The sequence below is a fragment of the Petrotoga sp. 9T1HF07.CasAA.8.2 genome (assembly GCF_002895585.1).
In the GTDB taxonomy this organism is placed as follows: Bacteria; Thermotogota; Thermotogae; order Petrotogales; family Petrotogaceae; genus Petrotoga; species Petrotoga mobilis.
Window position 1 is genome coordinate 115,343 of the sequence record NZ_AZRI01000004.1, and the last position, 41,555, is coordinate 156,897.

Genomic DNA, 41,555 nt, shown 5'->3' on the forward strand with positions numbered 1-41,555 from the left:
AAACAATCTTGCAACCTCCCCAATAGGAGCCATAAATTTTGAGCTTACCTTTTCCATAAGTTTGATGTGCTTTTCATTTAAAAAACTCTTATTATCCAATGGAAATGCGATTTCTTTTATTTTGTCGAATTCTGTAGTTTCAGACTCTTTGTAAACTAAACCAGGAAGGAACTTACCTCTTAAATCAATGATAACTCTTTGACCTATCTCTAATTTTTTATCGCTTTTATAGGTAAACCCATTAAAAACCATTTGTCCTATGGGGATTACTTCATAATAATACATCTAAATCCTCCAATTTCACTCGCTAACAAGTACAAGAAAACTTTTACCTGGCATTTTTTCTATGGTATTAAAGCTTTCTCCAGTTAAGATATCTCTGTAACTTCCGTTCAAATCGTACTCAATTTCAATTTGTGAATCTTTAGAATTTAGTGCAATTATGACATTCTCTGATTGATAGCGTCTTTCATAAATTAGAACACTTTCATCTGCATACAGTACTGTATAATCACCTTTTCTCAAGGCATCACTTTCTTTTCTTAATTCCGCCAACTGAGAGTACAAGTCTAAAATTTCCATATTCCACTTACTATCATCCCAGTAAAATGGAACTCTGCAAAATGGATCTGTGGTCCCCGTCATGCCTATCTCATCACCATAATATATTAGAGGTGACCCTATAAACGTCATTTGAAGTACGACAGCTAATTTCATTCGTTGTGTATCTTCACCGAGAGCAGTTAGAATTCTTTCAGTATCGTGTGAACCCAAAAGGTTCCATAACCCATGCAACACTTGTGGTGGATATTTGTCTATATATGCGTTAGTGGTATTAACAAAGTTAATAGCCCTTCCACCTTTGGCATATGCAATAGCTGCATCTCTGAAGATGTAATTCATAACCGAGTCGAAGCTTGGATCTTCAAAATAAGAAGTGGCATCTCTCCAAAATTCTCCCACAACTAAAACTTCTTGATCTATGTTTTTAATGTTTTCGTAAAGAGCTGACCAATAAGTTTCAGGGAGTTGATCAACCGCATCCATTCTCCATCCATCTATACCAAAACTCATCCATTTACCAATTACCTGATTTATGTATGCCTTCACCTCAGGATTTTCATTGTTTAATTGCGGGAGATCAGCGTACCCATGCCAACCTTCGTAACTTTCTGTAGATTTTTTGATGGGGAATGATTTAATATAGTACCAGTCCAAATAATCAGATTCTTCTTGTTTGAGAAAGTTTTCTTTCATCGCGAAGAATTCTGTTCCTGTATGATTAAATACGCCATCTAAGATTACTTTGATATCTGACTCATGTAACGCCTCTAGCATATTAGAAAAGACTTCTTCGTCTCCAAAAGAATCATCAATTTTTAAATAATCTGTTGTATCGTATTTATGGGGAGTCTGAGCTTCAAAAATGGGGTTGAAGTAGATGGCTTCCACACCAATGTATTCTAAATGATCAATTGAGTCAATGACCCCTTGCAGATCTCCACCATAAAAACCAAAAGAAAGAGAATTTCTATTATGTGGACCGTTCCAACTGTAGGTTCCTTGTGGATCATTGGAAGTATCACCATTTCTGAATCTATCAGGAAATATTTGATAATAGATCCTTCCTTTCGACCATTCTGGTATATCAAAATATGAAATTATAGGATGATTAAAGTCGAATTCAAAAAACTCTTCTGTTCCGTTGAAACCGTATATTATTTCTTCGCTGTCGTAGATCAAAAATCTATACTTTAAAACTTCAGCTTCGGTAAATACGTGGAACCTATAAATGACGGTGTTGTTCGATTCTATTACAGATTTTTGTATGGAGGATGCGTTGGCTTGTAGTTCAACGTCTTCAACATCATTTTTTTCGAATTCTATTGAAAGATATATTTCGCCCTTTTGAACCGGATTTATATATCTTCTTTCGTTATCGAAATAAACCTTTTTAATTGAGCCGTCTCCAACTTTTGGCAAGACAAACGATTCCTGAACGGTGCGTACATTGAAGATTTCACCGTTATAGGTTTCTATATCCTCGTTTGAAAAATCTATCGTTCTTTTTCCATCTACGATGAATTTATACAGGTATTTGCCAGGTTCTAAATCAACGTTATAACGCCACAGTCCCGTGAAGCTTTTGTCCATAGGAATAGGTTGAAAGTTGTTAAAACTGGCAACTAAATAAACAGAAGTTGCTTCTTTTGAGTATAAAAACGTAGTGCTAACAGAAAAAGAAACAACAGCAAAAGTAAGTATCATGACAACGAATAATGCTTTCTTCATGAAAGTAACCCCCCTATCAATGAAAAAAGTTAACAGATTCGAGATAGCGATCTTCTACCTTATTAACTAATTGTTTCTACTTTTTCTATTACCCTTTTTGCCAAGTTAACGTAGACATTTGTTACTTCTGGAGTTCCGAAATAAGCAACGGGTTTACCTGCATCCATGTTTTCTCTGACGGTTGAATCCAAAGGAATTTGTGCAAGTAATTCTAAATTGTATTTTTCTGCTAAAGATTTTCCGCCGTTTTCACCAAAAATGTAGTGTTTAGTTTTACAATTTGGGCAGATAAAATAAGACATATTTTCAACTATACCGATAATTTGCTTATCCATTTTTTTCACAAAATTAATAGCCCTTTCTACGTCGTCTTGCGAAACAACAGAAGGTGAAGTAACGATCAAAGAACCCTTTATCTTTTCCACGTTTTGGAAAACTGTTAAAGGTTCATCTCCCGTACCTGGAGGTGCATCGATAATTAGATAGTCTAATTTACCCCAAGCAACATCACCAATAAATTGCATTATAGCACCTGTTTTTAAAGGACCTCTCCAGATAATAGCCTCATTGTCGCTATCTAAAAATTGGGAAATAGAAATAACTTTTATTCCGTGTACTTCAGGGGGTAGTATTTCTCCTCCAACAGCAGAAACTTTGGCTTCTCTCCCCCCCAACATTCTTACTACATCAGGACCATGTAAATCAATATCCAAAAGCCCTACTTTTCGACCCTCTAGAGCCATAGCAACCGCTAAATTCACCGCAACAGTGGTTTTTCCAACTCCTCCTTTACCGCTCATAACCATAATAACGTTATCAATATTTTCGAGTTTTTTAGAAGCCTTATCTTTCCTTTCCTTTAGGTCAGCCATTTTACTCCTCCTATCGATTATTGTTCTTATATTTACTCAATAATCTTTACTTCATAGGTCATCTCTGTGGAACCTCTAAATGTGGCGGTTGCTCCACAATATTTCTCTTGTGAAAGTTGAGCAGCTCTTTGTAATCTATCCATGGGTAGATCTTTTCCCTTGAATTCGTAAATTATATGAATCTTCGTGTATTTTTTGGGATGCTCCTCACTTCTTTCTGCTAATATTCTCAAGTTCAAGGCATCGTACTTTACTTTCATTTTGTCCAAAATCGTTACTACATCTATTCCCGTACATCCGCCTAAACCAGCGATTAAGTACTCCATGGGCCTTGCAGCCGAGTCATAACCAAGGTTCTCTGGATCTGCGTCTACATGAATATCATGACCAGAAGGTGTTTTCATGTAAAAGTGACTACCGTGTGTGTTTTGCAATAAAAATTCTGTCATCGTAAAAACCTCCATTATAGTTTTATAGCTCCCCTTCGTCCCGCTGCCCACCTAAATACTAAATTTAAATCTTTCTTGTATCAAATTATATCATGAAAAAGTGATTAATAAGTTGAAATTAAGTTTCTATAGGTTTTAATTTTGAGATGTAATGTCTTAAAATTTTTAGATTTTTTCAGCTACCTATTTATTTTAGCTAATTTGATAGTAAAGCATATTGACTTGACGAAAGAATATAAATATAGTATAATTTATCTTGACAATGCAGGTGTAGCTTCAGTCGGTAGAGCGCCGCCTTGGTAAGGCGGAGGTCATGGGTTCGAGCCCCATCACCTGCTCCAGAAAATCAGTGCGGATATAGCTCAGCGGTAGAGCACTTGCTTGCCAAGCAAGGGGTCGTGGGTTCGAATCCCATTATCCGCTCCAAAACCCGGGTTAAACCCGGGTTTCATTTTCTGAAAGGAGAAAGTTAAAATGAGTTTTCAACTGACAGATGTTGAATCTGGACAAGTATACTACGCGGATGAAAACACCAAATTCATTGATATAGCTAAAAAATTCGAGAAATCTTCTGGAAAAATGGTTTTATACGTAAAATTCAACAACGACATTAAGGAATTGTTCAGCAAAGTTCCTAAAAGTGGAAGTATACAATTTTGCGACATTACAACACCAGATGGAGTGCGTATTTATAGGCGAGGGCTTTTCTTTGTTTTGTATATTGCCCTAAAAGAAATCAATCCAGAAGATAAGTTCTATGTAAATAACACTCTCAACGATGCCATGTATTGCGAATTTAAATCTGGAGAACCTTCGGAAGATTATTTATTGCTACTAGAAAACAAGATGAGAGAAATCATTGAAAAAGACATAGTATTTGAAAAGAAAACCATCGATAAATTCGATGCTATAAAAATGTTTACGGATATAGGAGAAGAAGATAAAGCCTTACTTTTCAAATACCGAAAGAAAAGTACCGTTAATATATATTATGCTGATAAATATTTTAACTATTTTTACGGATATCTTCCTTATTCAACTGGATATGTCAATAAATTCAAATTGAAAAAGGTAGAAAAGGGTTTTGTCATAATTCATCCCACAAATCTTTTCCCAGAGGACGTTCCTGATTATACTTATTCACCAAAATTATTTGCAACTTTCGAAGAATACAAAAATTGGTTAGATATTATGGAAATAACGACTGTAGGAGAATTAAACTCCATAATCTCTCAAGGTGCCGAAAAAGTAAGAGATATAATTAGAGTAGCAGAAGTTTTACACGAAAAAAAATATGCACAGATAGCTGATGAAATAGTAAATAGAAAAAGTGTAAGACTGATAACGATAGCTGGACCTTCTTCTTCAGGGAAAACTACAAGTGCCAAAAGAATTGCTTTACATCTTAAAGTGCATGGATTAAGGCCTATTTCAATATCGTTGGATGACTTTTTCTTGGAAAGAGAGAAGACCCCGCGGGATGAAAATGGTAATTACGACTTTGAAAGCATAAATGCGTTAGATTTAGAATTGTTTAATGACACAATGGTTGATCTGATAAACGGGAAAGAAGTTACCCTCCCAAAATTCGACTTCAAAACTGGTAAAAGATTTTGGCGAGATGAACCCTTGAAAATAAAAGAAAATCAACCTATTATTATAGAAGGAATACATGGTTTGAACGAGCTTTTAACCGCTTCTATTTCAAAAGACCAAAAATTCAAAATCTATGTGAGTTCTTTAACTCAAATGAACTTAGACAGTATGGATAGAATTCCTACAACGGATACTAGACTTATAAGAAGGTTAGTGAGAGATTATTACTTTAGAGGTTATTCCGCTGAAGACACCTTAAAAATTTGGCCGTCGGTTGTAAAAGGCGAACATAAAAACATATTTCCTTTTCAGGACGAAGCAGACATTATGTTCAATTCTCACCTAGTTTACGAGCTGTCTGTTTTGAAATTATTTGCAGAACCTTTATTGCTAAGTATTGATAACTTTCATCCTGAATATACAGAAGCTAAAAGGTTACTGAGATTTTTGGATTACTTTCTTCCAATCACAGAACTCGAAGAAATACCCAAAACTTCAATAATAAGAGAATTCATAGGCAAAAGTGCTTTTAGATATTGATTTAAAAAAGGTGGGCGGGCAGCCCCAGTAATTTGTTAAAAAAAAGGAGACATGTGATTTGCATGTCTCCTTTTTCTTTTCTTATAAATATTAACCCTTTACAGAACCTTGCGTTAATCCTCCTATTATCCATTTTTGGAGAGACAAAAATAAAATAATCATCGGAACTGCACCCAATAGCGAGGCTGCGGTGAACAATCCCCACTCTGTTTCATAAGGTCCTGTGGAGAAGGTTTGTAATCCAACGGCATAGGTATAATTTGCTTCGCTTTGTAATATTATTCTTGCCATGACAAACTCGTTGAATATGTTCATGAAGGTAAGTATCATAACAACCGCTATTATTGGTAAAGATAGAGGCAAAACAATCCTCCAAAAGGTTTGGAACCTTGTAGCACCATCGATCATTGCAGATTCTTCCAAAGAGTCTGGAATAGTGTCGTAGTAACCTTTGAACAACCACATGTTGTATGCAATTCCTCCCATGTATGCAAAGATCAATCCATCCAAGGAATCCAAACCAAATACTCCAAAGTTATCACCCATAAATTTCAATATGCCATAAATCGCAATCATAAACATTACTCCTGGGAACATCTGAATTATCATCAAGAAGAATAATCCCTGCTTTCTTCCTACAAATCTCATCCTTGAGAATGGATAAGCCGCAACCGATGTTATTAAAACTGTTAATACTGAGGTTATACCGGCTACTATTATGGAATTTAGAAGCCAGCGCATGAATGGTTTCCTTACTTTTGCTGACCAATCTTCTTGCAACAAGTAAAGATTTTTATCAATATTCCTAAGCTTTGACTTTAACTCGGAGTATTCTGTATAATTTGACAGATCACTAACTATTCTTGAAGCACGAGCTATATCAGCCGAAGCCTTACCATATTGTGTGTTGTAAAGTGTTTGCATCTCTGAAAGCGGTACTATAGTTGTGACGTTACCACCTTGATTCAACGTAAGGTATTCGGTGAGATTGGTCTTGAATATATTAAGATTCTCTTCCATTTGATTTTGAATATCTGTTAACGTTTCTCTTCCAGTGTCAAATCTTTGCTTTGATTCCAACAGATTGTTGTACCAATTCATTAATATGTATCTGTTACGATCCGGCTTGAAATATGGATAATAATTCGAGCTCATGAAAGATGCGTAATTCACCGATTCAAAGTTGTTACTTATTTCTTGATTGGTACTTTCCATATAAACTAACAAGAAAGGAAGGTTTTGTATCTTTTCTAAGTTAGTTAAAATCTCTTCATTTTGTAGTTGAATCTGGCTAAGCAAAGTTTGAATATCGTTTTTTTGCTCTCTTAAAGTATTTAATTGAGCACTGTATTGTGCTAACTGTTGAGTGTTTGCATTGTATTGTGATGTTAATGGGAGCAATTCGTCTATGTTTTCAGAAAGTTTTAAAGTCGAACTTTTTGCCGCTTGATAGCTTGGTAAAATTGATTTTGAATCTTTTATGGCGTATATTTTTGTGAAGTTATTATTTAAAAATTGGTAGACTTCAGTGAAAAGTTCGAGCGTTTCTACAAATCCATTTTCTATGAACATATCTATAGAATTTAAATCCTCTAAAGCAGGAGGAATGATCTGAGAAAATTTTAGAACGTTATCGTAAAAAGATTTGTCTTCCCCAAATAATGGTGTCTTTCCTTCCACATTCGTTAAGTCTTGTCCACTTAATATGTTATAAGCAGCGTTTAACCGCTCTTTTTCGACTATGAATATATCTAAAAGTGCGGATAGGCTGTTGTATATTTCACTGTTTTGTCTTTCTAAAAGGGTTTGTTGTGAAGTGATTTGGGATATTTGTGAATTTATATCGTTTAATTCTCCTTCTAATTGAGATACTTGACTTATTGACTCACCGTATAATTCGTTGGCCTGTATTTGAATATCATTTTGGATATTTTCAGTTTCTATTTCAATTGTTCTCCACATTTCTTCTAGAGATAAAATGCTCTCTTCGAAGTTTTGTGCTTCTGGCTCTTCTTGCACCCATCTCCTATATGTTCTTACCCTCCAAGCAGAAGTTTTAAGAGGTATTTGTAGTATCGTATTTACTGTTTCTATATAGTATTCGCTGTCTTTATTCAAAGAACTGTTTTCCAAGTTAGTTATTATTTCTTTTCTTTGAGTAAAATACTCAGTTAACAACGTTTGTAATTGCGTAGTGTCAACGTTTATTCCCATGCTTTGGGATAGATTCAATACTGTGTTTAACTCTTCTTGGAAGGTTTGATAATCTTCTTTTCTTATGTTGTTTATCTCGTTATAAAACTGGTCTTTATACTGAGTTTCGTAAATTGTAAATATTTCATCATACGAGCTTTCTAAATCATCAAAGTTCTTTTGGGTTTCGGCAAAGTATTCTTCCAAGCTGGTTATGTACTTCGTTGCTTTGTTTTGTGCTTCTGCTGTAGATAGTCCACTATACTCTCCAATGTACGAACTTAGAGCATTGAGTTCATTTATTAATTCTGGAACATTTGGAGTTTGAAGGATTAAATCCTTATAATTATTTACAGTCAATCTGTTTGAAAACAGTTTTGGTGAAAAGGCTGCATTATCTCTTCTTATAGATGTAGAAATCAACCATACAAGGGGAAAGAGTATGATTACAATACAGATTATTAGTATGATATGTCTTAAAGTGTAATTTTTCTTTTCGATCATAGCCATTATCTACTCACCTCTTCAAAGGAACCCGAGAATCTAAAGTTAAAGTAGCTAAACACGGCTATTATTGCGAATATGATCATAGAAATAGCAGAGGCAAAACCAAAGTCTTGACCCTGTGAACCTTCAAAGGCTAATTTATAAACGTATGAGATCAAAATGTCAGTTGAACCCGCTGGGGTGTTAGTTCCTGCCATTGCTGGTCCACCACCTGTAAGTAGATATATTAATGTAAAATTGTTAAAATTGAAGGCAAAACTCATAACGAGCAACGGTGCAACAGCAACCATTAAAAGCGGTAACGTGATCTGCCTGAATTGTTTCCATCTGGTTGCGCCATCTATAACTGCTGCTTCGTATAGCTCCCCTGGAATACTTTGTAAGGAACCGAGGTTTATAGTCATCATGTAAGGAAATCCCAGCCAAGTGTTGGTTATCAAAATCGCAACTTTTGCCCAAAATGGATCGTTCAGCCATTTTACAGGTTCTATCCCTAAGTTTCCAAGGATGAATCTATTGATAATCCCGTAAGTTTCGTTGAAGAATCCATTTCTCCAAACCAAAACAGAAATAAAGGCAGGTATCGCCCAAGGGATTATCAATAAAGTACGGTAAACTATTTTTCCTTTTAGGTTTACATCATTTAGCACTAAGGCAAATGCGAGTCCTACTACGAAAGTAAACAAAACACTTAAACCTGCGTAGGCAAAAGTCCAACCAAAAATTTTAAAAAATGGTCCAGAGATTCTAGGATCAGTTATTATTTTTGCAAAGTTTTCCCCACCTATATAGTCTTTGTATCCCATCAATCTGTACAATTCCCCATTCTCATTGTAATCCCAAAAGGCTGAGTCTCTTTCAACTAATTCTTTGTTGGTTAGGGTGTTTACTACAACCGTTTTGTATATCTCTCTTTCTCCGTCAACTATAACTTTAACCGATGTATCGTAAACTCTATAGGCTTCCGAGAACTTTCTGAATACTGTTGAACTGGAGAGACGTAGATTTTGATCTTGCAATACCAAATTTAAAGATTTTAAATAATTCTGTCTCAGCACAGAATTGTAAAATGCTGAATTTGTAGAGGTAAGTGGATCAACAGGAGAGTAAAAATAAGAGTATCTGATTCCACTATCTTTTTCAATGGCTATTATTGAATCACTACCATTGGTTCCTAAACTCTCAGTGGGGCGTATTAGTGTGTAAGTTGTATCGTTTACGTTTACCTCGTCATTTTCGACTGGGAACAATTCAGATTCTGCGTATATTAGGTTACCTCTTGAATCGTATTCTAAAGTTACGGGTTTTTCAGATAAATACATATTGTTTTCGTCATATAAGAGTAATAAAAAGTCTTCGGTTGGTTTGTATTGCTCATCGTATCTTACAAATACTTTGAAATCATAGGTTTTAGGATTTTCTGGTTCAAAGTAGTACGTCGGATCTGTGAGAAGAGTATCTATAGCGTTGGTTCTCGTAAATAAATGTCCTGTGCCGTAATTGGTGAATGAAGAATCTATCGTATAATAAATTGGATATATGGTTAAAATGAAGAGAAAAAACAAAGCAGGTAACGTATACCTGTATGGGTAGGCTTTTTTAGAGAAAATTGCCCAATCCGTAAAAACAAGAAAAATACTTATAACTACGCCCAATCCATAGTTGGCAAGTATGAATAATAGAAGTATCGCCCATACAAGAAGTGCATTCAATACCCCAATGAATATCCAAATTAAAAACTTAGTAAACTTATTCATGAACCGCCCTCCCATAAATTTGTGCTTTAAAAAAAGGAGAGGGAGTTACCCTCCCCTTTTTGTTGGTTAAAAAATTAATATCTTTTAATCTTATAAAGATCAATTAAAGGTATTTATTACAAAGCAGCTTTTATCTTCGATACGGCATCGTTAAGAGCATCTTCTGGTGTTTGTGTTCCGTTAATAATGTTGTTAAGAGCATCACTCATAGGTTGCCATACAGATTGCATTGCAGGTATATTAGGCATGGGTATGCCGCCTGCTGCGCTTTCTGTGAATGCTGCAACCATTTCTACAGGAACTGGTCCACCTTGTTCGTCTACTATTTTGGCTACATCCAATCTTGAAGGACCTCTTGGATCAGCTATATAAAATTGATATATACCTTCAGCTGTTGCCAAGTAATTGATAACAAATTCCATAGCAAAGGCCTTATTTTCTGATCTAGAATTGATCATCAATCCTTGCGAACCAACAAATGGTTTCATCGTTTTACCTGGCTCAACCTCTATGCTTGTTAATGGGACTACGCCAAAGTCTATACCTGCATCTAAATATGTTTTTACAGCCCATGGACCGTTTATCATCATCGCAATTAACCCGTCTGTAAACATGGAATCCATAATATTGTAGTTCATACCTTGAGGCATTATACCTTCGTCGAAGAAACTCTTCAAAAGATATCCGGCCTTTATAGCTCCTTCATTGTTCAATCCGATGTCGGTTATATCGTAACCAGTTTTAGGATCGTATCCAAAAACATATGCACCGTATCCGCTAAAGAAACCATAGGTTTGATAAAAATCGTTAGGAACAACAGCAAAACCAACCGTTTCATCTGTTGTTAATTCTTTTGCTAAAGCCATTAGCTCGTCTATACTTGTTGGAACTTCATCATCGCTTACATAATCCTTGTTGTATAATAATCCAACTGCTTCAATAGCGTAGGGCAATCCATACAACTTACCTTCATAGGAGAAAGCTTGAATTCCTGACGGAGCAAATTTGTCAAGTTCAATGGCAGATTTTGGAATAGGTTCAAGTAAACCATTTAATGCTAATTCTCCAACCCAATCATTAGCTCCAACTATTATGTCAGGACCTTCTCCTGCTTGTGCTGCGGTTAGGAATTTTGACTTGATATCGCCGAAATTAACCATTTGCACTTCGACATCTATACCAGTGTCCCGGGTAAACTCCTGACCGATCCTTCTCATAAAGTCAGCCTGCAATTCGGAAGACCACACGGTTAACGTTTGTGAAAATAGTGAGAGGACTCCTACCAACATTACCAAAGTTAAAATTAAGCCTTTTTTCATCTTGATACCCCCTTTTGAGTGTTTTTTTCCTTATGGAAACGTTTTTACTAAACTAATTATAACAAATAAAAATAGAATTTCAAATCATGATTATTGGTGATTAAAACCGATTAAAGGTGATTATCAAGAATTATTTACGATTAGAAGCAAAAATCTCAGTTTTTCAACATTTTTCTCAAAAAATTTAAATAGGATAAATGACCGTATCTTCATTCTGAAAACTTTCTGCCAGGTTTAGATCGATATTAAGAGAACGTACATACTTATTTTTCAAGAATTTTTTACCAACTTCTTTGAATAAAACGTAGGTCAATAAATCTTCATCATTCTGAGCCAATATGCCTATTTCCTTTTTCGCTTTTTCTAGCTCAGGTTCTAAATCATCTGCTGGTCTGTAGTCTATGGGTTTCTCATTGCCTAATGCTAATTTGTATAATTCTTCGTCTACTGGAGCAGGAGGTTTTCCATAGAGGCCTTTCAAATAATTTTTTACTTCGTTAGTTATCATTGAATATCTTTTACCAGTTAATACGTTTAAAACAGCTTGGACTCCTACGATCTGACTAGTGGGGGTTACCAAAGGAGGATACCCTAAATCTTTTCGAACCTTAGGTACTTCTTGTAGAACATCGCTTAATTTATCTTCAGCCTTTTGTGACTTTAGTTGAGAAACTAAATTAGAAAGCATACCTCCAGGGATTTGAGCATTTAATATTCTGGCATCTATTGATTCCATCTTGACATCGTACTCACTGTATTTCGACCTTACCTTCCAAAAATATTCAACCAATTTCATTATTGTTTTTGTATCTAGATCTAAGTCGTAGGTGTAGACAAAAGGTTCGACCGCTGGTTCTGAGGTACCGTTAGCAAAAGGGCTCAACGCTAAATCCAGAATGTCTGCTCCAGCTTCTACTCCGGCGAAATAAGCCATAGAAGCAAGACCAGTGGTTGCGTGAGAATGAATATCAACAAGGATGTTGAATTTCTTCTTGATTTCTTTTACCAAATCATAGGCATCTTTTGGTTTTAACAATCCCGCCATATCTTTTATAACAATTGAATCGACGCCTCTTTCCACTAATTCTTTTGTATAATTTAAATAGTACTGCAAATTGTGAACGGGACTAACGGTATAACATATAGCTCCTTGAACATGAATATTTCTTTTTTTTGCAACCTCTATAGACTTTTCCAAGTTACGAATATCGTTTAAAGCATCGAAAACCCTTATGATATCCATGCTGTAGTCAGCTACTTTGTTAACGAATAATTCTACCACGTCATCGGCATAATTTCTGTATCCAACTAAATTTTGCCCTCTTAGAAGCATTTGGATTTTGGTATTTTTTAATTTCGCTCTTATGGTTTTTAGCCTTTGCCATGGATCTTCGTTGAGGTATCTTATGCATGAATCGTAAGTAGCCCCACCCCATACTTCCATAGAATAATAGCCAACTTGATCGAAGTCTGTCAATTGATCTTCAAAATCATCCATTTTTAATCTCGTTGCTATTAAAGATTGTTGCCCGTCTCTTAAAGTTGTATCAACTATATATGGTTTTTTATTCATCTTATTCAACTCCTTTTGTAAAAATTTCTTTTAAAAATCTTTAAAATTGGAAGCCCTATAATATACGTTGCAACAGCTTCTCCGACTCCTATCCAAAGTACAGAAAAGAAATACGGTACTCCATACAATGGGGCGACATAAGCAGACACCCCAAAGGCGTTAATTAATACGGGAGGAAGAGGAGCTAAATACTCATTTGGCATCTTCCAAGTTATAATTCCTGCTATCAAGGTCAATAAACTTCCAAACCAGATATCCCAAGCACCCAAACCACCTATTATATTTGCTAACAGTGCACCTACGTAGATTCCTGGAATAAATGCAGGATCAAGATAAGTCAGAACCACAAAAGCCTCAGCAATTCTAACCTGTATAGGGCCGAAACTGATAGGTTGAAATATAATACAAAGAACAACATATAATGCCGCTATTAAAGAGGCTCTAACGATCCTTATTGAACTCATATCTCCTCCAAAATGAAAAATCTGGTAAAGTATTTCAACTCTACCAGATTATTTTTAAATTAAAGTTTTTATTGATTTAAAAGTAGATCTATATTCTCGAGTATTTGCTGCCTTTGATTAGATCTTTCTTCATCAAGGCTTTCTGTATTTAATGAATCTAAGGTACCTTTTATTGTTTCCAAATCTTGTCTTACAGATTCAATGTCACCGGTTGAATTATAATACTCTAAAATGTAGGAGTAAACAGTTGCATAATAGTCAAAAGCTACATTAGGATCGTCAGGTTTTACTTGATATAATCTTCCTATAATCTCTATGGAATCTGGATTCACTTCTCTTAATGCCACAAGAGAATTTTCCAAGGCTACATTCATTTGTTCTACATCGTTTGTTAATTCATTGTATTTGCTCTGAATTTCTGGCTCTGTGAAGACTCCATAGGTACCTTGTAAATATGCAATTTCCCTTAAAGCAAATTCTTTTTGGGAGGCTTCGTTACGGAGATCTGTCGACTCGGTGGTGTCTTTGATTTGGGTATAATATTCTATTTGATTATTTATTTCATCGTTGCTATATCCTAGAAATTCTGGATAGGATTGAGCTATATTCAAATAACTTTCAAAATCATTTTTTTGAGAAATTTTCATAGGAAGTAGATTTTCCACGGTGAAAATATAAGAGACATACCATTCTTCAGGTAACTCATTATCGTTTAATATAGCTTCACGGTACTTCTTTTCAACATTTGCTAAGTCTTCAAAAGATTGCGCATAATAAATATCGTATGCTATATCCAAGGGTTCGTATGAAATTACAAAATCGTAGTTAGATATGTATGGCCCGTACCAATTGTTGATCTGATAATCCACATAACTAGCAGTCAATTGACTTTTTATATCTTCGTCTGCTAATAACTCATCCGCTGTTTCATATATCTTTTTGTCTTCAACTCTCACTATTTCATATCCCAACGGAGAACTTAATGGACCGATTATTTCTCCAGGAGTTGAAGAGAGTGAAGCTTCAAATATATTTTCAGAAATATCTCCACGTTTTACCCATCCAACCAATCCACCAACTGATGCTGTTTGAGCGTCTACAGAGTTTTTTGAAGCTGCGTCAGTGAAAGAGATATTATTTTGCAATATCTCAGATTTAAGGTTATTGGCTGTACTTTCATCTACTGTTACAATTCTACTGATTTTAACTGTATCAAATTCGTTTTTGAAATTTTCTAGGTTATCCGAAACATAGGTTGATAGTTCTACTTCTGAGAAATTGGAAAAATAATTTCTTAATTCGTTAATTACCTCATTTCTATACACTAGGCTGCTAACGAAACCACGAAAATATTCTTCTTTTTCAAAAAACATTAAGAAAATTTGCTTTGTGCTTTCATTTCCCATGTATTGACTGTACATCTGATCTGTTTCTTGGGAAATTTTCGTTGCATCCAACGTTATCCCATTATCGTTTAAAAACTTTTCCATGGCTTTGTATTCCATTAAAACATCAGTTATACTTATTAGATCTAATGGTTTGTTAAAATACTGATCGTATTGGGGGTTTTGACTCAACATATTCAATAATGTATTGTGATACTCCCCCATCAATTGATCCAATTCCAAAAAATAAGATTCGTGAATTTGTTCCCCATCCTGTGAAGTTAAATATGCCACTGATTCTGAGAATATTGATACAGAGAGAACTACTAGAATACCAAATACTACTAAAAGTTTTTTCATCTTGGACCTCCTCTGATTTGATAATTTTATACGATATACTGACTTCAAAAACTCTAAAACCTGTTTTAGCGCCCCTTCGCCCCGCAGCCCGCCCATAAGGAAAAGGATTTTTTTGCCCTTCCACCGATCCCCACCAATAAGGAAAGGAATAGCAATACTTTCATGATAACTGTTAATAATTAAAAGAAGCTTAAAAATTATGCTAGAAAATTTGGCTGATTCTTTTATATGTGGTATAATAGAATGAAAATTATATAACTTTCTAGTTAAGAGTAGATTAACCTACCTAAAGGAGGGAGGGATTGTATTGATTCCATTAAAAGAGAAACTGATAATGAAAACTTTATACCACAAATTCAATGATCAACTGCCTCAATTAGAAACTGAAATTAGCTACAAAAGAGGAAACAAACATCTATTTTTTGTCTTATACGCTCTAAAATCTACTAGTGAAAAGTTATTATCTCACGATCTAATAAAAAATGGAAATGAGCTTATTTTTACACTTGAGGCTGGAAAAGAAAAACATAACGTGAAATTAGAGACAAAAGAAAGTTATAAATCTTATTATTTCGTATCTATAAACGACAATTTGAATATCGATGAATTTGTTCAAATAGAGCCTAAATTAATCAATGAATGATTCTTTCCATTTCTATTTGTTTTATAAATATAGAATAATTATTGTCAATTAAAGCTTTGTACAACGGATCATCTTCTGGAACTGAGACTAAAACAATTCTATCTTTTATTTCAAAAAGTTTAGATGAGATATCTTCAATTATTGCGTCGAAGGTGTAACCCTCTTCAACAGGGGAGGCATCGACTATGTAACAATTATCTTTGTTGAATCCCCACACAACATAGCCGCATTTCTTATTATTGTCGGAGATGATTTCATAGTTGTATCTGTTTTCACTAAGTTTTATGGTTATAGGTTCTCTTTGCCAATTTGGTTTTCTCTTAAATCTAAATTTTGCTTCTATTGCCATTTCATGGATTACATCTGAAGTAGTTTGTTCGTATTTGAAATGAGCATTTGATGAGTTATCTTTTTCTTTAAAAAAAGAAGCCAGCTCCCTTGTTGCCCTAAAACCATGCTTATTATAAAATCTTATAGACCTTAAATCACTTTGGGCAACTTCTAAGATTATTTTCTTTATCTCTTTCCATTTTAATGTTTCAATTGTTCGAAAGATGATTTCAGAAGCCAACCCTTTTCCTCTAAATTCTTCTTTTACTCCAAATGAGTCGATTCTTCCAATATCTTTTCGTATGGATATAATACTAAAACCTACAGGTATGCCGTCAGAAAGAGCTATAAAAGAATCTTCTATGGAAATAGAGTTTTCTTTCACATCTTTTTCAAAACTTTCCAAATTCCAATTGACTGGGAAAACATAGTCTTTAAATACTTCATTTACGAGCTCGATAACAACGCTCGTTGAAACATTTTTTAGTGATTCGTAAGTAATCATCGTTCCCCCCTCCTTCCTTTTCACAGATCAAACCATATTGTCCCAATTTTACGAAATCTCTACTATATACAATTCTAACATAAAAAAAGAAAAATATGAAAAAAAGCCACCCTGTAAGGTGGCTTATTCTATGATTTCTTTCATAATATTGGCAAGCTCTACAAATTCTTGTGTTAATGAGGCACCTCCAACTAAACCACCGTCTATATCTGGTTTACCAAAAAGGCCCAAATAATTGTTTGGTTTTATGCTTCCACCATAAAGTATTGTAGTTTTTTTAGCGAATTCTTCATTGAAGATATCTTTCAAAAGGTCTCTGATAAACTTATGAACTTCTTGAGCTTGGTTGGGTGTTGCTACTTTGCCTGTTCCGATTGCCCATACGGGTTCGTAGGCGATTATGATCTTTTTTGATTCTTCTTCTGTTAAACCATAAAGAGCTTCTTTAATCTGTCTTTCTACAACGTTGAACGTTAAACCCTTTTCACGCTCTTCCAGCTGTTCACCTACACACAGTATGGGTTTTAAACCTGATGCTAATACCTTTTTGAGCTTCTTGTTTATGAGTTCATCGCTTTCTTGAAAGATGTGCCTTCTCTCGGAATGACCAAGAATTACATATTCTACTCCTATATCTTTCAACATATTAACTGAGATCTCGCCTGTGTAAGCACCTTTATCCTCGTAATAAACATTTTGGGCACCTACTTTTATACTAGAAGTACTTGTGATATCCCTTACCTTTTCAAGAGCTGTGAAAGGCGGGCAAACAATAACTTCAAACTTATCTTGAGTTTTTATCTGTCCTATTAGTTTTGAGACAAATTCAGCTGCTTCCGCGTTTGTCTTGTTCATCTTCCAATTTCCAGCAAGAATGAATATTCTTTCATTCAGATTTTTTTTTTCGGATATTGAAGAGATACCTGGCAATTCTATACCTTCTAAAAACTCTAAAGAGGCTCCTCCACCAGTTGAAACGTGTGAAAATTCGCTAGCCAAACCGAATTTTTCTGCCGCAGCCGCAGAATCTCCTCCACCTATAATACTTATGCAACCTTTTTTAGTTACTTCTGCAATTGCCTTTGCTACTTCTTCGGTACCAAAAGCAAAATCATCTATTTCAAAAACTCCCATAGGACCGTTCCAAACGATCGTTTTGGAATCAGAAATTTTCTCTTTAAATAAAGATACGGTTTCAAGTCCTATATCTAAGCCCATCCAACCTTCGGGAATTCCATCATCTATTTTTACGGTTTTCTTTTCAACACCTGCTTCTATTTTTTGAGCGATAACGGCATCAATAGGTAAAACAATCTCAACGCCTTTTGCTTTAGCATTTTCTAGAATTTCTTTTGCAACATCGAGTTTATCTTCCTCTACTAATGAAGAACCAACCTTTTTATCTAAAGCTTTTAAAAAAGTAAACATCATTGCTCCGCCGATTAAAATCTTATCAGCTTTATTTAACAAATTATTTATTACCCCTATTTTGTCGGATACTTTAGCACCACCCAGGATTACTACATACGGTTTTTCAGGGTTTTCAACGGCCTTTTGTAAAAATTGGATCTCTTTTTCCATCAAAAATCCTGCAACACTTGGTATATAGTCCGCGATTCCAACATTTGAAGCGTGTGCTCTATGAGCCGTTCCAAAAGCATCATTAACATGAAGATCCGCTAAGGACGCCCAATATTTTGCCAGTTCAGGATCGTTTTTTGTTTCACCTTTTTCAAATCTTGTATTTTCAAGAACTAATACTTCACCTTCTTTTAACTCTGAAACAGCTTCTTCAACTTTTGGTCCTCTGGTTTCATCTACAAAATAAACTTTATTATTTAATAGCTCACCTAATCTATCGGCTACGGGTTTTAGAGAAAATTGAGGGTCCTTTTCACCTTTGGGACGGCCTAAGTGAGATAGTAATATTACTTTTGCTCCTTTGTCTAAGGCGTATTGAATTGTGTCAAGAGCGGCTACGATTCTTGTTTCATCGGTTATTTTTCCATCTTTTATAGGAACGTTGAAATCAACTCTCATTATGACTTTTTTGCCTTTAAGATCTACGTCTTTTATAGTTAATTTTTCCATATTGACACCCCCTATATTTGCATTTCTTTTAAAGAAAAAGGGGATTTTATCCCCTTTTTACTATTTGAAATTACAACATCTTAGCTAATTTTTCAGTCAATTTGACAACGGTTGATGAGTATCCATTTTCGTTGTCGTACCAGGCACACACTTTAACAAAAGTTCCATCAATTACATTAGTTAATGTAGCATCGAATATTCCTGCAACAGTTGAACCAACAATATCAGAAGAAACAATTGGTTCTTCACTATATTCAAAGAGACCTTTTAATTCATTTTCTACGGCATCTTTCATCATTTTGTTTATTTCTTCAACGGTTGTTGGTTTTTCCACTTCTACAGTTAAATCACTAATAGATCCATCTGGAGTGGGAACTCTCAAAGCCATTCCATCTAACTTACCCTTTAGTTCTGGAATTACTAATCCAACAGCTTTAGCAGCCCCGGTTGTCGTTGGGATAATATTTAGAGATGCTGCTCTTGCTCTTCTCAAATCTTTATGAGGTAAGTCTAAAACCCTTTGATCGTTTGTAAATGAATGAACGGTGGTTAACAAACCTCTTTTAATTTTTAATTTGTCGTTTAGTACCTTAATAACTGGTGCAATTGAGTTGGTTGTACAAGATGCGTTTGAAATAACTTCCATCTGAGGAGTGATTACATCGTCATTAACTCCCATAACTACCGTTGCATCTACTTCACCTTTTGCTGGAGCGGTGATTATAACTTTCTTAGCACCAGCTTTTAGGTGTGCAGAAGCCTTTTCTTTACTTACAAATACACCTGTAGATTCGATAACTATTGAAACACCTAATTCACCCCATGGGAGGTTGGCGGGATCTTTTTCTGCCAAAACCTTGATCTCTTTCCCGTTGACCTTTAAACCGCTATCAATTACCTCCACCGTTCCTTTGAATTTTCCATGAACGGAATCGTATTTTAAAAGTGTCCCTAAAGTTTTTGAATCTGTAAGATCGTTTATCGCCACTACTTCAAAGTTTGGGTTTTCAACTAACTGCCTAAAAACTAATCTACCTATTCTCCCAAAACCGTTTATCCCTATTTTAACTGCCACTTATAAAACACCTCCTGTTAAATTGTTTGTTATTTTTTTCTCTTACTTTTATTGTACACATGAAATTATGCTTTTTTGAAAAGAAAAAGTTAATTTTTTTAAGCCCCAAAGTTAGGCAGAGTTCCTAAGAATTTTTGTGAAATCTCGTTAGTTTTTTCCTCTTTAAGTTTGCTAGCCTTTTCTATCGCTTCATTTGAAGCAGCTATTATAAGATCTTTTAAGGTGTCTATATCTTCATCTTCAACTTCTTCAGATATAACTATATCTTTTATTCTCATATCGCATGTTGCCACAACCTTTACTACACCCCCGCCTGCGGTGGCTTCTACTTCAACGTTGGATAACTCTTCATCCAGCTTATCTAGTTCTTCTTGCATTTCAACTTGTGCCCTTTGCGCTTCTTGAAGCATTTTGTTCATATCGGTTTTGCTGCCGGTCTTTTTAGAAAGAGATCTTCCACCTAAACTTTTCATTTTTTTGGCCATAAATATTCCTCCTAACGGTTAGCTGATAATTGCAATACTGTTCTTTCCATAATATTCTATCACATTATTTATAAAATCGGGGTTGTGTTTTTTTGACAAGATAAAGAGGATCCTCCTTTGTACATTTGGTACTTCAACCCAACCGTCTGTGAATATGATTATGCCTTCTGGTCTTAAATTTTCCTCAACGTAATCAACTGCGGGTTGCATGTCAGTTGACCCTTTACCTTTTAAAACTAGTTCCTTCCAGCTCCCTTTGTGATAGGTCATAATATTTTGGATATGACTGTCTGCTTGAATTAGGGTTACTTTTCCACCGAGAGATTTTGCAATATTTTCTATTTCACTGAAAAAAGCATTGTATTCTTCTTCTATAATAGAACCACTTGTATCGATGATTATTGCAATATTTGGTCCCATTTTTGATCTCCAACCTGGTTGATCCTCATATCTTCTATTTGGTCTCATTAGGGTCCTGTATTTTTCAACGATAATAGAACTACCAAAAAATCTTCTTAACATTGTTTCCCAGTTAAAGAAAGGTTTTGTTACCATAAGAGAAACTGCTAATTCTATACCATCGGGAAGATTGTCTTTGCTTTTGTCGTAAGCTTTTGTAACAAACTCACTTACGATATCAAAAGCCATTTCTTCTGGAATATCTGATGAAAAGTCGTGTGAGTCAAGATTGTTCTCTCTTTTTTCTAATATCTCTTCTATATCGATCATCTTGTTTTTTTCCAACAAATCCATTGCGTATCTATAGTATTCTTCTGCCGTTTTATTTAAGAGGTTCATGGGAGCGGTAACAAAAAAGAATTCGTTGTCTGGGGCATGTCCTTCGGCTACCATTACATCTAAAGGTTCTGCAAATACATCTAATTCTCTGATATACTGGTTTACCGCTGCGTCCATTGCTAAATCCCAAATACCTCTTTCCCTTTTGTTTTTAGGTTTTATGAATATATGTCCAAAAATTATATGGTAAATTTCGTGTTTTAAAATTCCTTTGGTTAATATTAAACCAATATTTTTTAAACGGTTTGGATTATACAACAATCTAAATTTCCCTTGAGCTGTTATTGAAACCTTTATAGTTCTTACTGAAGTGGTTGGCATTGAATCAAAATTCATCCTCAAGTAAGAAAAAAATAAGCTTTCTTTTTCCAGTTCAATCCAAGCCTTTTGAAGTATATCATCCATTCTAAATTCCTTCCATCCAAGTGGAATCTCCTAGTTTAATGGCAATTTCTTCCAAAAGTTTGTCGTAAAAGGCTTTTTTTAATCCTTTATTTTTTTCTACCATTTCGTTTAGAAATCTTAATACGGAGAACATAGCATCCTTAGGTATGACCTCACTTATGATCTTTACATTTTCTGCGATTGTTTTTTGATCGCCATCAGATAATAATTGTTCCATTTCTTCTTCATTTAATGATTCAAAATAATTATTTATTCTCAAAATAAGACTTACTTTTTCTTCATTGGTCAATTTCTCGATTCTTTCAAGATTTTTGCCCTCGATTAGTAAATCTTTTGGGTTTGGTAGTTCAACTTTATTTTCCAAATGAGATAAAAACGATCTAGCTGCTTCGGATCCAACTATTGAGGCAGCAATGACGTAACTATATTTTTTCATATCATCTTCAGATAAATTAGATAAAACGTTGGATAATTTATACCAACTTCTGGGACTGGGCCTTAAATTGAGTCTCATCGATACAATATTATCGGAAGAAAGATATTCAGGATATTCTTTGATAAAAGAAATAACTTCACCTTTTACTTGCTCTTGATTAGACCAGTTTACCCAATCGTCAACATCAGGAGACAATTCTAAATGAAAGAATCTCGACATGAAGGCAGGATCGGTTATCAAATCTACTTGATCGTACTCTTCATCGGGAGGATTGGCGGCTCCCATGATCCATGCTCCAGCGGGTAATATATGATTATGTATTCTTCTGTCTATCAATAATTGCATGATAGCATTTCTTATCGATCTGTGTGCCCTGTTTATTTCATCGATCATTATTATTACTTCATCTTTATTAGGCCACCAGTCAGGTTTTAAAAAGACCGTTTTTTCTGCGTCCCTAGAAGGGAGTCCAATTAGATCACCGGGTTCCATCTGAGAGATGACCAATATGATCAATTCTCTTCCAGTCTCTTGAGCTATTTCTTTAGCTATATCCGTTTTACCGACACCAAAATGCCCCCATAAGAGAGGTATTTCTCCAGAAGCCATTATTTTTTTTGATAGGTATTTTACCGTTGATGGTTTCAATTGTTGTATTCTCCTTTCGTTGATAATGATTTAGATTTAGGGCTTTTCTTTTTGAGGTATTGAGTATGATGAATCAGTTTTTATAATTAATGGATAAATTTGATTATTTGAATCTTTTACCTGCCCCGTACCTAAAATTTCCCCTGCAGGTAATATTTCAAAAGAATAGATTATTTCTTGATCGTTAGTGCCGTAGATTTTTTGTTCAATTAGTACACCGTTGGGATTTATGATTCTTAAAAACAGATCATAATCCGGCCAATTGTCAATACATGCTCCCAACAAATAAATTTGATTGTTATAAACTTTTACTTCTTCAACACGAGAAAGTGATTTTATAGATAAAGTTTCAAAGTATTCAACTTCAATAGTGTCTTTTTGTTCAAGGTCTTTCGATATCTTCATTATAAAGCCTTTCCACTCTTGTTCGTTGAGTGTAGTAATGTATCCCCCTATATATATGTTTCCTTCATTATCTTGGGTTATACTATTTGGATTTTCGTGAAAAGTTGTATAACCATATTCATCTGAAAATATTAATATTCCCTCTCTACTATATTCTAATATTAATAAGTCGTTTTGTTTTTCTGGATTAGAATTAGACGTACCTGAGGCTATGATTCTGTTATTATCAATTACTAAATCAACGATTTTTTCCTCTCTATCCCTTCCATACATGTTTTCCCAAATTTTCTTTCCGGTAAGGTTTATTTCAGAGATGTACGCTTGACTGTTACCATTTGCTATTACCCATCCTCCAACGATGTAACTCCCAGAGGTATTCTTTATTGAGTTTAATGCTCCTTGAAAATTGATGACAAGAGACCAGTTCATTTCCCCCATATCAGATATATTTAAAATGTAAGGTTTCCCATTTTTTTGTCCCACTAGAGTGAAGGTATTATTGAAAAAAACAAAATCATTTATACTTACCTGACCGCTTTCTATGAACATTTCTTTTCTTATATTGCCTTCTTCGTCTATGAAATACAAATAGTACTGGTTCCCCTTAATAGCCAGTGAAACATATTCATTGTTGTTTGTTTGAATTGTTTTAGTTAGATACGTCCCATTTTCATCAATCTTTTTGAAAAAAGATTGACTGTTGGTTGAGTTGACTTCTTGCGTATTTGAAAGATACTGTATTAAAGGCTCCTTTTGGCTATCATAGGTGCTACTCAGAAAATCAACAGTATCATTGGTTTTTGAATTAGAGAGATATATTCCAGAAACGAAAAAAAAGATAGAAAGAGTAATTATCGCAAAAAACAATATTTTCTTTAAAATGATATTTCACCGCTTTCATGCTAATAAGTTATTTTTTGTATTTAATATTGTAAGAATTGGGATTTAGCCAGTTAAAAGAAACTTCTAATTTTACGTTTAACTGTTTTTCCAGTTCTTCAGTCAAAGCTGGGGTTAAATATCCCGAAAGGTTGTGAAATGCGTTGATTTCAATTACTTTTATTTTTTCTTTTTTTATTTCCTTTGCGGAGGACAATAATTCTTTTATCAATCTTCCATGTACCAAAGAAGGGGCTATGATTTTTCCCGTTCCATGACACAATGGGCATTGTGAATACACATTGGTATCCAGAGGTTGTGTGGTTCTTTTCCTAATAATTTCTAACAACCCCATGTTTGTGAATCCCAATATGGTAACCTTTGATTTATCTTTTTTTGATTCTTCTTTTAGAATATTGATAATCGTTTTTTTGTGTGAAGAGTCCTTCATATCAATAAAATCAACTACGATCATACCGCCAATATTCCTTAATTTCAATTGCCTAGCTATTTCTTTGGCTGCTTCCATATTTGTAATAAAAGAAGTTTCTTCAATATTCTTCCCCTCTAAATTTCCAGCAGAATCTACATCGATGGCTGTTAAAGCTTCCGTTCTATCTACCGTAATTGTTCCTCCACCAGATAATTCTATCTTCTTTGTAAAGATCTCTTCCATTTGATGGTATATATTGTGGATCTGAAAAACATCTCCTCTTACAAACTCAACTTTGGGTTTTAGTTCGAAACCTTTCAAACTTTTTTTTAGTTTTCTAAAAATTTGTCTGTCATCTGTGATTATTTTTTTTGTTTTAGAATCCAATCTTTCCCTTAATATATACTCAAGAAAATCACTTTCTTCGTATAAAACTCCAGGATTTTTTTGAGAATGAAATCTTTGTAAAATACTGTTATACATTTTGCGCATTTCGCTTAATTCTACTTCTACTTCTTTTTCATCGATTCCTTCAGAATTAGTTCTAAATATTATAGATTCGTTATCAATTAGAATTTTTTTTGCAACTTGCCTCAATCTTATTCTTTCTTTTTCTTGGAGAATTTTTCTAGATATCCCAATACTTTCATTAGAATTTGGAATGTATACTAAATATTTCCCAGGCAAACTTATTTGCATAGAAAGTTGAGGGCCTTTTCTCGTTCCACCGTCTTTCCTTACCTGAACTAGAATCTTATCTCCAACTTTATATTGATTGGGATCATCAAGAACGTCTCTGTATCTGAGAAAACCGTTCTTTCCTAATCCAATATTAACAAAAAAAGCCTCCAAACTCGGAACCCTATTTTCAATCACACCTAAGAAGATTTTCCCAATATTTCTATCGGTTTCAAAATCCTCGAAAAAAATTTCACTTAATTTATCTTCTTCCAATATTGCTATTCTGATCTCTTCTAGAGCTTTACTAACTAGCATTGTCTTTTCTTCGTCCATTGCTCAATTTCCTTCCTCCAACTTTGTTCTAAATTATCTTTTTGTTAAATTTATTCATCGCTTCGTTTATTCTGCCTTCTAAAATCAAGTCTATTGTAATAGTAACATAATCAAGTACTTTGTTCAATACAGTCCATTCTTCTTGCGTAAAAGGACTTAAAACGTAGTTTGCCAAATTTCCAGATCCATGTTCATATCCATTGTTTATACCTATTCTTATTCGAGGGAAATCGGTACTTTTTAAAATAGCTATTATTGATTTTAATCCGTTGTGACCCCCATCAGAGCCGCTTTTTCTTATACGAATTTCACCTAAGTCCAACCAAATATCATCGTAAATTATTACTAAACTTTCATCTATTTTACCAAATTTTTTAAAAACATATGGTAACACTTCTCCACTTGCATTCATATAAGTTAACGGTTTAATGAAAATATCGTTTTCTATAGAAAAGCCTTCAAAGTTCTTACCGGATATTTTTTTTATATTCGATATATTTTTTTTGGCTTCTTCATATTTATCTAAAGCTAAAAAACCCACGTTATGTTTTGTAAAAACATAACGCGGGCCAGGATTTCCTAAACCTATTACCAAATTTCTCACTTTTTATTCTTCCTTCATGTCTTGAGTTGATTTTTCTTGTATTACTTCAGGTTCGGTTATTTCTTCTTCTTGCGTCTCTTCAGTCACTTCTGCTGACTTCGGTTCAATTACACTAATGACAAGTTCTTCGTCTTCAAGAAGTGATTCTGCACTTTTTGGAAGAAGACTTTTAATATCTGAAACGGATAAAGATTCACCTAGTTTTAACGCAGAGATATCCACTTTTATTGAATCAACGATATCCGAAGGTAGAATCGCAACGGGTATTTCATGAACGTAGGTATTTAAATAACCCCCTTGTGTAACTCCAATGGGTTCACCTTCAAATTCTAAAGGTATCCTCAAATTCATTTTTCTTCCTTCTTCTGGAACATAAAAATCTACATGAATTGGCTGATCAGATACTTTATGCCTTTGAACTGACTTTACGAAGCAAGTGAATTTTTCTTCGCTATCTTCTCCCTTTACATTGAGTTCAATCAAAGTAGTCTCAGAAACTTTTTCTAACATACTCTCCAGTTCTTTATATGGAATATTTATATGTTTGTTTTCCTTTAAAGCTGGCCCGTATACTTCTGCTGGAATTAATTTTTCATTTCTGAATTTCTTTGCCTTGATCTTTGAATCTCTTCTATTAACATTCATTTTGAAAACTGTTGCCATACAATAACCTCCTAACCATTTGTCTTTATTAATATCTCCAAAAACGTTATATATAGCGCCCCTTCGCCCCGCTCCCCACCCATAAGGAAAAGAAAATAATCCTTTTGCCTAGCTTCCCAACCGTTAATTATCTGAAAAGTATACTAACAGATAAATTTTTTCTTATTCTGACTATCGCTTCTCCCAAAAGTTCAGAGGATTTAAGTTCCACAAATTTGTCAGGCAATTCTTTATGATATATTGTATCTGTAACAATTATTTTATCAATACTTGAATTTTGCAATTTTTCAACAGCATTGAGTGAGAATATACCATGTGTGGCTGCGGCAATAATCTTTTTTGCACCTTTATTATGTAGAGTTTCAGCAGCAGCTACAAGGGATCCACCGGTATCTATAATATCATCGAATATTATACAATTGGACCCTTCTACTTCTCCTATTACGTTGATTACTTCTGCAACGTTATCTTTCGGCCTCCTTTTGTCTAGAATGGCTAGAGAACAACCTAGTTTTTGGGCAAACTTTCTAGCTCTTTTTACCCCACCAACATCTGGGGAAACTACCACGGTTTCGTTTTGTGTCAATTTCATTTCTTCTAAAAAATATCTTGAGAAAATAGGAAAGCTCCAAAGGTTATCAACTGGTATATCAAAGAACCCTTGGATTTGCTCGGCATGAAGATCTATTGTCACTACCCTTGTCGCTCCCGCGGTTGTAATTAAGTTAGCGACAAGCTTTGCAGTGATTGGATCCCTACCCCTTGCTTTTCTATCTTGACGAGCATACCCAAAGTATGGAATTATAGCAGATATAGATGCAGCTGAAGCCCTTCTTAAGGCATCTATCATTATCAATAACTCCATGATATTATTATTGACGGGAGGGGCTATGGATTGAATTATGTATACGTCGAATCCTCTGACTGTTTCGTTAATTTTTACGTTTACTTCACCATCTGCAAAAGTTGATACCTCACAGTCCCCCAATCTTGTACCCATGTATTCTACGATTTTTTTTGCCAAAGGAGGGTTAGAATTTCCTGCAAATACCTTGAATTGATTCTCGTTAGTTGGCATCTTTATACTCCCTTCTCAACATTTTCTGAATTCCTTTTTAACACCCAATTTTCTTTGTTTATTTGATGTGATCTTGCTAAAGCTAAAGCATTATCTGGCACATCTTTTGTTATTACAGAACCCGCTCCAATAAGAGAATTTTTACCAACATTAACAGGTGCAACTAAAGAGGTGTTACTTCCAATGAAGGCTCCATCATCTATAAAGGTCTTGTTCTTTTTCTTACCATCATAGTTACATGTTATAGTTCCTGCACCAACATTTACATCTTTTCCAACATAAGTGTCGCCCAAATAAGTTAAATGTTGTGCTTTGCTGTTGCAGGATATCTTCGTTTTCTTAGTTTCAACAAAATTGCCTATTTTAACGTTTTCTTGTAATTCTGTTCCTTCTCTCAGCCTTGAAAAAGGACCTATTGAAACATTTTTTTGTATTCTACTTAATTCGCATTCTGATCGAATTATTTTCACCTTATCTTCTATGATACAATCTTTGATCCTCGTTAGTGGACCTATTTCACAATCTTCGCCAATGGTCGTTTTTCCATATATAAATGTTTGAGGATAAATTATTGTATCAGGGCCAATACTTACATCGGCGGAGATGTATGTGGAATCTGGATCCTGTATTGTAACTCCATTTAACATGTGTTTCTTTAAAATTTCTTTTCTTATCTTTTTTTCAGCCTCTGCTAACTGTATCCTATCGTTTATGCCCATAACTTCTATTTCATTTTCTAATTCTACCACACCAACTTTTTCCATATGCTCAAAAACATCGGTCAAATAATATTCTCCTTGGGCATTTTGTGGGGTGATATGGTGTAAGGCTTTTTTTAATTGTTCTCCTTTGTAAACAGCAATACCTGTATAAACTTCTTTTATTTGCTTTTCAAAAGTATCGGCATCTTTTTCTTCGACTATTTTAACAAATTTATCTTCGTTTTTTATTATGCGTCCATAACCAGTTGGATCCTCTAGTCTTACTGATAGAATAGTCGAACTGTTATCATCTTTTAGATGTTTTTCAACGAGAGTATTCAGGGTATGGTAAGAAATAAAAGGCACGTCGCCGTAAAGTATCAAGATATCGTTATCATCGAGAAATTGTTCAGCACAGAGAACAGCGTGACCCGTTCCCAATCTTTCTTTTTGCTCAAAAATTTTAACATTTTCATCCAACAATTCTTTTACTAGATCTTTACCATTTCCTAGAACTATCCCGATTTCGTCGGTTATCTCTTTTGCAACATCGATAACCCAATTTATCATTGGTTTATCGAGAATTTTATGTGCAACTTTTGGGATCTTTGATTTCATTCGTTTTCCTTGCCCAGCGGCAAGTATTAATACTTTTATATCTACCTCCTCCTTTCTAGCTCACCTACAAGGAAATAGCTACAGCCTTGTAAGGCATTCTTTAATTATCTCTTCTGTTTTCAGTTCTTCTAAATCAAGTTGGCCTATGACCTTCATAATTTCATATCTTTGAAATCCAAGAGTTTCTAAAGCTTCTATAGCTTCTTTTACGTTATTATTTCCATACGATTGAGTGCCAGCCCCAGCTGAAAAGACCCTGAAAGAATCGGAAAGTTCAGATATTAGTCTTTCTGCTGTTTTCTTACCTATGCCAGGTAAGCTTGAAAGAAGAGCAGTGTCCTGTGAGTTTATCATCTGTATAAATTCTTCTGCATCCGTTTTTCTAAGGATTTTTGATGCAATTCTTGGTCCGATTTTTGAAACTTTCTTTAAACTTTCAAAAACATCTCTTTCTATTTTATCTTTAAAAATATAAAGTGATGTGTTCCATTCACTTATTTCTAGGGAAGCGAAGAATTCGTATTGGTCACCTTTTTTAAAGTATCTTATAACGTTCAACGAAGGATAAGCTTCCAAAGTTAAAGCTCCAATTTTAATTAGAACTTTTTCGTCCTCAAAATCTTCAATTGTTGCGTTAATTTTTCTTATCATATTATATACCTCAATAAAAGATATCTACAATGCCACTAGATTAGTGGACATTAATTCTTTCATTTTTCCAAGTAGATACAAAGAACCCGTGACAAAATAAATATCGCTTTTTTCTGATAAAAGTTTATTAAAGCCTTCTGAAGGGTCTTTTATAAACTCAACATTTTTAGTATGCTTTTTAAATTCTTCATATATTAATTCAGGATGTCTTCCCCTTTCAGAAGGAACTGATGTTACAATAATTTTATCAAATACCGAAGCAAAAATTTGAGACATTTTTTCGTAGTCTTTATCGTCCAATATCCCAATCAGGGCAATTTTTTTCTGAGTAGGAAAGTAAAGATTGACACTTTTTTCTAATTGCTGGGCAGCGGCAAAATTGTGTGCACCGTCGAAAACTATCTTTTTACCGTTTATTTCTGTGTACTCAAACCTTCCTTCCCAAAAGAATTTTTCCATGGCTTCTCGGACTTTTTCGATAGACAAAGTTTTCCCGAATTTTTGCATGAACGCCTCTGTTGCTCCCAAAGATGTTGTAACATTTTCCATCTGAAATGACCCGTTTGCACCAAAAATCAGATCTTTAATTTCATAATTGAGTCCATGATAATCTAACATATTATTGTTAATAAAATATCTATGGTTGATAGAATAAAAATCTTTCCCATGTTCATAAATCTTTTCTGCATTGACTTCTTTAGCTTTATTTAGGATAACTTTTTTAGGGCTTTCGTCTATATTTCCCAATACCAAAAAATTGTTTTTCTTTATGATACCGGCTTTTTCGTAAGCTATAGCTTCAAGAGTATCGCCTAAAGTTTTGGTATGGTCTTTAGATATAGAGGTTATGACTGAAACGTCGGAATTAATAATATTAGTAGCATCCAATCTTCCACCTAACCCTACTTCAAAAACGCCTACATCAACTTTTTGCTTTTCAAAATACTTAAAAGCCATAGCTGTTGTGATTTCAAAGAATGACGGGGCATATTCTTCACCTTTCAGATCCATTGTTTTTACTTCTTCTTCAATTTCATTATATATCTCCACAAATTCTCTTTCAGAAATGTTTTCTCCATTCACTTTTATTCTCTCTGTTAATGAAACCAAATGTGGGGATATAAAGGTCCCAACTTTCATTCCGTTAAATCTTAAAATTCGTGAAATCGCACTGGTAACACTTCCTTTTCCATTGGTACCTGTAATGTGTATACTTTTGAACGTATTCTGTGGACTTCCAATGCGTTTACTTAATTCATCTATCCTTTCTAGACCCAACTTTACTTTGAAATTTGCTGCTCCTCTTTGATAAAGATAGTCAACTAAATTGGTAAATTCCATCTAACTAAGCTCCTTTAAGAGTGCTTGTAATTTTTGATATTTTTTCTCACTTTCCTTCAAATCTTCTTTAGTTTTTTCTACTACATCTGGATCGGCCTTTTCAACAAAATTTTTATTCGATAATTTTTTATTATACAGTTCTATATCTTTTGATAGCTTTTCCAATTTTTTTGTTAATCTTTGTTTTTCTGTATCAACGTCTATATATTCGCCTAAAGGTATGTAAACTTCTACACTTTCATCTACATAAGCAGTGGCAGATTTTGCCGGTTTCACTTCGGTTTGAGTTATACCTTTCAAAAAAGCTAAATGTTCAATTAGTTTTATGTTTTCTTCTATAAAATCGTCATTTTTTGCTACAATTTTGTATTTCACTTCAACCTCTTGTGTTTGGGGTATGTCCATTTCGGCTTTAACGTTCCTTATACCACTTACTAACTCCATAACCTTTGAAAATACTTTTTCAGCTTCAGGATAAATATTATTCTCGTTATACTCTGGCCATTTGGCGCTTATCAGTAACTCAGAATCTTTTTCAATAGGCAATTTTTGCCATAGTTCTTCTGATATATAAGGCATAAAAGGATGTAATAAGCGTAATGAAGAATCAAAGACTTGCAAGATAACGTTTTGTACTATCAATTTATCGTTACCACTCGAATTTAACCTATTTTTTGAGGCTTCTATATACCAATCACATAATTCATTCCAGAAAAAATCGTACAGTTTTCTTGCAGCTTGATCGTAGTTGTAACCTTCTAAATCTTTCGAGATTTCTAGTATTGTAGAATTCAATCTACTTAAAATCCATTTGTCCTCGATTTTCAAATCTTCTTCTTTAAGTTCGATTTTCTCGTGGTCTTCCATGTTTAAAAGTACAAATCTAGTAGCGTTCCATATTTTATTTGCAAACTTTCTGTAGGCATCAAATGAACCAACATCCAATTTAATATCTCTTCCTTGAGCAGCTAAAACCGCTAAAGTAAATCTAACCGGATCTGTCCCGTATTCGTTAATTACTTCTAAGGGATCTACACCGTTGCCCAACGATTTAGACATCTTTCTTCCATATTTGTCCCTTACTAGTTGGTGCAGGTACACATCATGAAAGGGCTTCTCGCCCATGAACTTTTCCCCCATCATTATCATTCTTGCAACCCAAAAAAAGATTATGTCAAATCCAGTAACTAACAAATCGGTTGGATAAAACCTTTTAAGATCTTCCGTTTCTTCGGGCCACCCTAGTGTAGAAAAGGGCCAAAGAGCAGAAGAAAACCAGGTATCAAGTACATCCTCATCTTGTTTTAAATCCGTGGATCCGCATTTTTCACACTTTTTAACGTCTTCCACGGATACGTTGACATGTCCACAATTTTGGCAATACCAAACGGGGATTCTATGACCCCACCATAGTTGTCTTGATATACACCAATCCCTTATTTCATACATCCAGTTGAGATACACTTTCTTCCATCTTTCAGGGTAAAATTTTATTTCATCATTTTCAACCACTTGTATAGCTTTTTCTGCTAAGGGTTTCATTTTAACAAACCATTGATCTAAAAGGAGAGGTTCTATAACGGTATCACATCTGTAACAATGACCTACAGAATGAGTATAATCTTCCTCTTTTTCTAATAATCCCTCTTTCTTCAAGTCCTCGACTATTCTTTCTCTGGCTATATACCTGTCTAATCCTGCGTACTTTCCACCATTTTCGTTTATTTTTGCATTTTCATCTATAATTTGTATTCTTTCCAAGTCATGCCTTAAACCAATTTGGTAATCATTTGGATCATGGGCGGGGGTAACCTTGACGACACCTGTACCAAAGTTTGTATCTACGTAAGGATCGGCTATAATTTTCAATTTCCTACCAACAATTGGTAAAATAGCCGTTTCACCGATTAAATCTTTATACCTTTCATCTGAAGGATTAACAGCCAGTGCTGTATCTCCTAACATAGTTTCAGGTCTGGTAGTTGCGACAGTTACATAGTTTTGAGTATTTTCCAAAGGATATTTTATATACCAAAGCTTGCCTTTTTCTTCACTGTGCTCAACTTCGTCGTCTGCCAAAACGGTTCCGCAGGAAGGACACCAATTTACTATATACTTTCCTTTGTATATTAAACCATCGTTGTACAAGGACACAAAGACCTTTCTTACCGCTTGGTTGAGTCCTTCATCTAAAGTGAATCTTTCTCTGCTCCAGTCGACAGAAGCTGCCAATGCTTTTATCTGTTCACGTATGTGATTACGATATTTGTTTGCCCAATCCCAAGTGATTTTTAAAAATTCTTCTCTAGTATAATCTTCTCTTCTTTTACCTTCTTCTTTTAAAAGATATTTTTCAACAACATGTTGTGTGGCTATACCCGCATGATCTTCTCCGGGTATCCAAACTGTTTCTTTACCTTTCATTCTATTATATCTCACGGAGATATCTTGAAGAACGATATTCAAAGCATGACCAATGTGTATTCTTCCTGTAATATTTGGAGGAGGAATGACTATACTAAACTTACCATTCCCTGGCTTTGGTTCAAAGGAATGGTTTTCTTCCCAAAGCTTATACCATTTATTTTCAAGTTCGTGCGGCATATATCTTTTTCCAATATCCATTAAGGCAACCTCCTAAATTTTTTATGAAATAGTAACTCTCCCCATTTAAGGAAAAGACCTAAGGTTCATTTTATTCTTTATTGTTATTTGGAACTACTTGACTCTTTCCCTCTTCTGGAACTTCTGGAACCACTTGACTCTTTTCTTCCTTTTCTAAATCAGCTGAAAGGGGAAGTTCATTTTTTTTGACTTTCTTACCGTTCCTTCGGAAAAAATCAAAGGGAAAATTGATTTCTCTTCTTTTGAACAATGCTGCCTCGGGGGAGAATATTCCTTTATATCTGATGGGCTTTTCCATTGCCTCAACTTCAGTTAATAGAATAACAGATATGATTCTTAATACGAACCCTATAATAAAAATTAATTGAATCCCATGATAGGGGTCCCCCATAAAATTGATTTCTGTATTTTCGAGATGGTTTGCTAAAAAACCCCCACTCAACGAGCCGAAAATAGCGGCAATACCTGCAACGAAAGAGTTGGCAGCGATATAATTTTCGGATGGTTCTTTGGATATTTCTAAGAGTAAGTTGAAAATGGCTAAATTTATCGCCGACCAAGCGAACGCCGCAAAAATTGCATTTAATAATAAAATACTCCTATAATTACTTTCATTCATTAAAAAGTACATCATTGGGCTAAAAGTTGACAACAAAATTCCCAAGCTTAGAACGTTTTTGCTGCCAAACCTGTCTGCCACTATACCATAAAACAAATACAAAAAAATAGAGATAACGCTAGTAATTATTCCCATATTCCCAAGGAATTGATAATTTATATTCAGAATCGCGACTTCATAATAAGCAAAATAAGGCCTTACAAATTCTATGGCAAAACTCCAAACAAACATAAATAAGAGAAAATTTTTAAAGTTTCTATCTTTAAAGGGAGTAAAAATGTTTAAGTTAACGGAAGAAATTTTTTCGCTTTCTTCAGGAAATTCATGTTTCACTAACAAAAAAGCTGAAAGAACAGAGAAAATTGCCATAAAACTTGTAACCAGCAACAACCCTGTTTTAAAGTTTGGAAATTCTAAAAACATTGAATAAAGATACAACATAATTATACCAGTTATGGAAGCGAATATATTACGAAGTCCGAAATATTTACCTCTTTGTTCAAAAGGAACTACGCTTCTAATTAAAACCGTCCAAGTGTTGCCCACGAATGTTCCAAAAAAAGAAAATAAAAGAATAATAATTAACATAATATACTCAGATCTCACATCAAAAAATATGAAAATGGGCAATAAAACGAATAAAGTCCTCGATATAAAGGCGTTTATTACAAGGCTTTTCTTCTTAGAACCAATGAATTGGTTGATTCGTGAAGAGAAAATCTGAAACATCTGTGCTATAATAGGAAAAGAGGTCATAATTGATATAAAAAGAGGAGATGCGTTAAAGTATAGAGCAATAGATGTAAAAATAAACCCTTGTGTACCGATAAAGAACGCGTTGTATGAACCAGCCTCTAAAATTGAGAGAAACCTTGTTTTTGCATATTTTGTCATATTTATTTTTCTCCTTGCTACTCTATAATTATTTTGTTTTTTTTAAATGTGTTCGCTTGAAAATATATTATAATGCACCAATGAAAAATAAAGTTTACTTTATAATTTAATAAATGTTATGAATGAAATTCGCCTTGAATGTTTTGAACTTTAAAGAGGTGATAATATTGAATGAACACCATCCATATGTAATTTGGGCAAGAAAAGTGATAGAAGGGTATGTAAAAGAAAAGAGAAAAATAGATTTTGATGAAACTCTTCCAAAAGATTTATTTAACAAAAAAAGAGGCTGTTTCGTAAGCCTTCACAAAGCCTCTGGAGAATTGAGAGGTTGTATTGGTACCATTGTACCCGTTTACGATAATTTAATCACGGAGATAAGAGAAAATGCGATCGCTGCTGCTACAAGTGATCCACGGTTCCCTCCTCTTTCGCCAAGGGAATTAGATGATTTAGTTATTTCTGTTGATGTTCTATCCGATTTAGAAAAAGTCAATGATATCAAAGAGTTGAATCCCAAAATCTTCGGAATAGTTGTTAAAAGCGGTTACAAAAGAGGTGTTCTTCTACCTGATCTAGAAGGAGTTGATACCGTAGAAGAACAATTGAGAATAGTAAAATTAAAAGCAGGTATTTATAAAAATGAACCAATAGAAATATATAAATTCACTGTGGAAAGGTTCTTTTAAAATTATAGAGGTGAAGTAAATGAAAATTAATTCCTTGTTTTATGAGGAATTTAAAGATGATATTTTGAAATGCACCTTATGTCCTCACCAATGTATATTGTATCCAGGCAAGACGGGAATATGTAGAGTTAGACAAAATATAAAAGGTGAGATGTATTCATTGAATTATGGGGACGTTACCAGTATGGCTCTTGATCCGATGGAGAAAAAACCACTTTTTCATTTTCATCCGGGTAAAAAAATCCTTTCTCTGGGGACCTGGGGCTGTAATTTAAAATGTCCTTTTTGTCAAAATTACGAAATTGCACATATGAAACCTGAATATCAAAAGAAAATATATCCCAGCGCTATTCCATCTTTGATGGAAAACTATGGCGTTCAAGGTGTTGCATATACATATTCGGAACCGATAGTTTGGTATGAATTCGTTTTAGATTCATCAAGGCAGGTGAAGTACGCTAATCCTGACAACTACAATGTTTTAGTAACAAACGGATTAATAAATAAAAAACCCTTGAGACTTATGCTACAATATATTGACGCGATGAATATAGATTTAAAAGTATTCGACGATAAGAGTTATATGAAAATATTAAAGGGAAGATTAGATCCTATTAAAAACACGATAAAAATAGCCTATGAAGAAGGAATTCATATTGAAGTAACAACTCTGGTAGTTCCCAAAATAAACGATAATTTAGATGAACTAGAAGAAGAATTTTCTTGGCTAGCAAGCATTTCTAAAGATATTCCTCTTCATTTGTCGCGGTATTTTCCTGCCTATAAATATAACGAGCCACCGACAGATATCAACTTTTTAGAAGAAACCTACGAGCTTGCAAAAAAATATCTCAATTTTGTATATATTGGTAACATTTTGTCTTCCACATACGAAAATACTTATTGTCCAGATTGTGGGGCACTCCTTATTTCAAGAAAAGGATACGACATAAAAATTGAAAATTTGAATGAAAACGGAGAGTGTAAAAATTGCGGCAGAAAAATATGCATAGTTTAAGAGTATATCTTTATATAGCTGCACTTGGTGTAGGAGTACTTTTGTTATCTTTGTTGTTATTTTCTAAGCCGACCCCAGTTTACGAAGAAAAAGAGTTCCCAGTACTTGGTACCATTGTAAGGGTAAAAGTAGCAGGGGATAAAGTATCTTCAAATGTTTTATTGAACACAGCAGAACAAGAGTTGTATAGATTACACAATAAATTTAGTCCCAACGTTGAAGGTAGTATAATCCAAAAATTAAATACTGACAGAAAGGTTGAAGTCGACGAAGAGGGGTTATTTTTATTTCAAGCTGCCTACAATTATTCAGTAATAACAGGTGGAGCTTTCGACCCTACAGTAAGGCCTATACTTAAATTGTGGGGATTTGATGACATAAATTCTACAAAAAAAGTTCCAACCCAAGAAGAAATCAATAGAGCATTAGAAAACGTTGATTATAGATTCATAAAAATTGATGAAGAAAAAAGAGAAATATCTTTACTAAAAGATGGTGTCGAAGTGGACTTAGGAGGAATAGCCAAGGGATATGCAATTGATTTAGTTATACAAAAAATTAAGGAAATAGATCCTGGAGCTACAGGTTTTGTCGATGCGGGGGGAGATATTGGAATAATAGGTCCAAAGTTTGGAGAGCTTGCCTGGGTTATAGGGATAAGAGATCCTTTTTCACAAGATGCTTTAAAATCCATAGATACAATTTATTTAACAAGTGGTGCTGTGGCTACCTCTGGAGATTACGAAAGATTTTTTATCGAAGACGGTAAAAAATATCATCATATATTAGATCCAGAAGATGGATATCCTGCAGAGAACGCATCCAGTGTAACTGTGATAGCAGAAAAAGCAATGATAGCAGACGTCTTTTCTACAGCTCTTTTCGTTTTAGGATACGATAACCCTGCCTTGGATTATTTCACAGATTTTGGCATTCAAGCTTTGGTTATATCTCCAACAGGGGAAAGTACTGAGACAAGTGGTTTTGACTATTTTCGGGAGAAAATGTGAGAGTTTATGAAATTCACTAAGAAAAATGATCTGTACCTACTTTTAGTTGTAATATTGTTAGTTTTAGTAATGATTTTTATGAACGCTTATCCAAAAAAGGGCATAAACGGTGCAGAAGTTTACTTAAAAGGGGAGCAAATTTTACAAATAACAAAAGACGGAACTTACAGCATAACAAATGATGAAGGTGAGTTATTGATGAATGTAGAATTCATAGATCAAAGAATTAGAGTTACCGATTCATCATGTCCCTTGAAAGTCTGTGAAAATACAGGATGGGTAGAAAACCCTAATCAACCCATTATTTGTATTCCAAATGAAATAGTTGTAAAACCATTAGGTAACGCAGATGACACGGGGATTGATATCTATACATGGTAAAAAGAACAAAAACAATATCATATATATCTATTTTAACCGCATTAGCCTCCGCAATTTACTATGTTGAATCCTTTTTACCCATGCCTGTTTCAGTGCCTGGTGCGAGATGGGGGTTTTCTAACTTCCCTTTGTTGTTGTCTGTAGTGAGTGGAATTAGCATTACTAATACCTTGTACATAGCTTTGTTAAAAACTTTGCTTGGTTCAATACTAAGTGGAAGGTTTTTATCTCCCGTCTTTTGGATGGGATTGGGAGGATCACTCGCCAGTGCTTTATTTATGTCCTTATCCTTCAAAATTACCAACAAATTTGGTATTTTAGGAATTAGTGAAATTGGAGCCTTTTTCAGCAACACTGTACAATTAATTATAGCCAGTCTTTTTATTGTTAAATCACCTAATATTTTTTGGTATTACCCTTACATGCTTTTTTTCGGTATAATAACGGCATTCATAAACGGAGCAATTGTGAGTTATATTTTAAGGAGTGTGAACCTTGATAGATTCAAAAGTTGAATTGGTTTTAGGATCCTCATCCCCACGAAGACAAGAACTTTTAAAATTAATAACAAAAAATTTTACGATCAGAACAGCTAATACTGATGAAACTTATAACTCTACGACACCTTCTGAAATTGTACAAGAAATTTCATATAAAAAAAGTAAAAATATAGAAATTTCAGATAGAGAACTTCTCATAACGGCTGATACTATAGTAACTTTGGATGGAAAAATATTTGGAAAGCCTCACAATTACGATGAAGCTTTCGAAATGCTTCAAACATTATCGAATAAAACTCATTGTGTTTACACAGGAGTAACTTTAAGATCAATGGAAAAATTCTCTTCCTTTTATGAAGTTTCGAAAGTAACTTTTTACAAATTGGATGAAGAAGTGATAGATTTTTATATAAAAAATAACAACGTATATGACAAAGCGGGAGCCTATGCTATTCAAGATTTTGCCGCTGTTTTTGTCAAAAAAATTGAAGGTGATTACTACAACATAATGGGTCTACCTATTGCAAAATTATACTGGCAATTGAGACATATGTTAGCAACCTCATAAAAACATTTCAAATATTCCAAAATTCCTATCAAAAGCCGAAAAGGAGAGAGTAATGGAAGATCAACTAAAACCAAGAGAGAAACTAGAAAAATATGGGCCCCAATCTCTCACAGACCAGGAACTTATAGCCATCATTTTAAGACATGGAGTTAGAAATTATAACGTATTTGATGTTTCCGAACAAATATTAAAAAAGTATAAAACATTGAGTGAATTGGTCGATATATCACTTGAAGAAATATCAAAAGAAAAAGGAGTAGGAAAAGTTGGAGCAATAAATCTAAAAGCTGCGTTAGAAATAGGCAAAAGATATCACCTTCAAAAATTGCGTCAAAAGTATCAAAAGGTAACCTCTCCAGAAGAAGCATACCATGTTTGTGAGGACATGATATATCTCAGCACAGAAACTGTAAGAGCTATTTTTTTAGATTCTAAACTCCACATCATTACTATCAAAGATATTTCCAACGGAACGGTAAATATGTCAATTGCTCACCCGCGAGATATTTTTAGAGAAGCTATAATGTACAATGCAGTATCTTTTATTTTAGTACATAATCACCCATCAGGGGATCCCACACCGAGCATGCACGATAGGGACATTACCAAAAAAATTATGGATTCTGGTGAGATCTTAGGTATCAACATGAACGATCATATAATTATTGGAAAGGATTCTTATTTCAGTTTTACTTTGGATAGGAGTGAAAAAATTGACTAATGAAAATAATAATGCAGAAGATAAATTGCGAAATTTATACAAAATAAAAGAAGAAATCGAAAAAGAATTAGAAAAAAAAGGCATAAGAAAACCTGACACACAGCAAAAAAAGAAAACAACTAAAACCATATATGAGGCTGATTACGAAATAGAAAAATTAAGTGTCTCAATAAACAATATAAATAATTGGTTAGATTTGATAATTTACGATATAGATCTATCGAACGAGAAATTGTCGAATTTTTTTGAAATCAGGTTAAGTCACAAATCTCTTCAAGAATATTCAAATCAATTTGGCATGATGCACCTATTCAGAAATGATTTTCAAAAGGCCGAAAAATTTTTTGAAAGAAAAAGTGACTTAGACTCTAAGATAAACATGGGTTTTTTGAAAATCATACGTGATGACGAGGACTCAAATAAATATTTTACTGAACTAATCAATACACACCCAAAAAATGGTTTAGTATATTTAACCCTCAGTCTTTTCTTTCTAAAAAGAAAAGATTTTTTTAACGCCTACAAAATGATCAAAGTGGCTAATTCCTTATTAGATTATTCGTTTATAAACATGGGTTTGAGTGCTTACGAGAAAGACTTTCAAAAATCTTTATCCTTTTTATCAAAAGCTTACCTTGAAGGGAAAGCAAAAAGGGTTGTAAATTTGATCAACTATTATGTAAGTCTATTTATTTCAGATTCGGAAAAAGCCTTCTCTACATTTGCTCTATTGAAAGAAGATAAAACTCCATGTGTAAACTGTATCAAAACCTTATCGAGCTCTGAAAAAGTAGAACCTCCGAGTTATTGCCCATTTTATGAAAGAATACTATTTCATACTGGTAATCCTAAACCTTACAAAGCCGAAGACTCTGAACTTTACGAAATATTATTCTACAAATACTACCAAGAAAAAGATATACAGCAATTCAATTCGTATGCTAAAAAAATTGAACAGTTTTTCAACAATGTTCCACTAATATTTTTATCATCAACAGAAACCACTTCTAAAAAAGTAATAGGAGATCTATTTACACAATACAAAACAGGAGTCAAAGTCAATTTAAAAGGGCCTAACTATTATGACAACCTAAACAAAGCGATAATAGATCTTAAAACTAAGTACCAAAAGAACTTTACATTCTTTTTAGATTTACCTTTTTATGAAGCATTGAGATTATTATTTGGCTGGAGGATCTGCCAATATCTATACAAGTAACGGCATGGCGAAGCCCTCCCCCCCAGAGTCTGAGAGGGACCGCAGGTCCCTTCCATAGAAGGGTGGGGAGCGGGGCGAAGAGGTTAAAATAAAGAATAAGCGCACTTTACATAAAAAATTTAAAAATCATTTTCAAAAATTAAGAATTTGATTTTAAAAGGGTCACAGGGCGAAGCCCTCCCCCCCCAGAGTCTGAGAGGG

36 protein-coding genes and 2 tRNA genes (1 of these 38 cut by a window edge) are annotated in these 41,555 nt (G+C 34.2%); 12 read left to right on the top strand and 26 right to left on the bottom strand.

Annotated features, from left to right (window positions below; genetic code table 11):
* From priA to X925_RS00780, 4 genes are all read right to left on the bottom strand, one after another.
* Nucleotides 1-285 carry the beginning of a primosomal protein N' gene (priA, locus tag X925_RS00765; protein ID WP_012209232.1) on the bottom strand. It extends 2,010 nt beyond the left edge of the window, so 285 of the gene's 2,295 nt are visible here — the first part of the coding sequence; its start codon is at nucleotides 283-285; its stop codon lies off the left edge, out of view.
* A 15-nt stretch (nucleotides 286-300) separates the two neighbouring features.
* The gene (locus tag X925_RS00770; RefSeq protein WP_121958855.1) at nucleotides 301-2,292 is read right to left on the bottom strand and encodes an alpha-amylase family glycosyl hydrolase; all 1,992 of its coding nucleotides are present in this window, start codon (nucleotides 2,290-2,292) and stop codon (nucleotides 301-303) included.
* 62 nt (nucleotides 2,293-2,354) lie between these two features.
* Entirely contained in the window at nucleotides 2,355-3,164 is an 810-nt protein-coding gene (locus tag X925_RS00775; protein WP_121958856.1) for an Mrp/NBP35 family ATP-binding protein, read from the bottom strand.
* A gap of 32 nt (nucleotides 3,165-3,196) precedes the next feature.
* Nucleotides 3,197-3,613 (bottom strand): OsmC family protein, encoded by a 417-nt coding sequence (locus X925_RS00780; protein WP_012209236.1) that lies wholly within the window; start codon nucleotides 3,611-3,613, stop codon nucleotides 3,197-3,199.
* 264 nt (nucleotides 3,614-3,877) lie between these two features.
* On the opposite strand from X925_RS00780, the gene X925_RS00785 reads away from it, so the two are divergent.
* From X925_RS00785 to X925_RS00795, 3 genes are all read left to right on the top strand, one after another.
* A tRNA-Thr gene (locus X925_RS00785) sits at nucleotides 3,878-3,954 on the top strand.
* A 10-nt stretch (nucleotides 3,955-3,964) separates the two neighbouring features.
* Nucleotides 3,965-4,039, top strand: a tRNA-Gly gene (locus X925_RS00790).
* Between the two features lie 48 nt (nucleotides 4,040-4,087).
* Nucleotides 4,088-5,749, top strand: coding sequence for a nucleoside kinase (locus X925_RS00795; RefSeq protein WP_121958857.1), 1,662 nt, complete (start codon nucleotides 4,088-4,090; stop codon nucleotides 5,747-5,749).
* 90 nt (nucleotides 5,750-5,839) lie between these two features.
* Here X925_RS00795 and X925_RS00800 read toward each other — a convergent pair whose 3' ends face one another.
* The 6 genes from X925_RS00800 to X925_RS00825 all read right to left on the bottom strand — a co-directional run bounded on the left by X925_RS00800 (nucleotide 5,840) and on the right by X925_RS00825 (nucleotide 15,307).
* Complete coding sequence (locus tag X925_RS00800; protein WP_121958858.1) at nucleotides 5,840-8,452, bottom strand: ABC transporter permease subunit; 2,613 nt, start codon at nucleotides 8,450-8,452, stop codon at nucleotides 5,840-5,842.
* Nucleotides 8,452-10,206 (bottom strand): ABC transporter permease subunit, encoded by a 1,755-nt coding sequence (locus X925_RS00805; RefSeq protein WP_121958859.1) that lies wholly within the window; start codon nucleotides 10,204-10,206, stop codon nucleotides 8,452-8,454. The genes X925_RS00800 and X925_RS00805 overlap by 1 nt, the downstream gene beginning before the upstream one ends.
* A gap of 116 nt (nucleotides 10,207-10,322) precedes the next feature.
* Nucleotides 10,323-11,525, bottom strand: coding sequence for a maltose ABC transporter substrate-binding protein (locus X925_RS00810; protein ID WP_121958860.1), 1,203 nt, complete (start codon nucleotides 11,523-11,525; stop codon nucleotides 10,323-10,325).
* 184 nt (nucleotides 11,526-11,709) lie between these two features.
* Nucleotides 11,710-13,098, bottom strand: a complete 1,389-nt coding sequence (locus X925_RS00815; protein ID WP_121958861.1) for a pyruvate carboxylase subunit B — start codon at nucleotides 13,096-13,098, stop codon at nucleotides 11,710-11,712.
* Between the two features lie 5 nt (nucleotides 13,099-13,103).
* Entirely contained in the window at nucleotides 13,104-13,562 is a 459-nt protein-coding gene (locus X925_RS00820) for a QueT transporter family protein (protein WP_103065432.1), read from the bottom strand.
* 68 nt (nucleotides 13,563-13,630) lie between these two features.
* Entirely contained in the window at nucleotides 13,631-15,307 is a 1,677-nt protein-coding gene (locus X925_RS00825) for a peptidylprolyl isomerase (RefSeq protein ID WP_158245379.1), read from the bottom strand.
* Between the two features lie 307 nt (nucleotides 15,308-15,614).
* Between X925_RS00825 and X925_RS00830 the strand changes: the two genes are divergently transcribed.
* Entirely contained in the window at nucleotides 15,615-15,950 is a 336-nt protein-coding gene (locus X925_RS00830; RefSeq protein WP_012209244.1) for a hypothetical protein, read from the top strand.
* Here the strand turns inward: X925_RS00830 and X925_RS00835 are convergent.
* The 16 genes from X925_RS00835 to X925_RS00910 form a co-directional block, all read right to left on the bottom strand.
* Nucleotides 15,940-16,785, bottom strand: coding sequence for a GNAT family N-acetyltransferase (locus tag X925_RS00835; RefSeq protein ID WP_103065435.1), 846 nt, complete (start codon nucleotides 16,783-16,785; stop codon nucleotides 15,940-15,942). The genes X925_RS00830 and X925_RS00835 overlap by 11 nt on opposite strands.
* Before the next feature lie 123 nt (nucleotides 16,786-16,908).
* Complete coding sequence (gene tpiA, locus X925_RS00840; protein WP_121958863.1) at nucleotides 16,909-18,876, bottom strand: triose-phosphate isomerase; 1,968 nt, start codon at nucleotides 18,874-18,876, stop codon at nucleotides 16,909-16,911.
* A gap of 70 nt (nucleotides 18,877-18,946) precedes the next feature.
* On the bottom strand, nucleotides 18,947-19,951 hold the full coding sequence (gene gap / locus X925_RS00845) for a type I glyceraldehyde-3-phosphate dehydrogenase (protein WP_012209247.1): 1,005 nt from the start codon (nucleotides 19,949-19,951) through the stop codon (nucleotides 18,947-18,949).
* A gap of 98 nt (nucleotides 19,952-20,049) precedes the next feature.
* Nucleotides 20,050-20,436: a YbaB/EbfC family nucleoid-associated protein gene (locus tag X925_RS00850; protein WP_012209248.1), complete on the bottom strand. Its 387-nt coding sequence runs from the start codon at nucleotides 20,434-20,436 to the stop codon at nucleotides 20,050-20,052.
* Between the two features lie 18 nt (nucleotides 20,437-20,454).
* Nucleotides 20,455-21,639, bottom strand: a complete 1,185-nt coding sequence (locus X925_RS00855) for a VWA-like domain-containing protein (RefSeq protein WP_012209249.1) — start codon at nucleotides 21,637-21,639, stop codon at nucleotides 20,455-20,457.
* Nucleotide 21,640: 1 nt separating this feature from the next.
* Entirely contained in the window at nucleotides 21,641-22,723 is a 1,083-nt protein-coding gene (locus X925_RS00860; RefSeq protein WP_121958864.1) for an AAA family ATPase, read from the bottom strand.
* A gap of 36 nt (nucleotides 22,724-22,759) precedes the next feature.
* A complete protein-coding gene (locus X925_RS00865; RefSeq protein ID WP_121958865.1) occupies nucleotides 22,760-23,995 on the bottom strand; it encodes an SBBP repeat-containing protein in 1,236 nt (411 codons plus the stop codon).
* Between the two features lie 43 nt (nucleotides 23,996-24,038).
* Nucleotides 24,039-25,454 (bottom strand): Rne/Rng family ribonuclease, encoded by a 1,416-nt coding sequence (locus tag X925_RS00870; RefSeq protein ID WP_103065439.1) that lies wholly within the window; start codon nucleotides 25,452-25,454, stop codon nucleotides 24,039-24,041.
* A 28-nt stretch (nucleotides 25,455-25,482) separates the two neighbouring features.
* Complete coding sequence (gene pth / locus X925_RS00875) at nucleotides 25,483-26,058, bottom strand: aminoacyl-tRNA hydrolase (protein ID WP_121515240.1); 576 nt, start codon at nucleotides 26,056-26,058, stop codon at nucleotides 25,483-25,485.
* 3 nt (nucleotides 26,059-26,061) lie between these two features.
* Nucleotides 26,062-26,721, bottom strand: a complete 660-nt coding sequence (locus tag X925_RS00880) for a 50S ribosomal protein L25 (protein WP_103065441.1) — start codon at nucleotides 26,719-26,721, stop codon at nucleotides 26,062-26,064.
* 127 nt (nucleotides 26,722-26,848) lie between these two features.
* On the bottom strand, nucleotides 26,849-27,799 hold the full coding sequence (locus X925_RS00885) for a ribose-phosphate pyrophosphokinase (RefSeq protein WP_121515241.1): 951 nt from the start codon (nucleotides 27,797-27,799) through the stop codon (nucleotides 26,849-26,851).
* Between the two features lie 2 nt (nucleotides 27,800-27,801).
* A complete protein-coding gene (glmU, locus tag X925_RS00890; protein WP_121515242.1) occupies nucleotides 27,802-29,157 on the bottom strand; it encodes a bifunctional UDP-N-acetylglucosamine diphosphorylase/glucosamine-1-phosphate N-acetyltransferase GlmU in 1,356 nt (451 codons plus the stop codon).
* Nucleotides 29,158-29,196: 39 nt separating this feature from the next.
* Nucleotides 29,197-29,769, bottom strand: coding sequence for a Holliday junction branch migration protein RuvA (gene ruvA, locus X925_RS00895; protein ID WP_121515243.1), 573 nt, complete (start codon nucleotides 29,767-29,769; stop codon nucleotides 29,197-29,199).
* A 24-nt stretch (nucleotides 29,770-29,793) separates the two neighbouring features.
* Nucleotides 29,794-31,110, bottom strand: a complete 1,317-nt coding sequence (locus X925_RS00900) for a folylpolyglutamate synthase/dihydrofolate synthase family protein (RefSeq protein WP_121958866.1) — start codon at nucleotides 31,108-31,110, stop codon at nucleotides 29,794-29,796.
* The gene (locus X925_RS00905) at nucleotides 31,111-33,735 is read right to left on the bottom strand and encodes a valine--tRNA ligase (RefSeq protein WP_103064476.1); all 2,625 of its coding nucleotides are present in this window, start codon (nucleotides 33,733-33,735) and stop codon (nucleotides 31,111-31,113) included. It abuts the gene before it with no gap.
* 70 nt (nucleotides 33,736-33,805) lie between these two features.
* On the bottom strand, nucleotides 33,806-35,248 hold the full coding sequence (locus X925_RS00910; RefSeq protein WP_121958867.1) for an MFS transporter: 1,443 nt from the start codon (nucleotides 35,246-35,248) through the stop codon (nucleotides 33,806-33,808).
* Nucleotides 35,249-35,370: 122 nt separating this feature from the next.
* On the opposite strand from X925_RS00910, the gene amrA reads away from it, so the two are divergent.
* Genes amrA through X925_RS00950 form a run of 8 tightly spaced genes read left to right on the top strand, consistent with a single transcriptional unit; the run spans nucleotide 35,371 to nucleotide 41,354 of the window.
* A complete protein-coding gene (gene amrA / locus X925_RS00915) occupies nucleotides 35,371-35,937 on the top strand; it encodes an AmmeMemoRadiSam system protein A (protein WP_369973986.1) in 567 nt (188 codons plus the stop codon).
* Between the two features lie 19 nt (nucleotides 35,938-35,956).
* Entirely contained in the window at nucleotides 35,957-36,955 is a 999-nt protein-coding gene (gene amrS / locus X925_RS00920; protein ID WP_121958869.1) for an AmmeMemoRadiSam system radical SAM enzyme, read from the top strand.
* Entirely contained in the window at nucleotides 36,928-37,965 is a 1,038-nt protein-coding gene (locus tag X925_RS00925) for an FAD:protein FMN transferase (protein ID WP_121958870.1), read from the top strand. The genes amrS and X925_RS00925 overlap by 28 nt, the downstream gene beginning before the upstream one ends.
* Before the next feature lie 6 nt (nucleotides 37,966-37,971).
* Nucleotides 37,972-38,346, top strand: a complete 375-nt coding sequence (locus X925_RS00930; protein ID WP_121958871.1) for a NusG domain II-containing protein — start codon at nucleotides 37,972-37,974, stop codon at nucleotides 38,344-38,346.
* On the top strand, nucleotides 38,340-38,861 hold the full coding sequence (locus X925_RS00935; RefSeq protein WP_012209265.1) for a Gx transporter family protein: 522 nt from the start codon (nucleotides 38,340-38,342) through the stop codon (nucleotides 38,859-38,861). Before X925_RS00930 ends, X925_RS00935 begins: the two co-directional genes overlap by 7 nt.
* Complete coding sequence (locus tag X925_RS00940; RefSeq protein WP_121515252.1) at nucleotides 38,842-39,414, top strand: nucleoside triphosphate pyrophosphatase; 573 nt, start codon at nucleotides 38,842-38,844, stop codon at nucleotides 39,412-39,414. The genes X925_RS00935 and X925_RS00940 overlap by 20 nt, the downstream gene beginning before the upstream one ends.
* A gap of 52 nt (nucleotides 39,415-39,466) precedes the next feature.
* Entirely contained in the window at nucleotides 39,467-40,135 is a 669-nt protein-coding gene (gene radC, locus X925_RS00945; protein WP_012209267.1) for a DNA repair protein RadC, read from the top strand.
* Complete coding sequence (locus X925_RS00950) at nucleotides 40,128-41,354, top strand: type IV pilus biogenesis/stability protein PilW (protein ID WP_121958872.1); 1,227 nt, start codon at nucleotides 40,128-40,130, stop codon at nucleotides 41,352-41,354. The genes radC and X925_RS00950 overlap by 8 nt, the downstream gene beginning before the upstream one ends.
* The last annotated feature ends 201 nt before the right edge of the window (nucleotides 41,355-41,555 follow it).

Coding starts and splice junctions, on each gene's coding strand:
- ruvA (WP_121515243.1), bottom strand. CDS start 29,769: ATGATAAGAAAAATTAACGCAACAATTGAAGATTTTGAGGACGAAAAA.
- X925_RS00870 (WP_103065439.1), bottom strand. CDS start 25,454: ATGGACGAAGAAAAGACAATGCTAGTTAGTAAAGCTCTAGAAGAGATC.
- X925_RS00810 (WP_121958860.1), bottom strand. CDS start 11,525: ATGAAAAAAGGCTTAATTTTAACTTTGGTAATGTTGGTAGGAGTCCTC.
- X925_RS00885 (WP_121515241.1), bottom strand. CDS start 27,799: ATGCCAACTAACGAGAATCAATTCAAGGTATTTGCAGGAAATTCTAAC.
- X925_RS00935 (WP_012209265.1), top strand. CDS start 38,340: ATGGTAAAAAGAACAAAAACAATATCATATATATCTATTTTAACCGCA.
- amrA (WP_369973986.1), top strand. CDS start 35,371: ATGAAATTCGCCTTGAATGTTTTGAACTTTAAAGAGGTGATAATATTG.
- X925_RS00825 (WP_158245379.1), bottom strand. CDS start 15,307: ATGAAAAAACTTTTAGTAGTATTTGGTATTCTAGTAGTTCTCTCTGTA.
- X925_RS00780 (WP_012209236.1), bottom strand. CDS start 3,613: ATGACAGAATTTTTATTGCAAAACACACACGGTAGTCACTTTTACATG.
- X925_RS00900 (WP_121958866.1), bottom strand. CDS start 31,110: ATGGAATTTACCAATTTAGTTGACTATCTTTATCAAAGAGGAGCAGCA.
- X925_RS00835 (WP_103065435.1), bottom strand. CDS start 16,785: ATGATTACTTACGAATCACTAAAAAATGTTTCAACGAGCGTTGTTATC.
- X925_RS00795 (WP_121958857.1), top strand. CDS start 4,088: ATGAGTTTTCAACTGACAGATGTTGAATCTGGACAAGTATACTACGCG.
- X925_RS00815 (WP_121958861.1), bottom strand. CDS start 13,098: ATGAATAAAAAACCATATATAGTTGATACAACTTTAAGAGACGGGCAA.
- X925_RS00910 (WP_121958867.1), bottom strand. CDS start 35,248: ATGACAAAATATGCAAAAACAAGGTTTCTCTCAATTTTAGAGGCTGGT.
- amrS (WP_121958869.1), top strand. CDS start 35,957: ATGAAAATTAATTCCTTGTTTTATGAGGAATTTAAAGATGATATTTTG.
- X925_RS00930 (WP_121958871.1), top strand. CDS start 37,972: ATGAAATTCACTAAGAAAAATGATCTGTACCTACTTTTAGTTGTAATA.
- radC (WP_012209267.1), top strand. CDS start 39,467: ATGGAAGATCAACTAAAACCAAGAGAGAAACTAGAAAAATATGGGCCC.
- X925_RS00880 (WP_103065441.1), bottom strand. CDS start 26,721: ATGGCAACAGTTTTCAAAATGAATGTTAATAGAAGAGATTCAAAGATC.
- tpiA (WP_121958863.1), bottom strand. CDS start 18,876: ATGGAAAAATTAACTATAAAAGACGTAGATCTTAAAGGCAAAAAAGTC.
- X925_RS00820 (WP_103065432.1), bottom strand. CDS start 13,562: ATGAGTTCAATAAGGATCGTTAGAGCCTCTTTAATAGCGGCATTATAT.
- X925_RS00770 (WP_121958855.1), bottom strand. CDS start 2,292: ATGAAGAAAGCATTATTCGTTGTCATGATACTTACTTTTGCTGTTGTT.
- X925_RS00855 (WP_012209249.1), bottom strand. CDS start 21,639: ATGGATGATATACTTCAAAAGGCTTGGATTGAACTGGAAAAAGAAAGC.
- X925_RS00775 (WP_121958856.1), bottom strand. CDS start 3,164: ATGGCTGACCTAAAGGAAAGGAAAGATAAGGCTTCTAAAAAACTCGAA.
- X925_RS00905 (WP_103064476.1), bottom strand. CDS start 33,735: ATGGATATTGGAAAAAGATATATGCCGCACGAACTTGAAAATAAATGG.
- X925_RS00800 (WP_121958858.1), bottom strand. CDS start 8,452: ATGGCTATGATCGAAAAGAAAAATTACACTTTAAGACATATCATACTA.
- X925_RS00850 (WP_012209248.1), bottom strand. CDS start 20,436: ATGGCCAAAAAAATGAAAAGTTTAGGTGGAAGATCTCTTTCTAAAAAG.
- X925_RS00805 (WP_121958859.1), bottom strand. CDS start 10,206: ATGAATAAGTTTACTAAGTTTTTAATTTGGATATTCATTGGGGTATTG.